Annotated in this window: 48 protein-coding genes and 4 pseudogenes (2 of these 52 running past the window's edge); 24 read left to right on the forward strand and 28 right to left on the reverse strand. The window is 74.0% G+C overall.

Annotation, left to right across the window (positions count from 1 at the left end):
* Nucleotides 1–714, forward strand: partial view of a citrate synthase 2 gene (locus tag ABZ861_RS10285; protein ID WP_361626757.1) — the 3' portion only. Its footprint begins 387 nt before the window's first position; 714 of the gene's 1,101 nt are visible here — the last part of the coding sequence; its start codon lies off the left edge, out of view; its stop codon occupies nt 712–714.
* 342 nt (nt 715–1,056) lie between these two features.
* On the opposite strand, the gene ABZ861_RS10290 is transcribed toward ABZ861_RS10285, so the two are convergent.
* The 8 genes from ABZ861_RS10290 to ABZ861_RS10325 form a co-directional block, all read right to left on the reverse strand.
* On the reverse strand, nt 1,057–1,668 hold the full coding sequence (locus tag ABZ861_RS10290) for a TetR/AcrR family transcriptional regulator (protein WP_361626760.1): 612 nt from the start codon (nt 1,666–1,668) through the stop codon (nt 1,057–1,059).
* Nucleotides 1,656–2,507, reverse strand: coding sequence for an enoyl-CoA hydratase-related protein (locus ABZ861_RS10295; protein WP_361626763.1), 852 nt, complete (start codon nt 2,505–2,507; stop codon nt 1,656–1,658). The genes ABZ861_RS10290 and ABZ861_RS10295 overlap by 13 nt, the downstream gene beginning before the upstream one ends.
* Nucleotides 2,504–4,114: an AMP-binding protein gene (locus tag ABZ861_RS10300; protein WP_361626766.1), complete on the reverse strand. Its 1,611-nt coding sequence runs from the start codon at nt 4,112–4,114 to the stop codon at nt 2,504–2,506. Before ABZ861_RS10300 ends, ABZ861_RS10295 begins: the two co-directional genes overlap by 4 nt.
* 96 nt (nt 4,115–4,210) lie before the next feature.
* A complete protein-coding gene (locus ABZ861_RS10305; RefSeq protein WP_361626769.1) occupies nt 4,211–5,371 on the reverse strand; it encodes an acyl-CoA dehydrogenase family protein in 1,161 nt (386 codons plus the stop codon).
* On the reverse strand, nt 5,368–7,227 hold the full coding sequence (locus tag ABZ861_RS10310; protein ID WP_361626772.1) for a biotin carboxylase N-terminal domain-containing protein: 1,860 nt from the start codon (nt 7,225–7,227) through the stop codon (nt 5,368–5,370). The genes ABZ861_RS10305 and ABZ861_RS10310 overlap by 4 nt, the downstream gene beginning before the upstream one ends.
* A gap of 8 nt (nt 7,228–7,235) precedes the next feature.
* Nucleotides 7,236–8,834, reverse strand: a complete 1,599-nt coding sequence (locus ABZ861_RS10315) for a carboxyl transferase domain-containing protein (RefSeq protein ID WP_361626775.1) — start codon at nt 8,832–8,834, stop codon at nt 7,236–7,238.
* Nucleotides 8,831–10,522, reverse strand: a complete 1,692-nt coding sequence (locus ABZ861_RS10320) for an acyclic terpene utilization AtuA family protein (RefSeq protein WP_361626778.1) — start codon at nt 10,520–10,522, stop codon at nt 8,831–8,833. The genes ABZ861_RS10315 and ABZ861_RS10320 overlap by 4 nt, the downstream gene beginning before the upstream one ends.
* Complete coding sequence (locus tag ABZ861_RS10325) at nt 10,519–11,535, reverse strand: TIGR03084 family metal-binding protein (RefSeq protein WP_361626781.1); 1,017 nt, start codon at nt 11,533–11,535, stop codon at nt 10,519–10,521. The genes ABZ861_RS10320 and ABZ861_RS10325 overlap by 4 nt, the downstream gene beginning before the upstream one ends.
* 222 nt (nt 11,536–11,757) lie before the next feature.
* On the opposite strand from ABZ861_RS10325, the pseudogene ABZ861_RS10330 reads away from it, so the two are divergent.
* The 7 genes and pseudogenes from ABZ861_RS10330 to ABZ861_RS10360 all read left to right on the forward strand — a co-directional run.
* Nucleotides 11,758–12,022: pseudogene (locus ABZ861_RS10330) on the forward strand (hypothetical protein); the annotation flags it as partial.
* A gap of 21 nt (nt 12,023–12,043) precedes the next feature.
* Nucleotides 12,044–12,457, forward strand: a complete 414-nt coding sequence (locus ABZ861_RS10335) for a cytidine deaminase (RefSeq protein ID WP_361626784.1) — start codon at nt 12,044–12,046, stop codon at nt 12,455–12,457.
* A gap of 174 nt (nt 12,458–12,631) precedes the next feature.
* Nucleotides 12,632–13,120 (forward strand): DUF4265 domain-containing protein, encoded by a 489-nt coding sequence (locus ABZ861_RS10340; protein WP_361626787.1) that lies wholly within the window; start codon nt 12,632–12,634, stop codon nt 13,118–13,120.
* 163 nt (nt 13,121–13,283) lie between these two features.
* Nucleotides 13,284–13,857 (forward strand): annotated as a pseudogene (locus tag ABZ861_RS10345) (transposase); the annotation flags it as partial.
* A 65-nt stretch (nt 13,858–13,922) separates the two neighbouring features.
* The gene (locus tag ABZ861_RS10350) at nt 13,923–14,510 is read left to right on the forward strand and encodes an Imm21 family immunity protein (protein WP_361626790.1); all 588 of its coding nucleotides are present in this window, start codon (nt 13,923–13,925) and stop codon (nt 14,508–14,510) included.
* Nucleotides 14,511–14,813: 303 nt separating this feature from the next.
* Nucleotides 14,814–15,061: pseudogene (locus ABZ861_RS10355) on the forward strand (IS5/IS1182 family transposase); the annotation flags it as partial.
* Between the two features lie 91 nt (nt 15,062–15,152).
* Nucleotides 15,153–15,668 (forward strand): DinB family protein, encoded by a 516-nt coding sequence (locus ABZ861_RS10360; RefSeq protein ID WP_361626793.1) that lies wholly within the window; start codon nt 15,153–15,155, stop codon nt 15,666–15,668.
* A 110-nt stretch (nt 15,669–15,778) separates the two neighbouring features.
* On the opposite strand, the gene ABZ861_RS10365 is transcribed toward ABZ861_RS10360, so the two are convergent.
* A complete protein-coding gene (locus ABZ861_RS10365; protein ID WP_361626796.1) occupies nt 15,779–16,756 on the reverse strand; it encodes an EamA family transporter in 978 nt (325 codons plus the stop codon).
* Nucleotides 16,757–17,087: 331 nt separating this feature from the next.
* Nucleotides 17,088–20,024 (reverse strand): FAD-binding and (Fe-S)-binding domain-containing protein, encoded by a 2,937-nt coding sequence (locus ABZ861_RS10370; protein WP_361626799.1) that lies wholly within the window; start codon nt 20,022–20,024, stop codon nt 17,088–17,090.
* A gap of 157 nt (nt 20,025–20,181) precedes the next feature.
* On the opposite strand from ABZ861_RS10370, the gene serC reads away from it, so the two are divergent.
* On the forward strand, nt 20,182–21,300 hold the full coding sequence (serC, locus tag ABZ861_RS10375) for a phosphoserine transaminase (RefSeq protein WP_361626802.1): 1,119 nt from the start codon (nt 20,182–20,184) through the stop codon (nt 21,298–21,300).
* A 74-nt stretch (nt 21,301–21,374) separates the two neighbouring features.
* Here serC and ABZ861_RS10380 read toward each other — a convergent pair whose 3' ends face one another.
* The 4 genes from ABZ861_RS10380 to ABZ861_RS10395 are packed head-to-tail and all read right to left on the reverse strand — an operon-like array spanning nt 21,375 to nt 22,827.
* On the reverse strand, nt 21,375–21,551 hold the full coding sequence (locus tag ABZ861_RS10380) for a DUF397 domain-containing protein (RefSeq protein WP_361626805.1): 177 nt from the start codon (nt 21,549–21,551) through the stop codon (nt 21,375–21,377).
* Nucleotides 21,552–21,579: 28 nt separating this feature from the next.
* Nucleotides 21,580–21,756, reverse strand: coding sequence for a DUF397 domain-containing protein (locus ABZ861_RS10385; RefSeq protein WP_361626808.1), 177 nt, complete (start codon nt 21,754–21,756; stop codon nt 21,580–21,582).
* A gap of 28 nt (nt 21,757–21,784) precedes the next feature.
* Nucleotides 21,785–21,961: a DUF397 domain-containing protein gene (locus tag ABZ861_RS10390; protein ID WP_361626811.1), complete on the reverse strand. Its 177-nt coding sequence runs from the start codon at nt 21,959–21,961 to the stop codon at nt 21,785–21,787.
* Nucleotides 21,958–22,827: a helix-turn-helix transcriptional regulator gene (locus tag ABZ861_RS10395; protein ID WP_361626814.1), complete on the reverse strand. Its 870-nt coding sequence runs from the start codon at nt 22,825–22,827 to the stop codon at nt 21,958–21,960. The genes ABZ861_RS10390 and ABZ861_RS10395 overlap by 4 nt, the downstream gene beginning before the upstream one ends.
* Nucleotides 22,828–23,003: 176 nt before the next feature.
* Between ABZ861_RS10395 and ABZ861_RS10400 the strand changes: the two genes are divergently transcribed.
* Nucleotides 23,004–23,423: an ATP-binding protein gene (locus ABZ861_RS10400; protein WP_361626817.1), complete on the forward strand. Its 420-nt coding sequence runs from the start codon at nt 23,004–23,006 to the stop codon at nt 23,421–23,423.
* On the opposite strand, the gene ABZ861_RS10405 is transcribed toward ABZ861_RS10400, so the two are convergent.
* Both ABZ861_RS10405 and ABZ861_RS10410 read right to left on the reverse strand, forming a co-directional pair.
* Nucleotides 23,413–24,261, reverse strand: coding sequence for a helix-turn-helix transcriptional regulator (locus ABZ861_RS10405; RefSeq protein ID WP_361626820.1), 849 nt, complete (start codon nt 24,259–24,261; stop codon nt 23,413–23,415). The two genes, ABZ861_RS10400 and ABZ861_RS10405, sit on opposite strands and share 11 nt — an antisense overlap.
* 18 nt (nt 24,262–24,279) lie before the next feature.
* Nucleotides 24,280–25,047, reverse strand: a complete 768-nt coding sequence (locus ABZ861_RS10410) for a DUF6879 family protein (protein WP_361626823.1) — start codon at nt 25,045–25,047, stop codon at nt 24,280–24,282.
* A gap of 196 nt (nt 25,048–25,243) precedes the next feature.
* On the opposite strand from ABZ861_RS10410, the gene ABZ861_RS10415 reads away from it, so the two are divergent.
* Together ABZ861_RS10415 and ABZ861_RS10420 are read left to right on the forward strand one after the other, a co-directional pair.
* Nucleotides 25,244–25,468 (forward strand): DUF397 domain-containing protein, encoded by a 225-nt coding sequence (locus ABZ861_RS10415; RefSeq protein ID WP_361627043.1) that lies wholly within the window; start codon nt 25,244–25,246, stop codon nt 25,466–25,468.
* Nucleotides 25,469–25,579: 111 nt separating this feature from the next.
* Nucleotides 25,580–26,041: pseudogene (locus tag ABZ861_RS10420) on the forward strand (hypothetical protein); the annotation flags it as partial.
* Nucleotides 26,042–26,050: 9 nt separating this feature from the next.
* Here the strand turns inward: ABZ861_RS10420 and ABZ861_RS10425 are convergent.
* A complete protein-coding gene (locus tag ABZ861_RS10425; RefSeq protein ID WP_361626826.1) occupies nt 26,051–27,043 on the reverse strand; it encodes a WD40 repeat domain-containing protein in 993 nt (330 codons plus the stop codon).
* Between the two features lie 109 nt (nt 27,044–27,152).
* Between ABZ861_RS10425 and ABZ861_RS10430 the strand changes: the two genes are divergently transcribed.
* Both ABZ861_RS10430 and ABZ861_RS10435 read left to right on the forward strand, forming a co-directional pair.
* Complete coding sequence (locus tag ABZ861_RS10430; protein WP_361626829.1) at nt 27,153–27,908, forward strand: GDSL-type esterase/lipase family protein; 756 nt, start codon at nt 27,153–27,155, stop codon at nt 27,906–27,908.
* A gap of 67 nt (nt 27,909–27,975) precedes the next feature.
* Entirely contained in the window at nt 27,976–28,968 is a 993-nt protein-coding gene (locus ABZ861_RS10435) for an aldo/keto reductase (RefSeq protein WP_361626832.1), read from the forward strand.
* Nucleotides 28,969–29,380: 412 nt separating this feature from the next.
* Here the strand turns inward: ABZ861_RS10435 and thpR are convergent, their stop codons facing one another.
* From thpR to ABZ861_RS10450, 3 genes are all read right to left on the reverse strand, one after another.
* Nucleotides 29,381–29,953, reverse strand: a complete 573-nt coding sequence (thpR, locus tag ABZ861_RS10440; RefSeq protein WP_361626835.1) for an RNA 2',3'-cyclic phosphodiesterase — start codon at nt 29,951–29,953, stop codon at nt 29,381–29,383.
* 59 nt (nt 29,954–30,012) lie between these two features.
* On the reverse strand, nt 30,013–31,470 hold the full coding sequence (locus ABZ861_RS10445) for an MFS transporter (protein ID WP_361626838.1): 1,458 nt from the start codon (nt 31,468–31,470) through the stop codon (nt 30,013–30,015).
* Between the two features lie 92 nt (nt 31,471–31,562).
* Nucleotides 31,563–32,000: a MarR family transcriptional regulator gene (locus tag ABZ861_RS10450; protein WP_361626841.1), complete on the reverse strand. Its 438-nt coding sequence runs from the start codon at nt 31,998–32,000 to the stop codon at nt 31,563–31,565.
* A 154-nt stretch (nt 32,001–32,154) separates the two neighbouring features.
* Between ABZ861_RS10450 and ABZ861_RS10455 the strand changes: the two genes are divergently transcribed.
* Nucleotides 32,155–32,337, forward strand: coding sequence for a ribbon-helix-helix protein, CopG family (locus tag ABZ861_RS10455; protein ID WP_361626844.1), 183 nt, complete (start codon nt 32,155–32,157; stop codon nt 32,335–32,337).
* 100 nt (nt 32,338–32,437) lie between these two features.
* Here the strand turns inward: ABZ861_RS10455 and ABZ861_RS10460 are convergent, their stop codons facing one another.
* Complete coding sequence (locus ABZ861_RS10460) at nt 32,438–33,889, reverse strand: NCS2 family permease (protein ID WP_361626847.1); 1,452 nt, start codon at nt 33,887–33,889, stop codon at nt 32,438–32,440.
* Between the two features lie 345 nt (nt 33,890–34,234).
* On the opposite strand from ABZ861_RS10460, the gene ABZ861_RS10465 reads away from it, so the two are divergent.
* Together ABZ861_RS10465 and ABZ861_RS10470 are read left to right on the forward strand one after the other, a co-directional pair.
* The gene (locus ABZ861_RS10465) at nt 34,235–34,537 is read left to right on the forward strand and encodes a DUF2530 domain-containing protein (protein WP_361626850.1); all 303 of its coding nucleotides are present in this window, start codon (nt 34,235–34,237) and stop codon (nt 34,535–34,537) included.
* 100 nt (nt 34,538–34,637) lie between these two features.
* Nucleotides 34,638–37,046: an HAD-IC family P-type ATPase gene (locus tag ABZ861_RS10470; RefSeq protein ID WP_361626853.1), complete on the forward strand. Its 2,409-nt coding sequence runs from the start codon at nt 34,638–34,640 to the stop codon at nt 37,044–37,046.
* Nucleotides 37,047–37,215: 169 nt separating this feature from the next.
* Here the strand turns inward: ABZ861_RS10470 and ABZ861_RS10475 are convergent, their stop codons facing one another.
* Nucleotides 37,216–40,368, reverse strand: coding sequence for a molecular chaperone Hsp90 (locus ABZ861_RS10475; protein ID WP_361626856.1), 3,153 nt, complete (start codon nt 40,366–40,368; stop codon nt 37,216–37,218).
* Between the two features lie 785 nt (nt 40,369–41,153).
* Nucleotides 41,154–42,080 carry a DUF3027 domain-containing protein gene (locus tag ABZ861_RS10480; RefSeq protein ID WP_361626859.1) on the reverse strand — a complete coding sequence of 309 codons (927 nt, stop codon included), beginning with the start codon at nt 42,078–42,080 and terminating at the stop codon, nt 41,154–41,156.
* Nucleotides 42,081–42,425: 345 nt separating this feature from the next.
* Between ABZ861_RS10480 and ABZ861_RS10485 the strand changes: the two genes are divergently transcribed.
* The 4 genes from ABZ861_RS10485 (at nt 42,426) to ABZ861_RS10500 (ending at nt 46,442) form a co-directional block, all read left to right on the forward strand.
* Nucleotides 42,426–44,015, forward strand: a complete 1,590-nt coding sequence (locus tag ABZ861_RS10485; protein WP_361626862.1) for an MFS transporter — start codon at nt 42,426–42,428, stop codon at nt 44,013–44,015.
* A gap of 96 nt (nt 44,016–44,111) precedes the next feature.
* Nucleotides 44,112–44,579: a DUF2771 domain-containing protein gene (locus tag ABZ861_RS10490; RefSeq protein ID WP_361626865.1), complete on the forward strand. Its 468-nt coding sequence runs from the start codon at nt 44,112–44,114 to the stop codon at nt 44,577–44,579.
* A gap of 62 nt (nt 44,580–44,641) precedes the next feature.
* Complete coding sequence (locus tag ABZ861_RS10495) at nt 44,642–45,394, forward strand: futalosine hydrolase (protein WP_361626868.1); 753 nt, start codon at nt 44,642–44,644, stop codon at nt 45,392–45,394.
* Nucleotides 45,395–45,584: 190 nt separating this feature from the next.
* The gene (locus ABZ861_RS10500) at nt 45,585–46,442 is read left to right on the forward strand and encodes a 1,4-dihydroxy-6-naphthoate synthase (protein ID WP_361627045.1); all 858 of its coding nucleotides are present in this window, start codon (nt 45,585–45,587) and stop codon (nt 46,440–46,442) included.
* Nucleotides 46,443–46,524: 82 nt separating this feature from the next.
* Here the strand turns inward: ABZ861_RS10500 and ABZ861_RS10505 are convergent, their stop codons facing one another.
* The gene (locus tag ABZ861_RS10505; RefSeq protein ID WP_361626871.1) at nt 46,525–46,908 is read right to left on the reverse strand and encodes a cold-shock protein; all 384 of its coding nucleotides are present in this window, start codon (nt 46,906–46,908) and stop codon (nt 46,525–46,527) included.
* 150 nt (nt 46,909–47,058) lie between these two features.
* Between ABZ861_RS10505 and ABZ861_RS10510 the strand changes: the two genes are divergently transcribed.
* The gene (locus ABZ861_RS10510) at nt 47,059–47,328 is read left to right on the forward strand and encodes a hypothetical protein (RefSeq protein WP_361626874.1); all 270 of its coding nucleotides are present in this window, start codon (nt 47,059–47,061) and stop codon (nt 47,326–47,328) included.
* Here the strand turns inward: ABZ861_RS10510 and ABZ861_RS10515 are convergent.
* Complete coding sequence (locus tag ABZ861_RS10515) at nt 47,286–48,011, reverse strand: HAD family hydrolase (RefSeq protein ID WP_361626877.1); 726 nt, start codon at nt 48,009–48,011, stop codon at nt 47,286–47,288. The genes ABZ861_RS10510 and ABZ861_RS10515 overlap by 43 nt on opposite strands.
* A gap of 340 nt (nt 48,012–48,351) precedes the next feature.
* Complete coding sequence (locus ABZ861_RS10520) at nt 48,352–49,494, reverse strand: hypothetical protein (protein WP_361626880.1); 1,143 nt, start codon at nt 49,492–49,494, stop codon at nt 48,352–48,354.
* 506 nt (nt 49,495–50,000) lie between these two features.
* Between ABZ861_RS10520 and ABZ861_RS10525 the strand changes: the two genes are divergently transcribed.
* Together ABZ861_RS10525 and ABZ861_RS10530 are read left to right on the forward strand one after the other, a co-directional pair.
* The gene (locus tag ABZ861_RS10525) at nt 50,001–53,255 is read left to right on the forward strand and encodes a helicase-associated domain-containing protein (RefSeq protein ID WP_361626883.1); all 3,255 of its coding nucleotides are present in this window, start codon (nt 50,001–50,003) and stop codon (nt 53,253–53,255) included.
* A 383-nt stretch (nt 53,256–53,638) separates the two neighbouring features.
* On the forward strand, nt 53,639–55,282 hold the full coding sequence (locus ABZ861_RS10530) for a DNA repair helicase XPB (RefSeq protein WP_361626886.1): 1,644 nt from the start codon (nt 53,639–53,641) through the stop codon (nt 55,280–55,282).
* Nucleotides 55,283–55,485: 203 nt separating this feature from the next.
* Here the strand turns inward: ABZ861_RS10530 and ABZ861_RS10535 are convergent, their stop codons facing one another.
* Nucleotides 55,486–56,703, reverse strand: a complete 1,218-nt coding sequence (locus ABZ861_RS10535; protein WP_361626889.1) for a glycosyltransferase 87 family protein — start codon at nt 56,701–56,703, stop codon at nt 55,486–55,488.
* Between the two features lie 17 nt (nt 56,704–56,720).
* Nucleotides 56,721–56,736 carry the 3' portion of a hypothetical protein gene (locus ABZ861_RS10540; protein WP_361626892.1) on the reverse strand. 176 nt of this gene lie beyond the right edge of the window, so the window shows 16 of its 192 coding nt (coding positions 177–192); its start codon lies beyond the right edge, outside the window; its stop codon occupies nt 56,721–56,723.

Below are 56,736 nucleotides of genomic sequence, written 5' to 3' on the forward strand. Positions count from 1 at the left end.
GTGCCTCAGCGGGAGATCGACAAGGCGACGTCCATCACCGAGCGGTTCATGACCCGCTGGCGGGGCGAGCCGGACCCCAAGCACGTGGCGGCCGTGGACGCCTACTGGTCGTCCGCCGCCGAGCACGGCATGAACGCCTCCACCTTCACCGCCCGGGTCATCGCCTCCACCGGCGCCGACGTGGCCGCCGCCCTGTCCGGCGCGGTGGGCGCGATGTCCGGTCCGCTGCACGGCGGCGCCCCCTCCCGGGTGCTCGGCATGATCGAGGAGATCGAGCGGACCGGGGACGCCGAGGGGTACGTCAAGCAGGCGCTGGACCGCGGTGAGCGGCTGATGGGCTTCGGCCACCGCGTCTACCGGGCGGAGGACCCGCGGGCGCGGGTGCTGCGCCGCACCGCGCGCGAGCTGGGCGCACCGCGGTTCGAGGTCGCCGAGGCGCTGGAGAAGGCGGCCCTGGAGGAGCTGCACAACCGCCGCCCGGACCGCGTGCTGGCCACGAACGTGGAGTTCTGGGCGGCGATCATGCTGGACTTCGCCCAGGTCCCGGCGCACATGTTCACCTCGATGTTCACCTGCGCCCGCACCGCCGGATGGTCGGCGCACATCCTGGAGCAGAAGCGCACCGGCCGCCTGGTCCGCCCCTCGGCCCGCTACATCGGCCCCGGCCCGCGCAGCCCGCGCGACGTCACGGGCTACGAGAGCATCACGCACTGACCGCGCGCCGGGCACCGGGCGCGCGCTGGACGATGCGCGCGGCGGGTGCGGGCGTCGCGCGGGGCCCGCGGGCGCCGTCCGCGGGGTGCTGGCACCGCGCGGGGCCGCTGGGCGCCGTCCACGGGGCGCGGGCGTCACGCGGAGCTGAGCGGCTCCGCGCGGCGCCGCCGGGCGACCGGCGCGGCGGGCGCGCGGGCCGCCCTTCGGCCCGTGCTGGGGCCGAAGGGCGGCTCGTCGGACCTGTCCTCGGGGCCAGAGAACACTCGGGGCCGTCGCATCCGCAGGCGTCCGTGTCCGGCGAAGGCGGCGGGGCGTCCGCGCCGCGCCCGCGCCCCGGGCCGGTCAGCCCAGGGCGTCGTCCAGCAGCGCCGCCCACTGGGCGACCACCCGTTCGCGGCGGGCGGTGTCGTCGGTGAGGAGGTTGGCCAGGCCCAGGCCGCGGGCCATGTCCAGCAGGCCCTGCACGCTCTCGCGGACGCCCGGACGGCTCTCGTCGGCGCACAGCAGCTCCACCGCGATGCGGTGCGTCTCGCGCCCCACCCGGGCCTCCAGCTCGGTCACCCGGGCGCGGAGCTGGTCCTCGTCGGAGGCGGCGACCCACAGGTGCAGGGCGGCGCGGAACAACGGGCCGGTGAAGAGGTCGACGAGGGCGGCGGCCACGGCCCGCCGGTCGCCGGCCGCGCCCTCGGGGAAGAGGGCGCGCAGCGCGGTGGAGCGCTCCTCGGCCACGTACTCGACGGCCGCGGTGAACAGGTCCTCGCGGGTGGGGAAGTGGTGCTGGGCGGCGCCCCGGGAGACCCCGGCCCGCTCGGCGACGACGGAGACCGTGGAGCCCGCCCATCCGTGCTCGGCCAGGCAGGCCACGGCGGCCTGGAGGAGCCGCTGCCGGGTGGCCCGGCTGCGGTCCTGCTTGGGCACGCGGTCGCGGTCCGCCGACGTGCTCACACCACCCATGCCGCGTCCCGTCTCTCCAGGAAGGCCGTCATCCCCTCCCGGGCCTGGGCGGTGGAGAACAGCCGGGCCGAGAGCGCGGTCACTTCCGCCGCGTCCCGGTCGAACGTTTCCAGCACCCTAGCCGTGAGCAGCCGTTTGGTCGCGGCGAGGGCCTCGGGCGCCGAGCGGCGCAGGCCGTCCAGGACGGGCGCGAGGGCGTGGTCGACGCCGTCGGGACCGTCCGGGGCGTCGGCGCCGTCGGGACCGTTCGGGGCGTCGGCGCCGTCGGGACCGTCCGGGGCGTCGGCGCCGTCGGCGGCGGCGGTCGCTTCGGGGCCGTCGGCGGCGTCGGCGGCGAGCGTGATCAGGCCCGCGCGCACGGCCTCGGCGGCGCCGAAGCGTTCGCCGGTGAGGCAGTAGCGGGCCAGGGCGCGGGGGTCGGCGCGCGGGATCAGCGGCAGGGAGATCAGCGCGGGGGCCACGCCGATGCGGACCTCGGTGAAGGCGAAGCTGGCCGCGGCCGAGGCGGCGGCGAGGTCGCAGGCGCCGACCAGGCCGAGGCCCCCGGCGCGGACGTGCCCGGTGATCCGGGCCACGACCGGCTTGGGCAGTTCCAGGATCAGCCGCAGCAGCGCGGTCATCGCGTCGGGGGCGGGCGGGTCGCGCAGGTCGGCGCCCGCGCAGAAGGTGTTCCCGGTGTGGGTGAGGACGACGGCCCGGACCCCCGGGTCCCGCGCGCAGTCGGCGAGGGCGGCGGACAGGTCGGCGACCAGCGCGGCGGACAGCGCGTTGCGCGTGTCCACGGCGTCCAGGCTGAGGGTCTCGACGGCGCGCGTGCGCGTGCGGGAGACCGGGGTCATGCCCGCTCCTCGGGCGCCGGCTGTCCGGTCGCGGGGTCGGGCTGCCGGTCGCGCAGCTCGCGCCGGAGGATCTTCCCGGAGACGGCGCGGGGCACCGCGTCGAGGAAGGTGACCTGGCGGACCCGTTTGTAGGGGGCGACGCGTGCGGCGACGTACTCCATGACCTCTGCCGCGGTGAGCCCGGACGCGGTCGGCTGGCGCACCACGTGGGCGTGCGGGGCCTCGTCGCCGTCGGCGTCGCGGGCGCCGATGACGGCGGCGTCGGCGATGGAGGGGTGGGTGAGCAGCAGGGCCTCCAGCTCGGCGGGGGCCACCTGGTAGCCCTTGTACTTGATGAGTTCCTTGACCCGGTCGACCACGAACAGCCAGCCGTCGCCGTCCACGTGCCCGACGTCGCCGGTGTGCAGCCAGCCGTCGGCGTCGATCATCGCGGCGGTGGCGTCGGGGCGCCCCAGGTAGCCCTTCATCACCTGGGGACCGCGGATGAGGATCTCGCCGCTCTGGCCGATACCGAGGTCGGCGCCGGGGTCGTCCAGGGAGACGATCCGCATCTCGGTGCCGGCCAGCAGCTTCCCGACCGTGCCCGGCGGCGCGGTGCGCAGGGCGCCGGGCGGCACGACGTGCGTGCCGGGGGACAGTTCGGTCATGCCGTACGCCTGGCCCACCGGCGGCAGGCCCAGGCGCCGGGCGCAGGCCGCCGCGAGGTCGGCGTCCAGCGGGGCCGCCGCGCTGACGGCGTACTTCAGCGAGGACAGGTCGTAGTCGTCGACCGCCGGGTGCTTGGCGAGGGCGAGCACGATCGGCGGAGCCGCGTAGAGGACGGTGATGCGGTGGTCCTGCACGGTCTTGAGGAAGGCGTCCAGTTCGAAGCGGGGCAGCACGACGACGGTGGCGCCCTGGCGCAGCGGCGCGTTCATCAGGGCGGTCAGCCCGTAGATGTGGAAGAAGGGCAGCACGGCGAGAACGCGCTCGCCCGGTCCGGCGGTGATCGCCGAGTCCAGTTGGGCGAGGTTGGTGGCGATCTGCCGGTGGGTGAGCATCACGCCCTTGGGCAGGCCGGTGGTGCCCGAGGAGTACGGGAGGACGGCGACGTCCTCGGCCGGGTCGACGGGGACGACGGGTTCGGGCTTCGTGCAGGCGGCCAGTTCGAGCAGCGACCGGTGCCCCGGCGCCTCGTCGCAGACGAAGACCTCCTCGACGCCGCCGGCGAGCGCGGCGGCCCGCCGGGCGGTGTCGAGCAGCGGCGAGACGGTGACGATCCAGCGGGCCGCGCAGTCCCGGAGCTGCCGGGCGAACTCCTCGGCGGTGGACAGCGGGTGCACGGTGGTGACCGAGGCGCCCGCGCGGGCGGCGGCGTAGAAGGCGACGGGGAAGGCGATCGTGTTCGGGCTGTGCAGGGCGAGCACGTCGCCCTTGCGCACGCCGGATTCCGCGAACGCGGCGGCCACCCGCCGGTGGAAGCCGTCGAGTTGCGCGTAGGTGAGGACGGCGCCGCTCACGCCGTCGATCAGGGCGGGGACGTCGCCGAAGTCGGCGGCGTGCCCCAGGACGGCGTCGTGGATGGGCAGTTCGACGGCCGGAACGTCTGCGTACTCGCTGCGGAACACGGTTCCTCCTCGCCCGCCGGCGGCGGCGGTCGCTTCGGTCGGCACGGCATCGCGACGTCATGGCGTCACGGCATCGCGGCGCCATGACGCCATGGCTCAGTACGACTTGGGCAGGCCCAGGGTCTGGTGGGAGACGTAGTTGAGGATCATCTCGCGACTCACCGGGGCGATGCGGGCCACGCGCGCGGCCGTGATCAGCGAGGCGAGGCCGTACTCGCGGGTCAGGCCCGCGCCGCCCAGGGTGTGCACGGACTGGTCGACGGCCTTCACGCACGCCTCGGCGGCGGCGTACTTGGCCATGTTGGCGGCCTCGCCCGCGCCCACGTCGTCGCCCGCGTCGTAGAGGAAGGCGGCCTTCTGCGTCATCAGCCGGGCGAGTTCGAGGTCGATGTGCGCCTGGGCGAGCGGGTGGGCGATGGCCTGGTGGGCGCCGATGGGGGTCTTCCAGACGGTGCGCTCACGGGCGTACTCCACGGCCCGGCCCAGCGCGAAGCGGCCCATGCCGATCGCGAAGGCGGCCGTCATGATGCGCTCGGGGTTGAGTCCGGCGAACAACTGGAGCAGTCCCGCGTCCTCGTCGCCGACGAGCGCGTCGGCGGGCAGCCGCACGTCGTCCAGGACCAGTTCGAACTGCTTCTCGGCGGCGGTGAGTTCCATGTCGATGGGGCGGCGCTGGAAGCCGTCGGCGTCCGGCGGGACGATGAACAGGCAGGGCTTGAGGCGTCCGGTGCGGGCGTCCTCGGTGCGGCCGACGATCAGCACGGCGTCGGCGATGTCCACGCCGGAGACGTAGACCTTGCGGCCGGTGAGCAGCCAGTCGGCGCCGTCGCGGCGGGCGGTGGTGGCGATGCGGTGGGAGTTGGACCCGGCGTCCGGCTCGGTGATGCCGAACGCCATGGTGCGGCTGCCGTCGGCGAGGCCGGGCAGCCAGGCGCGTTTCTGCTCCTCGGCGCCGAACCGGGCGAGGACGGTGCCGCAGATGGCGGGCGAGACGACCAGCATCAGCAGCGGGCTGCCCGCCGCGCCCAGCTCCTCCAGGACGATGGCGAGTTCGGCGACGCCGCCGCCTCCGCCGCCGTACTCCTCGGGCAGGTTGACGCCGAGGTAGCCCAACTTGCCTGCCTCGGACCACAGTTCGCTGAGGTGGCGGCCCTCGGCGAGGGTCCGGGTGACGTAGTCGCGCCCGTAGCGCCTGCCGAGCGCGGCGACGGCGGCGCGCAGGGCCTTGTGCTCGTCGGTTTCCAGCGTGACGCTCACTGTTCCTCCTGGTGTGCCTCGACGACGGCGAGCAGGGCGCCGACCTCGACCTGGCGGCCGGGGGCGACGTGCAGGGCGCTGAGCGTCCCGGTGACGGGGGCGGTGATCTTGTGCTCCATCTTCATCGCCTCCAGCCACAGCAGCGGGTCTCCGGCCCGTACGGCGGCGCCCTCGGCCAGTCCGTCGGCGACGCGCACGACGGTCCCGGGCATCGGGGCCAGCAGCGATCCGGGGGCGCGCTGGGCGGCCGGATCGGGGAAGCGGGGCAGCTCGGTCAGCGCCGCGGTGCCGGCCCAGACGCGGTCGCCGTGGCGGGCGACCGCGTACCGGCGCCGTACGCCGTCCGCTTCGAGGACGACGGTGTCCGCATCCGCGTGCACGACGCGGACCCCGTCGGCCTCCGCGGCGAGTCCGGCGCGGGTGTGCCGGTAGCGCGCCTCGTGCTCCTCGCCCGCCATCAGGTACCGCTTGACCTGCGGCTGGGAGGGCACGTTGCGCCAGCCGCCGAACCGGGAGCGGCCCTGGGCGCCGGCCAGCGCGGCGGCCAGCGGCGCGTACGGGTCGGGGGCGGGCTCGGTGAGCCGGGCCAGGTGGCGGTCGTAGAAGCCGGTGTCCATGCGGCCGGCGGCGAACTCCTCGTGCCGCAGCGAGCGCACGAGCAGGTCCCGGTTGGTGACCGGGCCGTGCACGGCGGCCCGTTCCAGGGCGCCGGCCAGCCTGCGGGCCGCCTCGGCGCGCGTGGGGGCGTGGGCGACGGCCTTGGCGATCATCGGGTCGTAGTGGACGCCTACGGCGTCGCCGTCGGCGTAGCCGGTGTCCAGGCGGACGCCGCCGGGGACGGCGAGGCGGTGCAGGACGCCGGTCTGCGGAGCCCAGTCGCGGGCCGGGTCCTCCGCGTACAGGCGGGCCTCGATCGCGTGTCCGCGCGCGGGCGGCGGGGAGGGGTCCAGGGCGTGCCCCTCGGCGATCCGGATCTGGAGGGCGACGAGGTCGACGCCGAACACGGCCTCGGTGACGGGGTGTTCCACCTGGAGGCGGGTGTTCATCTCCAGGAAGTGCGCCCGGCCCCCGGCCACCAGGAACTCCACGGTGCCGGCCCCGGTGTAGTCGACGGCGCGGGCGGCCCGCACGGCCAGCTCGTACAGCTCCTGCTCCAGTTCCCCGGGCAGTCCGGGCGCCGGGGCCTCCTCGATCACCTTCTGGTGGCGGCGCTGGAGGGAGCAGTCCCGGGTGCCCAGCGTCCACACCGTGCCGTGCGCGTCGGCGAGGATCTGCACCTCGACGTGCCGGCCGCCCTCCAGGTAGGGCTCGACGAACACCTCGCCGTCGCCGAACGCGCTCGCCGCCTCCGCGCGGGCGGCGTCCCGTTCGGCGTCCAGGTCGGCCAGGCGCCGCACCACGCGCATGCCGCGCCCGCCGCCGCCCGCGGCGGCCTTGACCAGCACGGGCAGGTCGTCCTCGGTCACCTTCTCCAGGGACCGCACGCCCATCAGCTCCTTGGCGCGGGTCTTGGACGCCATCGCCTCGATCGCCTCCGGCGGCGGCCCGACCCACACCAGGCCCGCGTCCAGGACGGCGCGGGCGAAGCCGGCGTTCTCGGACAGGAAGCCGTAGCCGGGGTGCACGGCGTCCGCGCCCGCGGCCACGGCCGCCTTCACCACGAGGTCGCCGCGCAGGTACGTCTCGGCGGGCGCGGCGCCCGGCAGCCGTACGGCGGCGTCGGCGCCGCGCGTGTGCAGGGCGTCCTCGTCGGCGTCGGAGTGCACGGCGACCGTGGCGATGCCCAGGTCGCGGCAGGTGCGGAAGACACGGCAGGCGATCTCGCCGCGGTTGGCGACGAGCAGGGTGGAGATCACAGGGTCCCTCACATCCGGAAGACGCCGAAGCCGCCGCGCGCGCCCTGGTAGGGGGCGGTGTGCACGGCGGACAGGCACAGGCCGAGGACGGTACGGGTGTCGCGCGGGTCGATGACGCCGTCGTCGTACAGCCGCCCGGACAGGAACATCGGCAGCGACTCCGACTCGATCTGCTGCTCGACCATGGCGCGCAGCGCCGCGTCGGCCTCCTCGTCGTAGGGCCGCCCCTTGGCCTCGGCGGACTGGCGGGCGACGATCGACAGCACCCCGGCGAGCTGCTGCGGTCCCATGACCGCGGACTTGGCGCTGGGCCAGGCGAACAGGAAGCGCGGGTCGTAGGCGCGTCCGCACATGCCGTAGTGCCCGGCGCCGTAGGAGGCGCCGATCAGCACGGACAGGTGCGGGACCCGCGAGTTGGACACCGCGTTGATCATCATGGCGCCGTGCTTGATGATGCCGCCCTGCTCGTACTCCCGGCCGACCATGTAGCCGGTGGTGTTGTGCAGGAACAGCAGCGGGATGTCGCGCTGGTTGGCGAGCTGAATGAACTGGGCGGCCTTCTGCGACTCCTCGCTGAACAGCACGCCGCGGGCGTTGGCGAGGATGCCGACCGGGTAGCCGTGCAGGGTCGCCCAGCCGGTGGCCAGGCTCGTCCCGTACAGCGGTTTGAACTCGTCGAAGTCGGAGGCGTCGACGATCCGGGCGATCACCTCGCGCGGGTCGAAGGGCGCCTTCAGGTCGCCGGGGACGATGCCGAGCAGCTCCTCGTCGTCGTACTCGGGCGGGGGCGCCAGGGGCGGATCGGCGTACGCCTTGCGGTGGTTGAGGCGGGCGACGACCCGGCGGGCCTGGCGCAGCGCGTCCGGCTCGTCCACGGCGAAGTAGTCGGCGAGGCCGGACACGCGCGCGTGCATCTCGGCGCCGCCCAGGGACTCGTCGTCGCTCTCCTCGCCGGTGGCCATCTTGACCAGCGGCGGGCCGCCGAGGAACACCTTGGCGCGCTCCTCGACCATGATCACGTGGTCGGACATGCCGGGGATGTAGGCGCCGCCCGCGGTGGAGTTGCCGAAGACGACGGAGACGGTGGGGACACCGGCCGCGGACAGCCGCGTCAGGTCGCGGAAGACGGCCCCGCCCGGGATGAAGATCTCCTTCTGCGAGGGCAGGTCGGCGCCGCCGGACTCGACCAGGCTGATGCTGGGCAGCCGGTTGGCGAGCGCGATGTCGTTGGCGCGCAGCGCCTTCTTCAGGCTCCACGGGTTGCTGGCGCCGCCGCGCACGGTCGGGTCGTTGGCCGTGATCAGGCACTCCACGCCCTCGACGACCCCGATCCCGGTGACCAGCGAGGCGCCGACGGCGTAGTCGCTGCCCCAGGCGGCCAGCGGCGACAGCTCCAGGAACGGCGTGTCGGGGTCCACCAGGAGTTCGACGCGCTCGCGCGCCAGGAGCTTGCCGCGCCCCCGGTGCCGTTCGACGTACTTGGGGCCGCCGCCCGCGAGCGCCTTGGCGTGCTCGGCCTCCAGGTCGGCGAGCCGGGCGAGCATGGCCTCGCGGTTGGCCCGGTAGTCGGCGCCGCCGACGTCCAGGGCGGAGGTCAGGACGGTCACAGCAGGGCCTCCGGAATGTCCAGACAGCGGGAGCGCAGCCATTCGCCCAGGGCCTTGGCCTGCGGATCGAAGCGGTGCTGGGCGGCGACGCCCTCGCCGAGGATGCCCTCGACGACGAAGTTCAGGGCGCGCAGGTTCGGCAGCACGTGCCGGGTGACGGTCAGGGCGCGGCTCTCCGGGATCAGCTCCCGGAACCGGTCCTCGGTCAGCTCGTGGGCGAGCCACCGCCAGGCGTCCTCCGACCGCGCCCACACGCCCACGTTGGCGTCGCCGCCCTTGTCCCCGCTGCGGGCCCCGGCGACCAGCCCGAGGGCCGCCCTGCGCACCGGCCCGGCCGGGAGCGGTTCGGGCAGGGGCGGCGGCGGCACGGCGCCGAGGGGCCGCGTCTCCCCCGGCGCCGGCACGGCGATCCGGCGGCCGTCGTGCAGCACGGCCGTGTGCGCGACCTCGCCCTGCCCGACGCCGGCGGCCTCGAAGACGCCGTAGGGAGCGCCCTTGCCGGGCGGGGCGAGCACGTGGAAGCCCGGGTATCCGGCGAGCGCCAGCTCGATGGCGGCGCCGCTGAAGGGCCGCCCCACGGCCTGCGGGTCCTGGTCCCTGACGACCAGGCGGAGCAGGGCGCTGGCGGTCTCCTCGGTGGCGGCGTCGGCCCGGTCGGTGCGCACCAGGTCCCAGCGCACCTCGGCGGGCGGGGACTCGGCGGCGCCGAGCGCGTCCTCCATCTGCCGCCGCGCCAGGTCCGCCTTGCGCTCGACGTCGAGACCGGTGAGCACGAAGGTCACCTCGTTGCGGAAGCCGCCCAGCCGGTTGAGCCCGACCTTGAGCGCGGGCGGCGGCGCCTCTCCGCGCACCCCCTCGATCCGCACCCGGTCCGGCCCGTCCTGGGTCAGCCGTACGGTGTCCAGCCGCGCGGTGACGTCGGGCCCGGCGTAGCGGGCCCCGCCCGTCTCGTAGAGCAGTTGCGCGGTCACCGTGCCCACGTCCACCACCCCGCCGGTTCCGGGGTGCTTGGTGACGACGCAGGCGCCGTCGGCGTGGATCTCGGCGAGCGGGAAGCCGGGGCGGGCCAGCCGGTCCAGGGCGTGCTCGGCGAAGAACGCGTAGTTGCCGCCGGTGGCCTGGGCGCCGCACTCCAGCACGTGCCCGGCGACCACGGCGCCTGCCAGCCGGTCGTACTCCTGCGGCCGCCAGCCGAAGCAGGCGGCGGCCGGGCCGGTGACCAGGGCCGCGTCGGTGACCCGCCCGGTGACCACCACGTCGGCGCCCTCGCGCAGGCACGCGGCGATCCCGAAGCCGCCGAGGTAGGCGTGGGCGGCGAGGGTTCCGGGGTGGGCGGCGGTCAGGTCGTCGCCCTCCACGTGGGCGACCCGCACGGGCACGCCGAGCCGCCCGGCCAGCTCCCGCACCCGCTCGGCCAGTCCGGCGGGGTTGAGCCCGCCCGCGTTGGCCACGATCCGCACCCCGCGCTCGTGGGCCAGCCCGAGGCACTCCTCCAACTGCCGCAGGAACGTGCGGGCGTATCCGGCGTCCGGGTCCTTCAGCCGGTCCCGGCCCAGGATCAGCATGGTCAGCTCGGCCAGGTAGTCCCCGGTGAGCACGTCCAGCTCGCCGCCGGTCAGCATCTCCCGCATGGCGTCGAAGCGGTCGCCGTAGAACCCGGAGGCGTTCCCGACGCGCAGGGGGTTCACCGGGGGCCGTCCGGGTGGGGCGGGGGCTGTGGGGGCGTGTGGGTCGGCGGTTGTTGGGCTGTGGGGAGCGGCGGCTGTGCGGCCGTGCGGGTCGGCGGGTGCCCGGCTTTCTGGCTCGACGGCTGTTCAGCCGTGTGGGTCGGCGCCTGTTCGGCCGTGCGGGTCGGCGGTTGTCCGGTTGTTTGGCTCGGCGCCTGCTCGGCCGTGCGGGTCGGCGGCTGCCCGGCCGTTTCCTTCGGCGCGCGTCCGGCGCCGGGCGGTCCGGCGAACGCCTGGGCGATGGCCAGCCAGCGGTCGGCGTCCGGGCCCACCGCGGTCAGGGCGAGGTCGGCGCGGTGGGCGCGCTGGGTGACCAGCAGGCAGAAGTCCAGGGCGGGCCCGGCGACGCGCTGGGCGGCGTCCTCGGGCCCGTACGCCCACACCTCCCCCGCAGGGGAACGCAGCTCTACGCGGAACGGTTCGCCGGGCGCCGGCAGCCCGTGCACCAGGTGCGCGAAGTCGCGGGTGCGGACGCCGAGCCGGGCGATGTGCCGCAGCCGCTCGGTGGGCGCCGGGACGGCGCCGAGGGCTTCGGCCACGTCCAGGCCGTGCGCCCAGGTCTCCATCAGCCGGGCGGTGGCCATGGAGGCGGCCGACATGGGCGGCCCGAACCAGGGCAGCCGGGCGCCGGGCGGAACCGCGCGCAGCGCCGCGTCGAGCGCAGCCCGCCCCTCGCGCCAACGGGCCAGCAGCTCGCCCGGCGGGAGGCCGGCGCCCTCCGCCGCTCCTTCGTCCACGTAGGAGTCCGGCGCGGCCAGCGCCTTCTCCACTAGGGCCCGGAAGCCGTCGGGATCGGTGGCGGCGAGCAGCGCGCAACGGTCGGTCCAGGCGAGGTGCGCGATCTGGTGGGCGACGGTCCAGCCGGGCGCGGGCGTGGCGAGGGTCCAGCGCTCGGCGCTCGACTCCGCGACCCTCCGGTCGAGTTCGTCGCTTTCCTCACGCAGGTCGTCGAAGACGGGCGTCGGATCGGACATGAACGGGAGCATGGCAGGGGGGTCAGAAACAATCAAGCATGCTTGCATGATTTTATGCGCGGACTCTCCTGCCTTGCTTCGCCCGCCTCACTTCGCCTGCGTGACGGCGTCAAAGAGGGGCGGAGTGACCGCAGGCACGTCCGTGAACCCGGCTCAAGCGCTTCGTCGTCAAGCCACTTCGGCGTGACTGCGTCGTTTCGGTGGGCGCCCGGGGACGGTGTCGGCCCGCTCAACCTCCAGCCCCACTCCGAGCAGCAGTGGGCCGAGCGGGACGGGAAGCACCGGGACCCTGAGCGGGAACCCCGGCCCCGACGGCGGGCGACCTGCACCCGCCCGCACGGGGTCCGGCACCTGTTCGCCGCCCGGCGCCGACCACGCCAGCCAGAAGGAACAGGGCGGCATGATCCCCCGCTGCATCATCTGGCGGAACAAGCACGCCGCCGATATTCGCTTGCACCTCATCGTCACGCGGGTCAACGTCGCCTGACACCTGCGGAAGGCAGAGAAGATGACCACGCAGATCCGCCCCATCGACCACGAGCACATCCAGGCCGCGGCACACGTTGCTCGCACTCGCTGCCAGGGCGACAACCACACCATGGCGGCCGCAGCCCGTGCCCGGGACGGCCGGATCGTCACGGCGGTGAACGCCTACCACTTCACGGGAGGCCCGTGCGCCGAGCTGGTCCTCATCGGCGCGGCAGCCGCCCAGGGCGCCTACCAGCTGGACACGATCGTCGCCGTGGGTGACCGCGACCGGGGGGTCGTTCCCCCGTGCGGCCGGTGCCGTCAGGTCCTTCTCGACTACTTCCCTGCCCTCGAGGTCATCGTCGGCGAAGACGACCGCATCCGAACCGTCCCTGTCACCGACCTGCTCCCCGAGAGCTACGTCTGGGCCGACCACCAGCTCGACACCGAGTAACCGCGTCACTCAGCACGAGCTGGCACCGCTGGCGTCCACCAGGGCGAACGTCGCCTGATGCGGCTCTAGGGCGAAACACGCCCTAGGCTCGGTCTTTAACCTCCGGCTGTCCCGTGACGACGCGGGTCGACCCCCACTTCAGACCTGGTGCGAGGTGCCGTTGACACTTGGCGCATGATGACCGTCATGGAGAACGTGGCCGAGACGATCAAGGTCTGGTTCCGGTTCGTCCCCCGCGAGGGGTGGTTCCCGCAGGACGCCGAGGGTCTGTGGGCGACGAAGCTAAGCGACGACACGGCCCGTGTCGAGAGTGCCCCTTTCCTTCAAGGCGGAGTGGCCGAGGGCGACGTGGTGAAGTATCAGACCGACTCCGACGGGCTTCACTGGGCCGTCGGACAGGTCAGCTCCTCCGGTAACTGCACGATCCGTGTTGTGCCCATACCCTCTGGTCCCCTGGGTGACAGCCCACAGGCGGTCCATCAGCGACTTTCGCCGTTCGGGCTTGGAGGTGAGGTCTTCAGTGAGGACTTCCCAATGGTGGCTTTCACTGTGCCAGCAGGCGCGGACTTCGCCGGCATCAAGGCACTCCTGGCACGAGGGCAGACGGAGGAATGGTGGCACTGCGAAGTCAGCTGCGGGACCGGCGAGTGGTGGGGCGCCTGATCTCTGCGGGAGCCTACCGCCCCTGCGTTTCGAGCCCTGCCTCCCACTCGAAAGTGGTCCCGAACTGGGTCGCTCATCTGGGGATTGGCCGGACGCGAGGGCGGCCTTCGTCTGATCACGTGCTCCGATCAAGGTGCACGTGACCGAGACAAAGGCCGTGAGGGTGAGTCTGCTGCCTGATGCTGTCCGGAGGGAGGCGTTAGCGGAAGCGTCACGCTTCCGGGGCGAGTTCTACGAGTGTCTGACCGCCCGGCGCGATGAGTTGTTCGAGCTGGCGGATGCGGTGCTGTGTGCGGATGGTGCGGTGAAGTCCCCGGTGGACTCGACGCTGCTGCCCGAGCACCGTCGTGGGCACGGAGCGATGTACGGCGGCCTCAACCGCGGCCGGATCGACGTCGATCGGCTGCGAACGGTGCTGGCCGGGCTGCCGCTTCCTCGTTTCGAGGGCGGGCGCCTGGTCCTGGCAGTCGATGTGTCGCCGTGGCTGCGGTCGGACGCGCCGTGCTCAGCGGAGCGGCTGTTCTGCCACGTCTACGGCCGCGCGAAGAGCGCCTCACAGTTCATCCCGGGCTGGCTACTCCTTCGTCGCCGTGCTGGAGCCGGGCGCCACATCATGGACCGCGATCCTGGACGCGGTCCGGCTCGGACCGGTCGACGACGCGACAGCGGTCACCGCTGGCCAGCTCCGGGGAGTCGTCGAACGGCTCATCACCGCGGGCCAGTGGAAATCCGGCGAAGGGCTGTCCCGTAACTGCTGCCTGAGTGTGGTGGCGGTGTCAGTGGGCGAGGGCACACTGACTGGATGATCAGTTCTTCATCCACCGCAGCCGATGCCTCCCGCCCTTCCCCTGTCTGGGTGGAGTCGATGGGCGGTCCTCTGATCGTCGTCCCTGTCTCCGCCCTGGCCTCCTGGGGCGGGTGCACGGAGAGTGGTCTCATGGCGGGAGACGCGACTGCCCCGGACGACTACGACCGGGCCTGCGCGGTGGACGATCTGGCCGGTGTGATCCCCATCGGCGAGAACGGTGCGCAGGCGCTGGTGCTGGCGGACGAGCCGGCGACCAGCTGCTATCTGCCTCAGCGGCGAGCGTTCCTGCGGTGGCTCGCCGGCGAAACCGAGGCCGGACTGAGCGCCGCGGCAGATGCTGTCCTCGCAGACCCGGCCACGGTGTGGGAGGAGTGCGGCAGCTGGGTCTCGGACGGTTCGGCGGTGCTATTGGACTCTGCCGAAGCTGGTTCCGACTTGGGCATCGAGTATCCCGACGGCGGGATGCCCGGCCAGGCATCGGTCCCACTGTCCGCTGGCCGCTGGAGGGTCCGCGCCACGCAGACCTGGGCGGACGGGGAGAACTGGGTCGGCCTGGTCCAGCTCCTGCCCGCCGACTCCTGAACGGACAGTACTTCAGGCCGGGTGCGGTCAGCCGCGGCGCGCAAGGTTGTGCAGATGAGCGACGCCTGAGGCACTGGATCACCGACGAGTACCAACACAACGGCCTGCGTGCGAGCAACGGAACCGTCCTGGACCGCCTCATCGCTCTGATACGCGAAACACCGTGAAACCCGCTTTGTCGCACACCGGAGCTGGACCTACCTCATGGCACTGGCCTGCGGATCTTCATCCGACAGATGACCGGGCTGGCCACCCGCTACCTTTACTCGGTTGATGTGACATGTCCGTCCGCTCAGTGATCACCGGCGGGGCATCCGCGAGGCCGTCTCGCAACCGTCTCATCAGATCGGCCACCGCCTCAGGCGCAGCAGCCGCGGCGACGGCCGCCGACCTTCGACCGTGAGACGTACAAACAGCGGAACACCGTCGAGCGGTGGTGCATCAACCGTGCCGCACAGCGGCGCGGCCCGGCCACGTGAAGCAACAAGCTCGCCATGGCCTTTCAAGCCGCACTGCATCTCGCCGCCATCCTCGTCTGGGCACGGCGCTGACCAAGGAGACAGGCCCTAGTAGTGCTTTGTCAGCCGGTCTTGTCACGAAAATCAGTCGGCAGCCGGAGACCGAGCACCCTAACGTGCAGGCATGGCACCCTCACTTGAGCGTCCCCCTTTGCAGGCCGACGAACGCACCGCGCTCACCGGCTGGCTTGATCTGCAACGGCAGATCCTGAGATGGAAGTGCGAGGGGTTGAGCGACGCCGACGCGCACCGCTCCGTCATCCCGACCTCGCCGGCGATGACGATGGCCGGGCTCATCAGTCATATGCGGTGGGTCGAGCACACCTGGCTGGAGGTGCTGTTCCTGGGCGGCGACAAGACGCGGAACCCGTCCTTCGACGAGACGGACGAGGACGCCGACTGGCGTGCCGACGGCGTCTCCTTGCACCATCTGCTCGCCGAGTACGAGGCCCAGTGCGTCCGCAGCGACGAGATCGTGGCCGCGGCCTCCCTGGACGACGTCGGCCGCCATCCCGACTACCGCTCCGCCAACGCCAACCTCCGCTGGATGCTCCTCCACCTCGTCGAAGAGACCGGACGGCACGCGGGGCACGCGGACATCGTGAGAGAGCTGCTCGACGGGGCGAAGGGGTACTACTAGGGCCTGTGGGCGCGGCGCCCGCCGAGAACCGGCTCAGCCCAGAAGCGCGGCGACCGCTTGCGACCGGCTCGACCGGCGGGCCCCTCGACCGAGGGGCCCCACCCGCGCGGTCAGGCTTCCGGGGCCTGCGGGCGCACCCTCCCCTGGGCCACCTGGGTGCGCACCGCGCCCATGCTCGCCGCGATGACCAGCACGATCGCCGCGGCCTCCATGAGCGTGAGCGACTGCCCCAGGACGAGGAAGCCGGCCGTGGCGGCGAGAGCGGGCTCCAGGCTCATGAGGACGGCGAAGGTGGAAGCGGGCAGGCGGCGCAGGGCGAGGAGTTCGAGCGTGTAGGGCATGACCGAGGAGAGCATCGCCACCGCCGCGCCCAGGCCGAACGTCGTCGGGTTCGCCAGCTTCGCCCCCGACTCGGCTATCCCGAGCGGCAGGAACAGCAGCGCGCCGACCGTCATGGCCAGGGCCAGCCCGTCGGCCTGCGGGAAGCGCCGGCCGGTGCGCGCGCTGAACACGATGTACGCCGCCCACATCGCCCCCGCGCTCAGCGCCAGGCCGACACCGGCCGGGTCGAGGCCGCTGAAGCCCCCGCCGCCGAGCAGGAAGACGCCGGCCAGGGCGAGAGCCGCCCACACGACGTTGACCGCGCGCCGGGACGCCAGGACCGACAGGGCGAGCGGGCCCAACACCTCCAAGGTGACGGCGGCGCCGAGCGGGATGCGCGCGATGGCCTGGTAGAAGAGGCCGTTCATCGCCGCCATCGCGACGCCGAAGACGACCACCGTGGCCCAGTCGGCCCGCGAGTGTCCGCGCAGGCGGGGGCGGCACACCGCCATCAGCACGATCGCGGCCACCAGCAGCCGCAGGCTCACCACGCCGAGCGCGCCCGCGCGGGGCATCAGCGTCACCGCGAGGGCGCCGCCGAACTGCACCGAGACACCGCCTGCCAGCACCAGCCCGACCGGGCCGAGGGCGCCGAAACGGCCCTCGGCTCCCGAGCCGGACTCGGGCACGGAGGCCGCCTGGGCCGGAGCAGGCGAGGCCGGAGCGGAGGGGGCGGCCGCGCCGGGGGTGCTGTTGCGGAGGCTCACGAGTCGGTCCAAGCGGTTGATGCGGGGCCCTGCGGGGCTCTGAAGTCCTGATCGTCCATCACGGTGCACTTTCCAGTCCACAATAATGCACTCACGTCAGGTGTGTGAAGTCGTAAAGCAACTGTCTCGCACCCTGGCACTCGTCTCCTCGCCGCGACTCTCACGTCTTCGGTCAGCGACGCCTCCCCTGCCCGGCTCGCCCCGCCCGGCTCCCGTCCCAGCCCTCGGGGCTCTCGGCCCTCAGTCCTCACCTCACACCTCCCAGCCCTCGGCTCTCAGTCCTCACCTCGCACCTCCCAGCCTTCGGCTCTCGGCCTTCAGCCCCGGGCTCTCAGCCCTCAGCAGCCCGCATCCGCCCTCCGTCCCCCTCGTCGTCCAGGCCCTCCGCCAGAATCTCCGCCAGATGCGCGCCCCGTATCCCCGCGAGCTGGTGCAGTTGGGTGCGGCAGGAGAAGCCGTCCGCGAGGATCGCCGTGTCCGGTCCGGCGCCGCGCACGGAGGGCAGCAGCCGCTCCTCCGCGCAGGCGGTGGAGACCTCCCAGTGGCCTTTCGCGAACCCGAAGTCGCCGGCCAGACCGCAGCAGCCGCCGGAGAGTTCGCCGGTCAGCCCGGCGGCCGCGCGCAGGCGGCGGTCGGCGGCGTCGCCGAGCACGGCGTGCTGGTGGCAGTGGGTCTGGCCCGCGACCGGGCGGTTCAGGCGGGGCGGCCGCCAGCCGGGGGCGTGGCGCTCCAAGGTCTCGGCGAAGGTGAGGACGCGGTCGGCGAGACGGCGTGCCCTCGGGTCGTCGGGCAGCAGTTCCGGCAGGTCGGTGCGGAGCGCGGCGGCGCAGCTCGGCTCCAGGACGACCACCGGTGCGCCGGCCTCGATCACCGGCCCCATCAGGTCCAGGGTGCGGCGCAGCACGGCGCGGGCCCGGTCGAGCTGGCCGGTGGAGACGTAGGTGAGGCCGCAGCAGACCCGGCCGTGGACCAGGCCGCGCAGGACGGTCGCCGGGTTCGCGGCGGCGTCCCGTCCCGAGCCCACCGGCGGCCGGCGCAGCCGCAGGGTCGGCGGGAGCGCCACCCGCAGCCCGGCCGCCTCCAGCACGCGGACGGCCGCCCGGCCCACCGAGGGCGACAGGTGCTCGGTGAAGGTGTCGGGCCACAGGACGACGACGTCGCCTTCGCCCTCCCGGACCCGCTGCGGCCGGGTCCGCCACCACCGGGTGAAGGGCTGTGCGGCCAGGCGGGGGATCGCTCGTTCAGGTGTGATTCCGCCCAGCCGTTTGGCGACGGCGGCCAGGGGGCGCACGGCGGCGAGCGCGTTCAGGAGGGGCGCCGCGCGGACGCGGGACGCCCAGCGCAGCCAGACCGGCAGCCATCCCATCGCGTAGTGGGCGGCGGGGCGGCGCCGGCCCGCGTAGTGGTGGTGCAGGAACTCCGCCTTGTACGCGGCCATGTCGACGCCGACCGGGCAGTCCGAGCGGCAGCCCTTGCAGGACAGGCAGAGGTCGAGGGCGTCGCGCACCTCGGCGGACCGCCAGCCGTCGGTGATCACTTCGCCCGCCAGCATCTCGTGCAGCAGCCGGGCCCGCCCGCGGGTGGAGTGTTCCTCCCGTCCCGTCGCCCGGAAGGAGGGGCACATCACCTCCGGGCCGGAGGTCTGCGTCGTACGGCACTTCGCCACTCCGACGCAGCGGCGCACCGCCGCGGAGAAGTCGCCGCCGTCCGCCTGGTAGCCGAAGGCCACCGGCACCGGCTCGCGGGGCAGCACGGCGAAGCGCAGGTCGGCGTCCAGCGGGGCCGGGCGGACCAGGATGCCCGGGTTCAGCAGGTCGTCCGGGTCCCAGACGGCCTTGGCCCGCTCGAACAGGGCCACCATCGGGGCGCCGTACATCTTCGGCAGCAGCTCGGCGCGGGCCTGGCCGTCGCCGTGTTCCCCGGACAGCGAGCCGCCGTGGGCCGTCACCAGTTCGGCGAGGTCCTCCGAGAAGCGCCGGAAGCGCCCGACGCCGGCGGGCGTGAGCAGGTCGAAGTCGATCCGGACGTGCACGCAGCCGTCCCCGAAGTGCCCGTACGGCGTGCCGCGCAGGCCGTGGGCGGCCAGCAGCGCCCGGAACTCCCGCAGATACGCGCCGAGCCGGACCGGCGGCACCGCGCAGTCCTCCCAGCCGGGCCACGCCTCGGAGCCGTCCGGCATCCGGGTCGCGGCGCCGCTGGCGTCCTCGCGCACCTGCCACAGCGCGCGCTGCCCGGCCGGGTCGGTGACGACCAGGGCGTCCACGGCGTCGGCGGCCCGCACGACCGCCTCCGCCCGCGCGCGTGCCTCGTCCGTGCCGTCCGTGCCGTCCGCGCCGTCCGTGCCGTATGCGCCTGTCTCCACGAACAGCCAGGCGGACCCCCGGGGCAGCAGGGCCGTGCCGCGCGGCACCAGGTCGCGGGCCATTCCCTCCACGGTGAGCGGCGCGAGCGGCAGCAGTCCCGCGGCGGCCTCGGCGGCGGCGCTCTCGTCGGCGTAGCCCAGCACGGCCAGCGCCCGCACGCGGGGCGCCGCCACCAGGTCGACGACCGCCTCGGTCAGCACCCCGAGCGTGCCCTCGGAGCCGCAGAAGGACCGGGCGACGTGCGCGCCGCGCTCGGGCAGCAGGGCGTCCAGCGCGTATCCGGAAATGCGCCGGGGCAGGTCGGGGAAGCCCGTCCGCAGCCGGGCCAGCTCGCCCCCGGCCAGCTCGCGCAGCCCGTCCGGGGCGCCGGCCCAGTCCCGGCCCAGGCGCAGCGGCCGTCCTCGCGCGGTGAGCACCGACAGTTCGCGCACGCTGTCCGCGGTCGTCCCCCACGCCACCGAGTGGGAGCCGCAGGAGTTGTTGGCGATCATCCCGCCTAGCGTGCACCGGCTGTGCGTGGACGGGTCGGGACCGAAGCGCAGACCGTGCGGGGCGGCGGCCTCCTGGAGCCGGTCCAGGACGAGGCCGGGCTGCACGACGGCGGTCCGCGCGACCGGGTCCAGCGCCAGCAGGCCGTTCATGTGCCGGGTGAAGTCCAGCACCACGCCCGTGCCGGTCGCCTGCCCGGCGATGGACGTGCCCCCGCCGCGCGGTGCCACCGGGACTCCGCGCGCCCGGCACACCTCCAGCGCGGCGGCCACGTCGTCGGCGTCCCGGGGCGCGACCACCGCCAGGGGCACCCGCCGGTAGTTGGACGCGTCCATGGTCATCAGCGCCCGGGAGGCGGCGTCGGCGCCGACCTCCCCCCGCACCGCCCTGCGCAGTTCGTCCGCGAGATCCGTCATGCGTCCAGAATGCATCCGATCACTCACCGTCACCGCGCGTTGTTCACAGCCACGCCCATATCGTCGTACGACCGCACAAGCACATGACTCGGCTGTTTCGTCTCATCCGACGGACAGGGGCTCCGTCTCGTCTCACGTAACGGATACCCTCCGATCCGTGGCCGACATTCAGATCCCCGCTGACATCAAGCCCGCCGACGGACGCTTCGGCGCGGGCCCCTCCAAGGTGCGCACCGAGGCGCTGGACGCCCTCGCCGCCACCGGCACGTCCCTGATGGGCACCTCCCACCGCCAGGCTCCGGTGAAGAACCTGGTCGGCAAGGTGCGCGAGGGCGTCGCGGCGCTGTTCTCCCTGCCCGAGGGCTACGAAGTGGTCCTCGGCAACGGCGGCTCCACCGCGTTCTGGGACATCGCGACGCACGGTCTGATCGAGAACAAGTCGCAGCACCTCACCTTCGGCGAGTTCTCCTCCAAGTTCGCCAAGGCCGCCAAGCTCGCTCCGTGGCTGGCCGAGCCCACGCTGATCTCCGCCGACCCGGGCGCCCACCCGCGGCCCGCGGCCGAGGCGGGCGCCGACGTCTACGCCTTCACGCACAACGAGACCTCCACCGGCGTCGCCATGCCCATCGAGCGGGTCGCGGGCGCCGACGAGGGCGCGCTGGTCCTCGTGGACGCCACCAGCGGCGCCGGCGGCCTGCCGGTGGACGTCGCCGAGACGGACGTCTACTACTTCGCCCCGCAGAAGTCCTTCGCCTCCGACGGCGGCCTGTGGATCGGCGTGTTCTCCCCCGCCGCGGTGGAGCGCGCCGAGCGGATCCACGCGTCCGGCCGGCACGTCCCGGAGTTCTTCAGCCTCCCCACGGCGATCGACAACTCCCGCAAGAACCAGACGTACAACACCCCGGCGCTGGCCACCCTGTTCCTGCTCGACCAGCAGTTGGAGTGGATCAACGGCCAGGGCGGCCTGGACTGGGCCACGGCCCGCACCAAGGACTCCTCGTCCCGCCTGTACTCCTGGGCGGAGGAGTCCAAGTACGCCACGCCGTTCGTCGCGGACCCGGCCCAGCGCTCCCAGGTCATCGGCACCGTCGACTTCGCCGACGAGATCGACGCGGCCGCCGTCGCCAAGGCCCTGCGCGCCAACGGCATCGTCGACACCGAGCCCTACCGCAAGCTCGGCCGCAACCAGCTCCGCGTCGCCATGTTCCCGGCGATCGACCCGGCGGACGTCCAGGCGCTGACGGCATGCGTCGACTACGTCATCGAGAAGCTGTAGCGCTACCGGCTACGACGAAGGGCGCACGGCGAACGATCCGCCGGGCGCCCTTCGTCACGTCGTCGTCCGCGCCGTCAGAACTGCCGCACGAACGCGCGCCAGCCCTCGCGGGAGACGGCGAGCAGGGGGCCGTCCAGCCGCTTGCTGTCGCGGACGGCACGGCCGTCGTCGGTCGTGCGGGCGACTTCCAGGCAGTCACCCTCCTGCCCGGAGTGCGACGACTTCCAGAAGCTACCTACGATCTCGGTCACGTACGTCTCCCTTCGCGGGGGAACTCCCTCAGAACTGCTGAACGAATGCCCGCCAGCCCTCACGCGAGACGGCGAGCAGACCGCCTTCCTGCCGCTTGCTGTCGCGAACGGCGCGGCCGCCATCAGTCGTCCGGGCGACTTCCAGGCAGTTGCTCTCTGCTCCAGAGTGCGACGACTTCCGGAAGCTACCTACGACCTCGGTCACGTACGTCTCCCTTCGCGGGGGAACTCCCTCAGAACTGCTGAACGAATGCCCGCCAGCCCTCGCGGGAGACGGCGAGCAGGGGGCCGTCCAGCCGCTTGCTGTCGCGGACGGCCCGCCCGTCGTCGGTCGTGCGGGCGACTTCCACGCAGTTGCCCTCCTGCCCGGAGTACGACGACTTCCAGAAGCTACCTACGATCTCGGTCACTGTGTGTCTTCCTTGCTACTCCGCAGTGCGCCCCGAATCAGCCGCGCACTCGCGTCGGGTGCCAGTGCGGCCGATCGTAGTTGGTCGTAAGCGTCGGCGTAAGCAGCAAGATCATCAGGTGATTCGAGCACCGACGTGCCCCGCAGATTCTCCATGGTCACGGCTTCGACCGTCGGCTCGGACTCGAAACTGAACGACGAGAAGGCGTAGGTCGTGCCCGCAATGGCGCCCGCGCTGAACGGCAGCACCTGCACGGTCACGTTCTTTCGCTTGCCGATCTCCAGAATCGCGGACAACTGTTCACGGTGGACATCCACGCCCACCAGCGGCTGGACGACGACCGTTTCCCAGAGAACGCACGAGTAGGAAGCCCCGCCTTCCGCGATCTTGGCCTGCCTCCCCATCCGCGCCTTGACCAGTTGCTCCACCCGTTCGGCGGCAACGTATTTCGAGCCTCCCGAGATGATCGCCTCCGCGTAGGCGGGAGTCTGCAAGAGCCCGGGAACGAGGATCGGCTGCCACTCCCGGATGTACGTCGCGTCATCCTCCAGCGCGATGTGGTCCACGTAGTCCGGCCTCAGATGCGCCGCATGCTCCAGCCACCAGCCCCGGTTCTTCGACTGCTTGGCCAGGTCCTCCAGCTTTGTGCGGACTCCGGGGTCATCGACGCCGTACGCGCTCAGCAGCGCACGGATCTCGATGGGGCGCGCGATGACGTGCCCGGTCTCTATGCGGCTGACCCTGGTCTGGTGCGCGGCGATCACCTCCGCCGCCTGCGGCTGGTCGAGTTCGGCGGCCTGCCGATACCTCCTGAGTGCGGCCCCAAGTCGCCTGCTGCGCACGGTCGGTCGTCCACCTGCGGGCATCACGGCCCCCCTCTCTCGCGACAGGCCACTGTAGAGCAGGTTGGATACTGCACATATGTACGACCGCATGTATGCGGACTCTGGTTATTGCGACTTGGGTACTTGCGGCCCTAATCTCGGCAGTGCGCCGCCGAGAGGCGGCTTACTTGACGGCATGTCAGGAGGTAGCCACCCCCATGTCCGCTATCGAAGACTTCCGCGTCCCCAAGCACCGACGGCACGTCCCCTCCGTCCGGCAGCGCTTACGCAAGGCGCTCGCGGACTGGGGCGTCAATGACGAACTCAGTGACGCTGTGGTCCTGTTGGCGAATGAACTCGTCACCAATGCCGTGACCCACTGCCGCGTTTCCAGCGCACAGGTCAGGGTCACGCTCACCCTCGACGGACCCGAACTGGTCCTGGAGGTCTCCGACCCGGACCGGGACAGGGTGCCGCGACCCCGCCACTCCTCGCCGGACGAGGAAGGCGGACGCGGGCTGGCGCTCGTGGAGGCGCTGTCCGACGCGTGGGGGTGCCGGCAGGAGCCGTACGCCAAGTGCGTATGGGCCAGGTTTCATCTCGCGCAGACGGCGGACTCCCGGACCCTCAGACCTTGACGCTCCGCCGCACCCGGGCGATCACCTGCTGCGCTTCGGCGCCGAAGACGGCCGACTCGGCCAAGGCATCCCAGACGCGGCGGTAGAGAGCGATCGTTTCGGCATCCTCTAGCCAGAGTTCGGCGTGCCAGTTCTCAACGGTGACCAGTCGGTCGTCCAGGACCCAGAAGGCGCTCCCCGGCGGCAGGCGCAGTACGGCGTCCAACGGCACGATGCCGAGACGGACGGTGTCCATGCCCACGACGCCCAGCAAACGGTCCAGTTGAGCCGCCAACACCTCGGGCGTGCACACCTGACTCCGCAGCGCGCTCTCCCACATGAGCACGTTCAACTGCTTGCCCGGCCGGTACAGCCATTCCTGCCGCTTCATACGGGCCCGCACCGCGTCCTCCATGTCCCGTGGGGAACGTCGGAAGTTCGCATGGCACTCGAACAGGCTCCGAGCGTAATCGGCTGTCTGGAGCATGCCGTTGACGACGTAGTTGTCCCACACGTACAGGGTCCGGGACTCACCGACGAGGGCGTTCCACGTCTCCTGCACTGGACCGTGCCCCGCCGCCAGCAGACGACGCCACGAGCGGAGGTGACTTTCGAAGCCCCGTAGACGCGAACGCAGTTCAGCGAAGGCGGCGGGCTGCCCCACGGCCTCGGCCCACGCCCGGAGGTCGTCGTCCGAAGGCGTCTGGCGGCCGTTCTCCAACTTGCTGATCTTCGACTGCTGCCAGCCCAACCGCTCGGCGAGTCGGACACCGGTGAGCCGGCCATCAGGGCTCTCCACACGCAATTCTCTAAGCCGTCGGCCTAGTTCCTCGCGTGCTCTCTGATAGTCCGTGCCCACCGGTGTCCGCTCTTACCCCTACGCGTCGCTGTGCATCTCCGCCAGGAACCGCTCCCGCGTCACGGCGTGATGCCAAGCAGCATCCCGCACCATGCAGCAACGCACCACCTCTGCGGGCTCCGTGATCAGGTCCACGTGCGTGAGCTGGTCGTCCTCGTCGAACCGCAGGAGCGCGATCAGGCGGCTGTCGAACAGCCAGAAGTCCTCGGCGGGCAGCCGGAGTCGGTCCGCGTCGGCTCGCCACATGTTGCGGATGTCCTCGCCGAAGCCGATGTTGCCCTTGGCGCTGCTGAGGAGGTAGCGCTGACCGAGGGTCGCGGGCCGGTCCACGATGCGCACCCGCTCCATGCGCTTCCCCTGCGCGGTCTGGGCGCGGACCGTGTCGCGGAACCGCCTCACTTCCGGGGCGTCCGCCCAGTCCTCACCGACCTCCCCGGTCTGCACGAACTGCTTCCACTTGTCGGTGGCCTCGTCGCTGGCATAGCGCCGACGGGTCTCCAACCGCCAGGCCGTGTGCTCGAACTTGGCGAACAGGCCGCCGAACTCGTCCAGATCGATCGTCCGCACCTGCCGCGTCCGCTCTTTGGGAGACCAGTCGACCAGCAGGTCCCGGGGCACCACGACAGCCACCTCCCCCTCGGAGAGACGCTGGAGCTGCGCGACGTCCGCCGGATCGCTCAGCGGAGGACCGTGCACGATCACCTCCCCGCTGTCCAAGTCCTCGTGCACGGACGGGCACCCGCCCCCGTCGCTCCCCGTCCCGTTGAACCGTAACCTCCGCGCCATGGGCGACCACTCCTCGAAGTCGTGATGATGTCGGCGCACACAGCATGCTGGTAGCTCTGAGCGCATGTCCATGCATTCTGCGTAGCGAGAGGAGAATAGCCGCGAATATTCTTCCCCTTGCTCCCTGCACGCCTCCTACGGTCATGACCTCATCGTCGACCAGGAAGGCACCGCCATGCGGAACGGCAGCATCGCCATGCAGAACGGCAACGACCTCTACGCCCTGGACATCGCCTCCGCCTCCTTCGTGAAGGCGTGCGGCGGCCCCTGTTCCGAGGGGTGCGTGACCCTGGCCCGGATCGGGGAGGACGCCTGGGCGCTCGGAGACAGCAAGCGGCCCGACGCACAGCCCCTGCGGTTCACCACCGAGGAGTTGAGCGTCGCCGGGATCGACCCGACGCGGTTCGGCCTCGCCCTCTGATCCTCCCTCGCCCTCCCGGCCGGTCCCGCGCACGCGGGGTGTCCCGCCCGCCCGCGACCGGCCGGGAGGCCGCAACCGCCCTGGCGCAACGCAGCGACGACAGGAACTCCGGTGCACCACCACGCCTATCTCTGGGCGGGTCCCAAGCGGCGTCTGGATCAGGACGCGCTGCGGCGGCCGCCCCACCCCGCGCCGCCTCCGCCGGGCAGCCGGCCGGAGTCGGTCCAGCGGTATCGCGAGGTCGCCGCCGGGTTTCCCGTCTCTGATCTGCCCCCGCTGGAGACGGCACTCTGGCTCGTCAAGCCGGGGTCGGCGGTGTGCGGCACGTGGGCGGAGCCGGGGCGGGCGGCCGGGTGGCTCGGTGAGCGGCTGGCCGCGTACGCGCCCCGGTTCGCGGCCGAGGCCGAGCGGGACGCCGACCGGCTGGCGGCCCTCGTCGCCTCCGCGGCACAGCGGCTCACGTCAGGCGGCGACCTGTCCCTGGGCTTCTACCTGGAACGGCCGACGTACCTCTGCCTGGCCGTCGTCACCTGCTCCCCCAACCGCACGCGTCCCCGACTCCCCTGCCCGCTGGGCGAGTCCTCACCTCCCGCGCCGCAGCCGCCGTATCCCGAACAGGGCGGCCAGCCCGGCGGCGGCGATCAGCGCGCCGACCTTCAGGTGATCGCTGCCGCCGCCGGACGCGGGCGAACTCGGCTTCACGGAGGGTGACTTCGGGTCGGGGCGGCCCGGTGCGTCCTCGGCCACCACGTCGGTGCCTGCGCCCTCGGAGCTGTACAGCAGCTTCGTGCCGTCGGCGGAGTACGCGACGCCCTCGCCCTGCCGCTGCAACGGCACGTCCAGTTGGCTCAGGCGCTGGAGCTTGCCGCCGTTCCACGCGTAGAAGATCCCGCCGAAGTAGCCGCGCACGGCGAGCCGCGTGCCGTCCGGGGAGAAGGCCGCGTCGGTGGCCCACAGGTCGACGGGGGCGATGGGCTTGAAGACGTTCACACCGGAGGCGGAGAGCGTGGCCGGGCCTTCGAAGAGGTGGCCGCCGTCCTCCTTCTTGTCGATGACGTAGACGCGCCCGGTCTTCGGATGCACCATCAGCGACTCGGCGTTGCGCGGGCCGTCGGCGTACTTCACCACGTACTGCCGCGCCCGGACCGTCTGGTCCTTGAGCGTCCTCGGCTCGGGCAGCCGGTAGATCCACACGTAGGGCCAGGCGCCGTCGAGGTTGTCGCCGATGTCGCCGACGTAGATCTGGTTCCCGGGGCCGATGGAGATCGCCTCCACGTCGCGGGGGCGGCCGATGCCGCTGAGCGTGACCTTGGCGACGGTCTTCCCCGTCCTGCTGTCCACGGCGTAGAGGTAGGGGCCGTCGTCGCTGTCGTTGTGCGTCCAGTACACGCCGGGGTGCAGACGAGAGGCCGCCAGGCCGCTGGACTCCTTGATCCGGGGATCGCGGAGCGTGAAGCCGGAGTCGCCCGGCCCGCCGTCGTCGGCGGAGGCGGCCCCGGCGGTGGACAGGGCGGCAGGCAGCAGGGACGCACCCGCGAGCAGGGCCCCCGCGAGGAGGGCGGACGGTCGGCGCATGGCCCCAGCCTGCCATCCGCCGGGCCGGTCCGGCGGAGGTGGCGGGCCTCACACTCCCCTCACACCCTCGCGGGCGCCGCCCGCCCCCGCGATCGTCCATCATGAGCGGATGCTCAGGTTCATGCCCGTAGGCGACTCCATGACGATCGGGAGCGCGGGTGGGCACACGTGGCGCTACTGGCTCTGGCGGCGCTTGTGCGAGACGTACGGCGGCCCGTTCACGTTCGTGGGCCCGCGCGAGGAGCTGTACGACCCGGCCGCCGGGTCCCCGACGTCCCTCGCCTACGCCGAGCCGGACTTCCCCCGCGGCCACCTGGCCGGCTGGGGCGAGGGCTGGCTGCACATGGTCCCGCTGATCGGCGAGGCGGTGCGCGCGACCCGGGCGGACGTCCTGCTGGTCTCCCTCGGCCTGATCGACCTGGGCTTCTACACCGACGCCGAGCAGACCGCGGACAACGTGCGGGCCTTCGTCGCCGCCGCCCGCGAGGCCCGGCCGCGCGTCCGCATGGTGCTGCTCCCGGTCATACCGAACATCAAGGCCGAGACGGACGCGCCGTTCGCCGCCCAGGTGGACCTCTTCAACGCCCTGCTGGCCAAGGCGGCGGCCGACCTGGACGAGCCCCGCTCGCCGCTCCTGCTGGCCTCCCCGCCCGCCGCGTACGACATCCAGCGGGACACCTACGACGGCACGCATCCGAGCCCGAGCGGCGAGCGGAAGATCGCGCAGGCGTTCGCGGGGGCCATGGCCCAGGCGTGGGGCTGGGGCGGGGACGCCGACGACGACCAGGATGCTGAGGACGGCCAGGACAGCGAGTACGCCGCGTACGCCGAGTACGGCAAGGACACTGAGGAGTTCGCCTACTGAGCCCGTGCGGCGCCGCCGCCCCGTTCCCCTTGCCTGGAGCGCGCTCCAAGACGTTGGCTGGGTAACCATGGAGTACACACAGCTCGGACGCACCGGACTCAAGGTCAGCCGACTGGTCCTCGGCACGATGAACTTCGGTCCGCAGACCGACGAGGCGGGCAGCCACGCCCTCATGGACGCGGCGCTGGACGCCGGGATCAACTTCTTCGACACCGCCAACGTCTACGGCTTCGGCGAGAACAAGGGCCGCACCGAGTCGATCATCGGCAACTGGTTCGCCAAGGGCGGCGAGCGCCGCGACAAGGTCGTCCTGGCCACCAAGGTGTACGCCAACATGGCCCTGGACGACTCACCCGTCTGGCCCAACCACGACAAGCTCTCCGCCGTGAACATCCGGCGGGCCGTCGAGGCCAGCCTCAAGCGGCTGCGCACCGACTACATCGACCTGTACCAGTTCCACCACATCGACCGCAGCACCCCCTTCGAGGAGCTGTGGCAGGCCGTCGACGTCCTGGTCCAGCAGGGCAAGATCCTCTACGTCGGCTCGTCCAACTTCCCCGGTTACAAGATCGCCCAGGCCAACGAGGCGGCGGACCGGCGCGGACTGCTCGGCCTGGTCAGCGAGCAGTGCCTGTACAACCTGTCCGAGCGGCGCGCGGAGATGGAGGTCATCCCGGCCGCGCAGGATTACGGGCTCGGCGTCATCCCCTGGTCGCCGCTGCACGGCGGGCTGCTGGGCGGCGTGCTGAAGAAGGCGGCCGAGGGCGGCAGGCGCGCGTCCGGGCGGGCCGCCGACACGCTCGCCGACCCCGCCGTGCGCGCGCAGGTGCAGGCGTACGAGGACCTGCTCGACAAGCACGGTCTGGAGCCTGGCGAGACGGCGCTGGCCTGGCTGCTCGCCCGGCCCGGCGTGACCGGCCCGATCGTCGGCCCGCGCACCGCCGGGCAGCTCGAGTCCGCGCTGCGGGCCGTCGAGCTGAAGCTGAGCGAGGACGTGCTGACCGGTCTGGACGAGATCTTCCCCGGTCCGGGCCCCTCCCCGGAGGCCTTCGCCTGGTAGCGGCGGCCCCGGGGCTCAGGGTCTGACCGACGCTCCGGAGGGTCTGACCGGCGCTCCGCAGGCCCTCGCCCGGCGCCCCCCGGGATCTGCCTGGCACCCCGTAGAACCTGCCCGGCACCTCGCAGGCCCTCGCCCGGCGCCCCACAGGCCCTCGCCTGACGGCCGCCGCCTCGGAGAGCGTCTTACGGGGGCAGCGGGGCCCGGCCGTCCGCCGCGGCGACCGCGGGCCGGCTGTCCGCCGCGACGGCCGTGGGCCGGCTGTCCCCGCGACAGACGCGAGCCGACCGTCTTCCGCGACGGCCCCGCTCGGCGTCACTTGCCGAGCAGGGCCGCCACGGCGACGACGACGAGCATCAGCACGAGCGCGGCGGCCATGATCAGGTTCCGGGTCTTCGGGTCCACGTAAGCGAGACTAACCGGCCGCGCCGAGCGGGCTGCGGGCGACCGGCTCGTAGCGGGGCTGTTCGCCCAGCACCCCGGACCGCGGCAGCAGGCTGCGGACGAGGACGACCTCCTCCACCGTCCAGGTCCGGCCGGCGAACCCGCCGAGCGCGTGGACGTAGGGCCGTACGTCGAGCGCCTCCCGGGCGCGCGCCACCGTCAGGTGGGCCGTGTAGCGGCGGTGCGCGCCCATCTCCAAGCCGGTCCGACGGCCCGCCGCCTCCGCCCGCTCGGCCAGCAGCCGCAACGTCTCCAGGTCGCCCGCGACCCCCGCCCACAGCGCCTTGCCGTGCCCGAACTGCCCGCCGCCGCCCAGCGCCAGCGCGAAGGGCTCGGTGCGGCGCGCGGCCCTGGCCAGCCGCTCCGCCAGCTCCGGCACGGCTTCCTCGCCGACCTCGCCGTAGAAGGCGAGCGTCAGGTGCCAGGCGGGCCGCCCGGTCCAGCGCAGCCCGTCGGCCCCGGGCAGCTTCCTCAGTGCGGCCACCTGGTCCGCGAGTGCGTCCACGACGTCCTCGGGGGGCAGCACGGCGGCGAAGAGTCTCATGGGGCCAGTGTCCCGCCGAGGCCCGCGTCCCCGAGCGCTCCGGTCCCGCCTCCGGTCCCCTACACCGCCGCCAGTTCCTCGCGGGGCTTGCGCGGTTCGCGGGGGACGAGGGTGACGCGTGGGTGGCCTCGGCGCCAGCCGACCGCAACGCGGAGGCCGCCCGCGCGGGTGAGGGCCAGGCCGATGGCGACGGCCGAGACGAGGGAGACGGCGCCGCCGAGGGCGAAGCCGGTCCGGGCGCCGTAGGCGTCGGTCACCCAGCCGACCAGCGGGGCGCCGAGCGGGGTGCCGCCCATGAACACCATCATGAACAGGGACATCACCCGGCCGCGCATGGCCGGGTCGGTGGCCATCTGGACCGCGGTGTTCGCCGTGACGTTGACGGTCATGCCGAACATGCCGATCGGGGCCATGAGCAGTGCGAACATCCAGTACTGGGGGGCCAGCGCGGCCACGATCTCCAGGGCGCCGAAGGAGACCGCCGCCAGGATCAGCACCCGTAGCCGCGCGGTGCCGCGGCGCGCGGCGAGCAGCGCGCCGGCCAGCGAACCGGTCGCCGTGACGATGTTGAAGAGGCTGTAGGCGCCCGCTCCGGCGTGGAAGACGTGGCCGGCGAAGGCGGACAGCCAGACCGGGAAGTTGAAGCCGAAGGTGCCGATGAAGCCGACCAGGACGATCGACCAGGTCAGATCGGGGCGCCCGGCGACGTAGCGCAGGCCCTCGCGGAGCTGGCCCTTGCCGCGCGGGGCGCGCTGGACCGCGTGCAGCTCACGGGTGCGCATCAGCAGCAGGCCGGTGATCGGGGCGACGAAGGACAGTCCGTTGGCGAGGAAGGCCCAGCCGGTGCCGACACCGGTGATCATGACGCCCGCGACGGCGGGGCCGATCAGCCGGGCGGACTGGAAGTTGGCGGAGTTCAGGCTGACCGCGTTCTGCAACTGCCCGGGGCCGACCATCTCGGAGACGAAGGACTGCCGGGCCGGGTTGTCGAGGACCGTGGCGAGGCCGACGGCGAACGCGGCGACGTAGACGTGCCAGACCCGGACGTCGCCGGTGAGCGTGAGCGCGGCGAGCAGCAGGCCGGTGACGGCCATCGCGGACTGGGTGACGAGCAGCGTGGGCCGCTTGGGCAGGCGGTCGACGAGGACGCCGCCGTAGAGGCCGAAGAGCAGCATCGGCAGGAACTGGAGGGCCGTGGTGATGCCGACGGCCGCGGAGGAGCCGGTGAGGCTCAGCACCAGCCAGTCCTGGGCGATGCGCTGCATCCAGGTGCCGGTGTTGGAGACGACCTGGCCCGCGAAGAACAGGCGGTAGTTGCGGATCCTGAGCGAGGAGAACATCGAGGAGGCGCGAGGGGTCTCGGGAGCGGGCGGAGCGTCGGGGGCAGGCTCGGTGTCGAGCGAGGGCTCGGCGTTGGGCGCGGGCTCAGCGTCGGGCGCAGGCTCAGCGTCGAGGCCAGGCTGGGTCTCGTGGGCGGTCGGCGCGGGGGCGGAAGCTGCTCCGGGTCCCGAACTCAACAGTGTTCGCCTCCTAGGTTCCCGCCGGGCCGGGCGCCCAGGGGCGGCCCGCGTGCTCCGGCGGCTCGTGCGTGTCCGGCGGCTGACGTGCGTCACAGGTGAGCGAGCTTCTCCAGCACGGGGGCGGCCGCGCGCAGTTTCGCCCACTCGTCCTCGTCGAGTCCGTCGACCAGGCCGGCCAGGAAGGCGTTCCGCTTGCGGCGGCTCTCCACGAGCATGGTCTCGGCCTGCTCGGTCCTGGTGACGACCTTCTGGCGGCGGTCTTCGGGGTGCGGTTCGAGCTGGACCAGTCCCTTGGCTTCGAGGAGCGCCACGATGCGGGTCATCGACGGGGGCTGTACGTGCTCCCTGCGGGCCAGCTCGCCCGGGGTGGCGCTTCCGCAGTTGGACAGGGTGCCCAGCACCGACATCTCGGTGGGGCTGAGCGACTCGTCGACGCGCTGGTGCTTGAGCCGACGGGACAACCGCATCACGGCGGAGCGCAGGGAGTTCACGGCGGCAGCGTCGTCGCCATGGGTGAGGTCCGGCATGTCCTTAGCGTAACTCATTACCCTCGCTAAAGACCAATGAGCACGCGCCTCCATCCCGTGACACGGGCCACTCGCGAGAGCACATCACTCAAACGGGTGACAGGAGCGCGAAACGTGACGCCTCCGGCCGAAGGGCACAGGGACCCTCGACTGCATGGGGACCAGCGTGCTCAGCCTGCGCATGGACCGCGAGCTGCTCGAACGGCTCCGGCGCCACGCCGCGAAAAGAGGAATGAGCGTCCAGGACTATGTCGTCCGGACGCTCATCCGCGATGACTTCGACGAGCGGTTCCACGCCTCGGTGGAGGAGACGGAACGGTTCTACGGGGTTCCGTGAGCGCGCCGCCCACGGGACCGCGCGGCCCGGGGGGTCAGGCCCCGGGCCGGGATCAGGTCAGGCCGGGATCAGGTCAGGCCGGGATCAGGTCAGGCCGGGATCAGGTCAGGCCGAGGGCCGGCATCAGGTAGTAGAAGGCGAAGACGGCGGCCACCGCGTACATCGCCGCCGGGACCTCGCGGCCGCGGCCGGCCGCCAGGCGCAGCACCGTGAAGGTGATGAAGCCCATGCCGATGCCGTTGGTGATCGAGTAGGTGAACGGCATCATCACCATCGTCACGAAGGCCGGTATGGCGATCGTGTAGTCCGCCCAGTCGATCTCCCGGACCGAGTGGGACAGGATCAGGAAGCCGACCGCGAGCAGGGCCGGGGTGGCGGCCTGGGACGGGACCATGGTGGCGACGGGGGTGAGGAACAGCGCCACCGCGAACAGCGCGCCGGTGACGACGTTGGCGAAGCCGGTCCGCGCGCCCTCGCCGACGCCCGCGGTCGACTCCACGAAGCAGGTGGTGGCCGAGGAGGAGCTGACGCCGCCGGCGGCGACGGCGATGCCGTCCACGAACAGCACCTTGCTGATGCCGGGCATCTGCCCCTGGGCGTCGGTCAGCTTGGCCTCGTCGCTGATGCCCATGATCGTGCCCATGGCGTCGAAGAAGCAGGACAGCAGCACGGTGAAGACGAACAGGATGCCGGTCAGCACGCCGACCTTGCCGAAGCCGCCGAAGAGGCTGACCTTGCCCACCAGGCCGAAGTCCGGGGTGGAGAAGGGGTTGCCGGGCCACTTCGGGGCGGTCAGGCCCCAGGACGGCACCTTGGCGACGGCCTCGATGACGACCGCGAGGACGGTCATGGCCACGATGGAGATCAGGATCGCGCCGGGCACCTTGCGCACGATGAGGGCCAGCGTGAGCAGCGCGCCCAGGATGAAGACCAGGACCGGCCAGCCGTTGAGGTGGCCGTCGGCGCCGAGCTGGACCGGGACGGTGGTGTGGGCGACGTCCGGGATGCGGGAGACGAAGCCGGAGTCGACCAGGCCGATCAGCATGATGAACAGGCCGATGCCGATGGCGATGCCCTTGCGCAGCCCGAGCGGCACCGCGTTCATGACCCGCTCGCGCAGGCCGGTGGCCACCAGCAGCATGACGACGAGGCCGGCCAGGACGACCATGCCCATGGCGTCCGGCCAGGACATGCGCGGGGCGAGCTGGAGCGCGACGACGGTGTTCACGCCGAGTCCGGCCGCGAGCGCGATCGGGACGTTGCCGATCACGCCCATCAGGAGCGTGGTGAACGCCGCGGTCACGGCGGTGGCGGTGACGAGCTGGCCGTTGTCGAGATGGTGCCCGTACATGTCCTTCGCGCTGCCCAGGATGATCGGGTTCAGCACGATGATGTAGGCCATCGCGAAGAAGGTGGCGAAACCGCCGCGGATCTCACGGGACAGCGAGCTGCCCCGTTCGGAGATCTTGAAGTAGCGGTCGAGGGCGCCGAAGGCGGGCGGCGTCCCCGGCTGCTCGGGGGCGGGGGCCGTTTCGGTGGCCGAGGTGGACATACGGGTGACCTCAAGGGTGCGGAACGAAAGGGAGTGCCGGCGGGAGACCGGACCACAACACGGTCGAGTCTCGTCGTCTTTGGTCACCAACAGGTCTCCCCCAGGTTTCTGTTGGTGTTTCGTACGAAGAGAAGCGGCCAATCCCGGGCGTTTTCAGTATGAACATATGAGCTTCTAAAACTCCATCTACACGCGTAGAGCGTAAAGGAGTCGGGTGGACGCGGGGCGGCCGGAAGACGTCTCCGGAAGCCCCTCGGTCGGCTGGCCGAGTCCCCGCGCCGAGCGGCGGACCGGCGGGGCCTGGCGGCGGGCCGGGGGCGTCGGGGCGGGCCGTAAGCTGAGGGCATGGCGAAGTGGACCCCCAAGCACGAGGCGCCGGAGCCCCTGGAGGGGCCCGTGGTCGCCACCATCACCGGCGGCACGATCGTCTGGTTCGTCCTCTTCCTGGTCCAGCTCCCCTTCTACGGGTGGTTCGACGACCACGGCCGCACCTGGTGGCTGTGGGCCTGCCTGGCCGGCGGCGGCCTCGGCCTGTTCGGCGTCTGGTACGTGCGCCGGCGCGAGGCCGCGATCAAGCGGGCGGGAAGCGCCGGGACGGCGCCGGAGAGCCGCCCGCAGCCGGTGGACGGCAACGCCCACGGGAGCTGACCCCGCCCGCTTGACTCCCGGCCGGGCGCGCTTCCCGCCCCGGCCGGGTCGCTCCCCGCTCGACGAGTGAAGCCGCAGATCCGCACGTACCGTCGGATGCATGACCCGATTCCAGGTCGGCGCCGAGCTGGACCCCGTGCACCCGGTGCCCCTGCCGGCGGTGCGGGCGGACGGGCTGTCCGGTGCCGAGGTCGCCGCCCGCGTCGCCCGGGGCCTGGTCAACGACGTGCCGGTGCGCGGCAGCCGCTCGCCGGCCGAGATCGTCCGCGCGAACGTCTTCACCCGGTTCAACGCGATCATCGGCGTGCTGTGGCTGGTCATGCTGTGCGTCGCGCCGATCCAGGACAGCCTCTTCGGCTTCGTGATCATCGCGAACACCGGCATCGGGATCGTCCAGGAATGGCGGGCGAAGCAGATCCTGGACTCCCTCGCCATCGTCGGCGAGGCCCGCCCCACCGTCCGGCGCGACGGCGCCGCCGTGGAGATCGCCGCCCGCGAGATCGTCCTGGACGACCTGATCGAGATCGGCCCCGGGGACAAGGCCGCCGTCGACGGCGTCTGCGTCGAGGCCGACGGCCTGGAGATCGACGAGTCGCTGCTGACCGGCGAGGCCGACCCCGTCGTCAAACGGCGCGGCGACCAGATCCTGTCCGGCAGCTTCGCGGTCGCGGGCGGCGGCGCCTACCGGGCCGCGAAGGTCGGCCGCGAGGCGTACGCGGCCCAGCTCGCCGAGGAGGCGTCCCGCTTCACGCTCGTCCACTCCGAGCTGCGCACCGGCGTGTCCACCATCCTCAAGTACGTGACGTGGATGATGGTCCCGACCGCGCTCGGGCTCGTCGTCAGCCAGCTCGCGGTGCGGAGCACCGGCCTGAAGGACTCCCTGGCCCGCACCGTCGGCGGCATCGTCCCCATGGTCCCCGAGGGGCTGGTCCTGCTCACCTCGGTCGCCTTCGCCGTCGGCGTGATCCGGCTGGGCCGCAAGCAGTGCCTGGTCCAGGAGCTGCCCGCCATCGAGGGCCTGGCCCGCGTCGACACCGTCTGCCTGGACAAGACCGGCACCCTCACCGAGGGCGGCATGGACGTCGCCGAGCTGCGGCCCCTGGACGGCTTCGACCCCGCCTACGCGCGCCGGGTCCTCGGCGCCCTCGGCGAGTCCGACCCGCGCCCCAACGCCTCCTTGATGGCGATCATCGACGCCTGTCCCGACAGCGAGGAGTGGCGCTGCGTGGAGTCGCTGCCCTTCTCCTCCGCCCGCCAGTACAGCGGCGCCAGCTTCAGCGAGGGCGACGGCGAGTCCAGCACGTGGCTGCTGGGCGCCCCGGAGGTGCTGCTGCCCGACGGCGCCCCCGCCCTGGCGGAGGCCGGGCGGCTGAACGAGCGGGGGCTGCGGGTGCTGCTGCTGGCCCGCGCCGGCCGCGACCTCGACGACCCCGAGGCGGCGCGCTCGGCCACGCCCGCCGCCCTGGTCGTGCTGGAGCAGCGGCTGCGCCCGGACGCCGCCGACACCCTGCGCTACTTCGCCGACCAGGGCGTGCGCGCCAAGGTCGTCTCCGGCGACAACGCGGTCTCGGTGGGCGCGGTGGCCGCCGGGGTCGGCCTCACCGGCGCGGTCGTCGACGCCCGCCGGCTGCCGGACGGGCAGCGGGAGATGGCCCGGGAGGTCGACGAGGGCACGGTGTTCGGGCGGGTCACCCCCCGGCGGAAACGGGACATGGTGGGCGCGCTGCGCTCGCGCGGGCGCACCGTCGCGATGACCGGCGACGGCGTGAACGACGTCCTCGCGCTGAAGGACGCCGATATCGGCGTGGCGATGGGCTCCGGCTCGGAGGCCGCCCGCGCGGTCGCGCAGATCGTGCTGCTGGACGACGGCTTCGCCGCGCTGCCCGCGGTCGTCGCCGAGGGGCGCCGGGTCATCGGCAACATCACCCGGGTGGCGACGCTGTTCCTGGTGAAGACGGTCTACTCGGTGCTGCTGGCCGTGCTGGTGGTGTGCTCGGGGGTGGAGTACCCGTTCCTGCCCCGGCACCTGACCCTGCTGTCCACGCTCACCATCGGCGTCCCCGCCTTCTTCCTCGCCCTCGCCCCGAACACCGAACGGGCCCGCCCGCACTTCGTGCGCCGCGTGATGCGCTACGCCGTGCCCGGCGGGGCGGTGGCCGGCGCGGCGACCTTCCTCACGTATCTGGCCGCCCGCGGCCACTACAGCGGTCACTACAGCGGGCCGGACGCGCTCGCCGCGGAGACCAGCGCGGCCACGCTCACGCTGTTCCTGGTCTCGATGTGGGTGCTGGCGATCGTCGCCCGCCCCTACACCTGGCCGCGGCTGGCGCTGGTGGCCGCGATGGGCCTGGCGTTCGTGGTCGTGCTGGCCGTGCCCGCGCTCCAGCGGTTCTTCGCGCTGAAGCTGGTGGGCACGGCCGTGCCGTGGCTGGCGGTGGGCGTCGCCGCGGTCGCGGCGGCCGCCCTGGAGTTCCTCTGGACGTGGGTGGGCCGCCGCTTCCCCGCGTAGGCGGCCGCGTCCGGATCACACCGGGCTCGCGGGGAGCGGGGCGTGATCCGCCGGGCTCGCCGCTCCCCGCGGAGCGGGGCGTTCAGCCGGGCTCGCGGGAGCGGGGCGTCATCCGCTGGGCTCGCGGGGAACGGGGCGTCATCCGCCGGGCGCGCGGGGAGCGGGGCGTTCAGTCGAACCAGCGGTCCCGGGCCAGCTCCCGGGTCCGGGACGGGTCCTCCAGCAGGGCGGCCACCTCGAAGCGGCGCGGCCACTGCCCGGCCGCCCAGGCGAGCCCGGCGGCCACGCCCTCCAGGGTCGCCGCGTGCAGCACGCCGTCCGCGGTCAGCCGCCAGTCCAGCTCGGCGCCGTCGACCACCAGCTCCTCGTGCTCGACGTACGAGGCGGCCGTGCGCGGGCCGAGCAGGACCCGCACCGGCTCCGGCACGTCGTGCTCGGCGCCCTCGGAACGCACCTCGCCGGTGACGGACTCGCTCAGCCGCCGCACCTGGAACAGCTCGGCCAGCTCGGCGGCGCGCGAGGGCCGCACCGGGAGCAGCGGGACGCCGGAGGTGAACGGCAGCAGGTCCGGGGAGTCGCACACCACGGCGTCGGCCGCGTCCACCACCTCCACCCGGCCGTCGACCACGGCCCGCAGATCCTCCGGCAGCGTCACCTGCTCGGGGTCCAGCTCGGCCAGAGCGCCGTACAGGGCGTGCAACTGGGAGGGCGAGACCGGGCGTTCGGGATCGGCGAGGCGGTCGAGCAGCTCGGCGGCGCCGCCCGGCTCCTCCAGCAGCGCGGCGACCGAGGTGCGCACGCCCAGCGCGCGCAGCACCTGCTCGTCGTCGAAGCCCGCGGCGTCCGCCTCGTCGTACAGGCCGCGCAGCAGCGGGTCCGAGCCGGCGGCGCGCAGTCCGGCCGGGCGGCGTCCGCCGAGCACCGGGTGGCCGCGCAGCCACCACGCGGTGTAGGGCCGGACCGTCTCGTGGGTGCCGTCCGGCAGCAGGACGCGCACGGGCTGGGTGAGCGCGTCGCGCAGCGGCGGCTGCGACAGCAGGGCGAGGGCCCGCGGCCACTGGTCGTCGTCGACGAGGTCGAGGTCGCGCACGGCGACGAGTTCGGTGGCGACCGGCGGCACCGGGCTGTCCGGGAACCGGTCGAGGACGTCCTCGCACCACACGTCGACCGCGTCGAGCAGCCCGGGGTCGTCGGGCTCGGGGAAGTCGCCTTCGCGCGGCTCCAGTTCGTCCGGGTCGAGGACCACGTCGGCGGCCCGGACGAGGGCGAAGTCCACCAGGACGCCGCAGGCGGCCAGCGGCTGCTGTCCCCACCGCGCGGCCAGTTCGCCGTCCACGGCGGGGAGTTCGTCCGGGCGCATCACGTCGGCGAACGGACCCCCGGGGAAGACCAGTTCGCCCGCCGGGGCGAGTTCGCCGTCCTCGTCGGGCAGGGCGAGCGCGCCGAGCCAGGGCTCCTCGCCCGGCGCGAGGCCCGCGTCCCGGACCAGGGCGAGGACCAGGTCGGCCAGTTCCTCGGCGTCCGGCACGTCCTCGTCCCAGGCGCCGCCGCCCTCGTCCAGGGAGGCGGCGACCGCGGCCCGCACCTGCGGGGTGGTGAGCACGGCGCGCGGGGTGGCGGGCAGCGCGCCCAGCTTCTCCAGGACCGGGTGGACCGCGTCGGGGTGGGCGACCTTCAGCCCGAGCCGGGCCAGCCCCTCCGGGTCGGCCGGCGCGGCGTCCGGCGCGGGCAGCAGCACCTGCCGGGGCCCGATCGTCGTCCGCCCGTCGGCCAGCGGCACGGGCAGGCCGGTCAGCCGCTCCGGGTCGACGCCCGCGAGGCTCTCGTACAGCCGCCGCCACCAGGACGGGTCCTTCTCCAGGCCGGCCAGCCGGTCGACCGCGTCCGCGAGCGGCAGCCGGGCCACGTCCAGCGCGCGCAGCTCGGAGCGCCGTTCGAGTCCGGCGGGCAGCAGGGTGGGCAGCACCTCGGCCAGCACGCGCACCGTGTCGGCGCCCGCTCCCTCGACCGCCTCGGCGTCCCGGGGGCGCAGCGTCTCGGGCAGCGCCGCCTCGGACTCCTCCAGGCCGTCGGCGGGGGCCGGGGCGAGGGCGGGCGGCAGGAAGGAGGTCCGCGGCAGCCGCTGGAGGATCGCCGCGCGCAGCGCGCCGTCCAGCTCGCCCTTGCCCAGCGGTCCGGGCGCCAGGTCGATGATCCGCTCGGTCACCGGGCGCCACGCGGCGAGCAGTCCGGCGTAGGCGTCGGCGGCGCGCTGCACCAGGAAGTCGGTGAGCGGGCCGGGGGCGGTGCGCCGCCGGGTGGCGTCGAGCGGGAAGGAGGCGATGAGCAGGGCCGGGACGCCCAGGGGCTCGTCGCTCGGCGTGGGCGCGTGCACGACGGGGCTGGTGCGCGGGCTCGCCGGGGCGCCGTCGTCGTCCACGGGGACGGCCCAGGTGACCGACCAGTGCGGCCGCAGCCGCTCCTCGACCGGCCGGTCGGCGAGGAGTTCGGGCGTGAGCGGCCCGTGCGCGGCGGCGGTACGCCAGCGGGTGGCGCCCTCGCGGGAGTCCTCCACGACGGTGAGGGCGCCCTCGGCGCGGCGGCGCAGGGTGCGCTGCCAGACGTCGTCGGCCGCGCCGGTCTCGACGACGACCTCCTCCAGGCCGGGCAGGGCGAGGAGCAGGGCGTCGTCCACGGCGTGCAGCAGGCGTTCGGCGAGTCCGGCGGCGGCGGTGTCGCGCAGCGGCAGGATCACGACGGTGTCGTACGGGTCGGGGGCGGTGCCCTCGGCGGCGAACGGCAGCCGCAGCAGCGGCACGTGCCCGTCGCGGCGGCGCAGCTCGTCGCCGAGGCCGGGGCTGTGCCGGGCGGTCTCCCCGGCCAGGCCGCGGGCCTCGGCGAGCGACCAGCGGACCCCGCCGTGCCGGCCGACGACGGCGGGCTCGTCGGTGACGGCGAGGACGGAGGCGAATCCGACGCCGAACCGGCCCACCGCGGCGGTCTCCCCCGGCGTGTCGCGCTTCGCTGAGGCGCGCAGCGTGGACAGCGACTCCACCCCGGCCGAGTCCAGCGGCGCGCCGGTGTTGGCGGCGAGCAGGACGCCGTCGCGCAGCGTGAGGCGGAGCCGGCCGGGCACGCCCGCGCGGGCGGCGGCGTCGGCGGCGTTCTGCGCCAGCTCGACCACGAGCCGGTCCCGGTAGCCGCCGAGGACCAGGTCCTCCTCCGCGTTGGCGTCCTCGCGGAACCGGGCCGGGCTGGCGGCCCAGGCGTCCAGCACCCCGCGCCTCAGCCGCGCGGTCCCGAACGGGTCGCTCCCAGCGGACGGCTGCACGAACATGCTCACGATCACTCTCCTCACGAGGATGCCCCGAAGGTACCGCGCGAACGGCCGGGGGCGGGGGCGGCGCCAGGGGGCGGGGGCGGCGCCGTAGGGCTGGGGGACGGGGCCGTAGGGCTGGGGGGCGGGGCGGCGAGGGTGCCGGGGGCGGGGGCGGCGTCTGGGCGGGGGCCGCCGAGGGCGTAGAGGGGGCGGAGGGCCCACCGGCTGGTGCGCCTGGGGAGCTGCGCGGCTGCCGGGGGCGCATGGAGGGCGGGGCGCCACCGGAAGGAGCCTGGGGAGCCGTGGGGGCGCCTTGGAGCTGCGGGGCGCCCGGGGGAGCCGCGGGCTGCCGGGGGCGGGCGCCGCTGAGGCGCCGGGGGCCGGGGGCCGGGGGCCGGGGGCCGGGGGCCGGGGGCCGGGGGCCGCCGAAGGGTCTGCCCGGCGCGGCGCCGACCTGATGCCCGGCGGCGAGATGCCAGCCACGCGCCGCACCAGTCCGTGGGCAGTCCCGACGTGGCGTCTGTTCGGCGACGCGCTGGCCGGGCACGGCGACAGTCCGGCGGCGCCGGCCCGGCGCGGCGAAGAGTCCGACGAGGAGCTGGCCGGGCGAGGCGCCAGCCAGGCAAGGCGGCGGCACGGCCCCGCGCCAGCCCGGCGGAGCGTTCGCGCCGCGCGGCATCCGGCCCCGGGCGCCACCGCACCCCGAGCGACCAGGCGCCCTGAGCGGCCAGGCGCCTCGGGCGGCCAGGCGCCCCGGTCACCCAGCAGCCGCGACCGCGCGCCGCGGACGCGGGCCAGCCGCGTACCGGCTACGCGTGCCCCAGTTCCGCGGTCTCGTCGTCGGGGAGGTCCGGTACGGAGCCGGAGTCGCGGGACGGGCGGAGGGGGAAGGGGTCCACCCGGGTCTCGTCGAGGACCGGCGCGGCCGGCTGCGGCGGCTTCGGCATGACCGCGGCCTCCGAGTGCCCGCCGCAGCCGTAGGCGAGGGAGACCATACGTCCGTCGGCCGGGGAGAACTCGTTGGCGCACACGCCGAACGCCTGACCCAGGGAGCCGCCGATCGGCACCAGGAAGGCGCAGGTCGCGCAGGTCGCCGGGGCCGCCTGCGCCATCGGCGTCTGCGCGCCGAACGCGTCCTCCCAGCGGTCGGCGGCCACGTGCAGGCCGTAGCGGGACAGGACCCGGGCGCGGCGCATGCCCAGTTCCTCGGCGACGGCCGCGATGGAGCCGCGCGAGGGCGCCGCGGGGAGGTCGTGCGGCGGCCCGGCGGTGAGGTCGGCGTCCTCGGCCTCGACGAGTTCGGCCATGTCCGGGGAGACCGCGGAGTTCGGCGGCGGCTCCTCCTCGCCGGAGAAGCCGGGCTCCAGACGCAGATCCTCGGCGTCGGTGGGCAGCAGGTCGCCGGGGCCCAGGTCGCCGGGGCGCAGCCGTTCGCTCCAGGGCACCCACTCGGGGGCGAGCAGCGCGTCCGGGCCGGGCTGTAGCACGGCCTCGTCCAGAGTGACGATCTTCGCGCGGGAGGCGCGGGCCACCGTCACCGCCCAGCGCCAGCCCCGGTAGCCCAGCTCCTTGCACTCGAAGAAGTGGGTGACGACGCGGTCGCCCTCGGACGCCAGTCCCGTGTGCGCACCGACGACGCCGGGCGCCGCCGCCTCCTCGGCTGCGGCGCGCGCGAGGTCGACGGCCTCGGCGCACAGGCGGTCGGGGGTGCGGCTTCGCGTGCTCGCTGCGCTCACAGGTATCGCTTCTCTCCTACGCCGTCTCTCGGGTGCGCCGGCCTTGAGGGCGGCGGGGCGGACGGAGCGGACCTGCGGACCGCGTCGACGTCCGCGCCCGATCGCGCTCGGGCGCACCTACGTCATCCATTCTGCGGTATGCCCGTAAGGCGCGCGGCCGAGAACGTTCGCCACGGCGCGCTACGCACGCTACCTTCTCGTGGCCGCTGGGCCTACACCGACGGTGGCTTCGCCGCCGCGCGGCGGCCGGGCGACCGGGCGGCGCGGGCGCCCGCGCACGGGCCGGTCGGCCCGATCCACGCCGTCTTGGCGCTACCCGCGCCCATCTCGGGGCACTATGACGGGATGGCAGCCGCGAGGACGCCCCAGGAGACCACCGGGCTCGGTGAGCCGGAGGGGCTGAAGGGGAGCAGCAGCGGGGGCGGCGGTTCGGGCCGGTTCGGCGGGCCCGTCCGCGCGGTCGGTCGTGCCCTGCGGCGGCCGGGCGCGGCCGTGGTCCGCGGCATCCGCCGCGCCACGCACGCGCACGGCGCCGGCGAGTCGGGGCTCGGCAAGCTGATCGAGCTGCACGCGGTGAACGGCGCGGGCGACGTGATGATCACCGTGGCGCTCGCCTCGACCGTCTTCTTCTCGGTACCCACCGACGAGGCCCGCGGCCGGGTCGCGCTCTACCTCGCCATCACCATGGCGCCCTTCACCGTCCTCGCGCCGGTGATCGGCCCGCTCCTCGACCGGCTGCCGCACGGCCGCCGCGCGGCGATGGCGGCCGCGATGCTCGCCCGCGCCCTGCTCGCCCTGATCATCGCGGGCGCGGCGGCGGGCGGCGGCCTGGAGCTGTATCCGGCGGCGCTGGGCGTGCTGGTGGCCTCCAAGGCGTACGGGGTGGTCAGAAGCGCCGTGGTGCCGCGGCTGCTGCCGCCCCGGTTCTCCCTGGTCAAGGCGAACTCACGGGTGACGCTCGGCGGGCTGCTCGCCACCGGCGCGGCGGCGCCCGTCGGCGCGGGACTCCAGGCGATCGGCCCCCGCTGGCCGCTCTACGGCGCCTTTGTGATCTTCGTCGCGGGCACGTTCCTGTCCTTCTCGCTGCCGCCGAAGGTCGATTCGGCCAAGGGCGAGGACCGGGCGCTGCTGGCCGCGTCGGCCGAGGGCGTGGGCGTGGGCACGGACGTGAGCACGGAGCGGCTGACGGGCGCGGGCGCGCGCACGGAGCGGCTGACGGGCACGGAGCGGCTGACGGGCGCGGGGCGGCTGACGGGCGCGGGGCGGCTGACGGGCGCGGGGCGGCTGACGGGCGCGGGGCGGCTGACCGGTGCGGCCCGCAGGCCGCCCAAGCGGCCGGGGCTGCGCACCGTGGGCACGGCCGTCACGCACGCCCTGGCCGCCAACGCGGCGCTGCGCTGCCTGTCCGGCTTCCTGATCTTCTTCCTGGCGTTTCTGCTGCGCCTGCACCCGCTGACCGGGGAGAGCGCCGCGGTGTCGCTGGGGATAGTGGGCGTCGCGGCGGGCGCGGGCAACGCGCTCGGGACGGCGGTCGGCTCGTGGCTGCGCTCGCGGGCGCCCGAGGTCATCATCGTGACCGTCGTGGCGATCGTGCTAGGCACGGCGGTCACGTCCGCCGCCCTGTTCGGCGCGGTCCTGGTGACGTTCCTCGCCGGGATCGCCGGGTTCGGGCAGGCGCTGGCCAAGCTGTCCCTGGACGCGCTGATCCAGCGGGACGTGCCGGAACACGTGCGCACGTCGGCGTTCGCCCGCTCCGAGACGCTGCTCCAGGTGGCCTGGGTGCTCGGCGGCGCGATCGGGATCGTGCTGCCGCTGAACGGCGTGTTGGGGCTTTCGGCAGCCGCCGTGATCGTGGCCGCCGGCTGGCTGTCCACCGTCCGCGGCCTTCTCGCCTCGGCGCGCGGCAGCGGCGCCGGCCACCCCCGCGTGGTCTGAACCAAAGCCCCGCCCGCTGAGGCTCGCGCGCCCGGCGAACGGCACGCCGCACCCCCGCGTGGCCGGGGGGCCGGGCGCGCCCGATAGCCTTCGCCCATGACCTCGCTGCAATCCGCCGTGCGACGCCGCCGCGCCGTCGCCGCCGCCGGCGCCGTTTCCGCCGGACTGCTCCTGCTGTCGGCCTGCGACAAGCCGACGCCCAAGGCCACCGTCACCGTAGGCGACTCCTCGGTGAACTCGGAGGCCACCTGCTACAACGACGGCAACGCCATCAAGACCGCCGACCTGGCCAAGTGCCTGAAGACGAACAAGTCGATCAAGGTCGACCCCGATGCGACGGTGCGCTTCGGCGTCGACCCCGCCATCGCGGACAAGAGCTGGACGATCCTCATGAACGGCCAGCCGCTCACCGAAGCCAGCAAGAAGACCTACCGCACCATCCCCGGCAGCGTGTTCTTCAACGCCCAGTACGGCGCCAGCGGCAACTCCACGCTGATCGCCATCAAGGAGGGCGACAAGAACGTGACGGGCGTGTGGTCGTTCAAGCTCCAGAAGGACTCCTGACCGCGTCCCCGGCGTCTCCGGCGTCCCCAGATTCCGCGGAGCCCCCGGCGTCCGCGGAGTCCATGGCGTCCCCCGTGACGTCGGGGCCCTCGGCGCCCTCCCGGCGCGTGCTCGTCGTCACCGCGGTCCCGGCCGAACGGGACGCGGTGGCACAGGCGTTCGCGGGGACGGCGGACGAGCTGCGGCTGCCCGGCGCGACCGTGCACCGGCTCGGCGGCTGTGACCTGGTCGCCGCCGGGGTCGGCCCGGCCCGCGCCGCCGCCGCCGCCGCGGCCGCGCTGACCGCCGCCGCGCTCGGCGGCGCCCCGTACGGCCTGGTCGTCTCCGCCGGGATCGCGGGCGGTTTCCCGCCCGGCGCGCCCGTCGGCTCGCTCGTCGTCGCCGACGAGATCACCGCGGCCGACCTGGGCGCCGAGACCGCCGACGGCTTCGTGCCGGTGACCGAACTCGGCTTCGGCGTCGTCGCCCACCGTCCCCCCGAATCACTCGTACGGGCTACCGCCGCGGCCACCGGCGCCGTCTGCGGCACGGTCCTGACCGTCTCGACGGTGACCGGCGCCGCCGCCCGCGCAGACGCCCTGCGCGCCCGCCATCCCCGCGCCCTCGCCGAGGCCATGGAGGGCTTCGGCGTCGCCGAGGCGGCCGCGGCGCACGGCGTCCCCGTACTGGAGCTGCGCGCCGTCTCCAACCCCGTCGGCCCGCGCGACCGCGCCGCCTGGCGCATCGGCGACGCCCTGACCGCCCTGACGGACGGCTTCGGAAAGCTCGCACCCGTTCTGGAGAGTTGGACACCGCATGAGCCCGCAGCATCCTGAACAGCCCCTGCCCCAGCAGCCGGACGCACCGCACGCGAACGCGCCGCACCCGAACGCCGCGCAGACTGACGCCGGGCGGGCGAACGCATCGCAGACAGACGCCCGGCAGCCGGACGCACCGCAGGCAGACGCCCGGCGGGCGGACGCCCCGCGGACAGACGCCCGGCAGCCGGACGCCGAACCGCTGCGGATCGCCTACTCGCCCTGCCCCAACGACACCTTCGTCTTCGACGCCCTCGCCCACGGCCGGATCCCCGGCGCCCCCGAGCTGGACGTCACGTTCGCCGACATCGACGTCACCAACGGCATGGCGGAGCGCGGCGAGTTGGACGTGCTGAAGGTGTCGTACGCCGCGCTGCCGTACGTGCTCGACGAGTACGCGCTGCTGCCGTGCGGCGGCGCGCTGGGCCGGGGCTGCGGGCCGCTGGTGCTGACCAGGGCGCCGGGCGCCGGCGACGCCTCACCCCCGTCCGGCGGCGAGGGACTCACCGGCCGCACGGTCGCCGTGCCAAGCGAGAAGTCCACGGCGTACCTGCTGTTCCGCCTGTGGGCCGCGGACAGCGTGCCCGGCGGCGTCGGCGAGATCGTGGTCATGCCGTTCCACGAGATCATGCCCGCCGTGCGGGACGGCAAGGTCGACGCGGGACTGGTGATCCACGAGGCCCGCTTCACCTACCGCGACTACGGCCTGCACAAGCTCGCCGACATGGGCGAGCACTGGGAGCTGACCACCGGCCTGCCCATCCCGCTCGGCGCGATCATCGCCAAGCGGTCACTGGGCGAGCCCGCGCTCATCCGCCTCGCCGAGTCGGTGCGCGCCTCCGTGCGCGCGGCCTGGCAGGACCCGGAGGTCTCCCGCCCCTACGTCATGGAGCACGCCCAGGAGATGGACCCGGCCGTCGCCGACCAGCACATCGGGTTGTACGTCAACGAGTTCACCGCCGACCTCGGCGCCGACGGCCACGCCGCCGTCCGCGGTCTGCTCACCCGTGCGGCGGCCGAGGGCCTGCTCCCGCCCCTGGGCCCGGACGCGCTCGCCTTCCCGTGAGCACGGGAAGGCTAGGACGTGCGGGAGCGTCCTTCCAAAGGTCCGGCCAGAGGTACGGCCAGGCGTCCGACTACAGGCTCGGCTAGAGGTCCAGTTGGTCGGCGACCGCGCGCAGCAGGCCGGCGACCTTCTTGCCGTTAGTCTTCTCGGGGTAGCGGCCGCGCTCCAGGGTCTGGCCGACGCTCTCCAGGAGCGTGGTCAGGTCCTGGACGATGGAGAGCAGTTCGTCCGGCTTCTTGCGCTGCGCCGCCGCCACCGACGGGGCGGGGTCCAGGAGCGTCACCGAGAGCGCCTGGTCGCCGCGCTGGCCGGCGACCACGCCGAACTCGACGCGTTGTCCCGGCTTGAGCACGTCCACTCCGGCGGGCAGGACCGAGGAATGGACGAAGACGTCACCGCCGTCGTCACGGGAGAGAAAGCCGAAGCCCTTCTCGCTGTTGAACCACTTGACTTTGCCGGTGGGCACGACCGTCCTCGTCCTCGTACTCGTCGGAAAACCACGTATGAAAGACCGGGGCGGGTCACGCCGGACCGCCGGGACCTAGGCTAATGCTCTCCGGGCGGCTGACAAGACGTCGCCCGGTCGTTCCTCCGCGCTGGGAACTACCCTGGTCCGGTGCGAGACAAAACCCCAACGAATTCCGCCGCGCCCGGCGAACGGCTGATCCGCGTCGGCGCCGTCGTCTTCTTCCTCGGCGCCCTGGCCACCCTGGTCACCCTGGCGCCGCTGTTTCTCGGGACCCGGCCTTTTCCGACCTACATGTTCGGATTGAGCATGCTCATGGCCGTCGGCTTCCTGATCGCGGGTGCCGGAGTTCTCCGGTCGATCGCCGCGGGACGCCGTCAGGCGCGCGGTGAGACGCGCTCGTCGTCGTCCTCCCGGTAGCCGTCGCCGCCGGACGGGATTCCGGCTGAAACAGAGGCGTCGCCGGCCGGAGAACGCGCGATGCGGTCCGCAAGCCAATGCGGGAACTCCGTCAGATCCGCGAGGACGACGTCGGCGCCCGCCTCCCGCAGTTCCGCCTCACCGCAGGGTCCGGTGGCCACCGCCACCGACAGCGCGCCGGCCGCGCGGGCGCCCCGGACGTCCCCCACGTGATCGCCGACGTACACCTCGGCGCCCCACGCGCGCAGCGCCTCGGCCTTCCGCTCCGCCCACAGCCCGCCGATCACCGCGTCCGGCTCGATGCCCAGGTGCTCCAGGTGCAGCCGGGCGTTCGGCTCGTGCTTGGCGGTGACGACGATCGCCCGCCCTCCGGCCCGCCGCACCGCCGCGACCGCCTCGCGCGCGCCGGGCAGCGCGGGGGTGGGGGCGACGGCGATCTCCGGGTACATCGCGCGGTACAGGTCCCCCACGGCCTTGACCTGCTCGGCCGGGAACCAGTGGACCAGTTCGTCGGCCAGCGGCGGCCCGAGCCGCGTGACCGCCAGGTCGGCGTCGACGTAGGTCCCGGTCCGCTCGGACAGCGCCAGGTAGCAGGCGCGGATGCCGGGGCGGGAGTCGATGAGGGTCATGTCGAGGTCGAAGCCGACGGTCAGCGGACGAGGGGGCACCGGGCGCGCAGTCATACGGGCCATTGTGCCGAGGGCGGTCGGGGTGGGGGCGGGGGGTCCGTGCGTCGTGCACGTGGCTGTATGCCTTGCATCCTCCGCGTCCGCCCCTGGGCCCCCACGCCCTGGCGCTCTGACGCCCTGACGCCCTGGTGCCCTGGCGGCTTCCGTCAGCGCGTGGCCGCCGTTGCGTCTTCCGGGCTTCGTCCCGTCTACCGGCCACCGTCCCCTCTTCCCGGGGGTCGCCCGTAGGCCCCGGGGCCCAGGCCCTGTCTTCCGCAGGGTCTCCCGTGGCCCCCGGGTGCCGGTCCCTGCCGCGCCCGCTGGACCCCGGGCCCTTCCGCGAGCCCCCGCAGGGCTACTCCGGGCGCTGTCGCTGTGAGCGCCAGACCAGGAACAGCGCCGAGAGGGCGGCCGCCGCGCGGACCACCCACGGCCAGGTCTGGACGATCGCGTCCTTCATGTGGCCCTGCGCGACGGGGTCGCCCCAGCGGCCGTCGTCACGGCCCCACAGCCAGAGGAGTCCGGCCGCGACGGCCAGGCCGGGCAGGCCCGCGACGGCCCACTTGGACTCCGCCCGGGTGAGCCGCCGGGAGCCGTAGGCGATGGCCCAGCCGAGCAGCAGCGCGAACCAGTTGCCGAGGACCGCGCCGACGACCAGCAGCCCGGCGGCCAGCAGCAGGAGAGGGTTGCTCCAGCCCCCCGAGCGCCGGGGCAGCACGACGAGGCGCCGTCGGACGCGGGGCGGCGGGTCGGCAGCCGCCAGATCGGCCGCCGCCACGGCCGCCGCCGTCGGGGCGGGCGCGGAGTCGGGCCGCCGTACGGGCGCCTTGGCCGGCGGGGGCTTGAGCAGGTCCGGGATCTCCACTCCGCCGACGAAGCCGGGCACGTCGTCGCCGACCCCGAACGGGTCGCCGCCCCCGGCCGAGCGCAGCCAGTCGTAGCCGGCCGTGCCGTCGCCCAGCTCGTCGGCCGTGGCCAGGTGCGGCGGCAGCGCGCCGCCGGCCGGCGGCGGGCTCGCCGGGGGCTTGGCGGGACGCGGGCGCGGCACGATCCGGCGCAGGCCGGTGGGCCGCTCCCGCGCCGCGCCGGTGTCCGCCGCGCTTGGTCCCTCGCCCGGGGGCGGGGCCGGTGGCGCGGGCCGCCCGGCCCGCTCGCCCTTCGACCGCCTCGCGGCCCGTGCGGCACGGCTTGCGTCCTCGGCGGCGCCGGGGTCGCGCTGCACGGGGACGGCGGGCGCGGGCGGGACGCCGGGTCCGCCGTACGGGCTGACGGCACCGCCCGCCGCCGCCACGATGTCGTCGGGGCTGCCGAGGCGCTCCAGGATGCCGCGCACGGCCGCGGGACTGTCGACGACGGCCTTCGCGCGGCGCCGGTCGATCTCGTTCCGCAGCTCCGAGACCAGCCGCATGCGCGTGGCCGAGGGCAGTTGTCGCTGCTGGGCCACGTCTCCGACGCGGCTCAGATACTCGTAGACGACCTGGTCGCTCTCGATCCCCACGTACCCCTCCGGGGCGGCTGGCCGAAAACCCCGCGGCAACGAAGGTACCGCGTACGCCTGCGCCGCCGTAGCGGCACGCGGGGGGGGGGCGGACCCGCCCGGCGCCGGGAGGGTCCGGCACCGGGTGGGGCGGCAGATGCCGGACGGGCACAGGCACGGCACGGCGCTGAGCGGCGCGGGCGCGGGACCGGGCGGCGCAGGCGCGGGACCGGGTGGCGCAGGCGCGGGACCGGGGCGGACACCGGACGGCACAGACGCGGACACCGGACGGCACAGCGCGACGTCCGGCGGCACAGGCGCGGACGCCGAACGGCACGAGCGCGACGCTGGACGACGGCGGCCGCGCCACGGATACGGAGACGGCGCGGCAGGAGCGCGACACGCGGCGGCGGTGACGCGACGCCCGGTGCCACGAGCACTGCCACCACGGCGCCGGGCGCCATGAGCGCGGCGCACCGCCGCACGGGCACGCCCCGACGTCGTACCCACCCGCTACCGTGGGTCGGATGAGCAGTGATGAGAAATCGGCGGCGGTCCCCCGCTCGCTCGCGGAGGCGCTTCGCGGGCGCGACGACGCCTTCCTGGCCGCCCTTCTGCGCAGCCGCCCCGATCTCATCGCCCCCGTGCCGAGCGACCTCACCCAGCTCGCCACCCGCGCGGGGACCCGGGCCTCGGTGGTGCGGGCCCTGGAGCGCCTGGACCGGTTCGCGTTGCAGACGGCCGAGGCGCTGGCGGTGGCGGGCGACCCGGCGACCTACGCCGAACTGCTCGGCCTGATGGCCGGAGACGCCGTACATGACCGACATGGCGGAGACGCCGGACGCACAGCCGGCCCCGCCGTCGCCGCCGCGCTTCCCGGCGCCGTGCGCGCCCTGCGCGAGCAGGCCCTCGTGTGGGGCGACGACGACCGGCTGCGCCTGGTGCGCACCGCCCGGGAACTGCTCGCGCCCTCGCCGCAGCACCCGTCCCCGACCGGCCTGGGCCCCACCGTGCCGGAAGCGACGTCGGGCATGTCGCCGGGGCGGATCCAGCAGATCGTGACCACGGCCGGGCTGCCCTCCACCCATGACTCGGTGTCCGCGGTGGCCTCGCTCAGCGCCCTGTTCAACGACCGTGAGCGGATGGCCGCGCTGCTCGCCGGCCTCCCGGCCGACTCTCTCGACGTGCTCGAACGGCTGGTGTGGGGCCCGCCCTACGGCCAGGTCACCGCCGACCCGGCGCGCCGGCTGCGGGTGCTGCTCGACCGGGGGCTGCTGCTGCCCACCGCCCCCGGCGCGGTCGTCCTCCCGCGCGAGGCGGCCCTGCACCTGCGCGCGGGCCGCGCGCACCGCGTCCCCGAGCCGGCGCCGCCCGCCGTCGTGGCGGCTGCCGCGCACCGGCCGCAGGCGGTGGACGCCGCCGCGGCCGGCCAGGCGTACACCGCGCTGGCCACCGTCGAGGAGCTGCTGAAGGACTGGGACGAGGGCGGCCCGAACGTGCTGCGCGCGGGCGGTCTGAGCGTGCGCGACCTCAAGCGCACGGCGGTCGCCCTGGACGTGCCCGAGCCGGTGGCCGCCTTCTGGGTGGAACTGGCCTACGCCGCCGGACTGCTGGCCTCCGACGGCGAGGCCGACGAGCGGTACGCGGCGACCCCGGCGTACGACGCGTGGCTGGAGCGGCCCCCCGCCGAGCGCTGGGCCCACCTCGCCGGGGCGTGGCTCGCGGCGACGCGGACCTCCGGCCTGATCGGCGGCCGGGACGTCAAGGACCGCGCGCTGTCCGCGCTGGGCCCCGGCCTGGACCGCTCGGCGGCCCCGGAGGTACGCCGCCGGGTGCTGGCCCTGCTCGCCGGGCTGCCGGAGGGGACCGCGCCGTCCGCCGATTCGGTGCTGGCCCGGTTGCGCTGGGAGCGTCCGCTGCGCGGCCCGCAGCGCGCCGACCAGCACGATCTGCGCGCCCGGCTCGCCCAGTGGACGCTGTCCGAGGCGGAGCTGCTGGGCGTCACCGGGCGCGGCGCGCTCTCCGCGCACGGGCGGGCCCTGCTGGGAGCGGCCCCGGCGCCGGCGCCGTCTCCCGCGCGGGAGACCGGGCCGCAGACGGCCGGTCCCGCGCCGGCCGGTGGGGACGGCGCCGGTGGGGACGGCGCCGACGGCGGCCCCGGCGACAAGCTGCCCGTCCACCGGCAGCACCGTCCGACCGGGACGGCCGGGACAGCCGGGGCATCCGGAACGCCCGGGACGGCTGGGACTCTCGGGACGGCCGGGGCAGCCGGGGCACCCAGAACCCCCGGGGTGGCCGGGACGCCCGGGACGGCTGGGACCCTCGGGACGGCTGGGACTCCCGAGACGACCGGAGTGCCCGGGGCGGCCGGGATCTCCGAGCCCTCCTCAACCACCGGGATCCCCCAGACCGCCGGACCCGCTGGGACCATGGGACCTGCCGAGACCACCGAGCCCGCCCAGACCACCGGGGCCGAAACCACCGGACCCGCCGAGGCCACCGGACCCGCTGGGACCAACGGGCCTGCCGAGACCACCGGGCCCGCCCACACCACCGAGGCCGAAACCACCGGACCCGCCGAGATCCCCGGATCCCACGAGACCGCCGAGCCCCCCGGGACCACCGGACCCGCCGAGGCCACCGGACCTGCCCAAGCCACCGGACGCGCCGGGACGTCCGTACCCGCCGAGACCACCGGGCCTGCCGAACCCACCGGACTCGCCGGGACCACCGAACCCACCGGGAACACCGGACTCACCGGGCCTGCCCAGACCACCGGCATCGACCCCGCCCCGGCCCCCCGGCCCACCGTCGACGTACCCGAAGCGCGCCGCGGCGCCATCCTCGTCGAGGTGGCCCGGCTGCTCGCCCCGCTGCTGCCCGAGCCCTTGGACCACGTGCTGCTCCAGGCGGATCTGACGGCGGTGGCGCCCGGCCCGCTGCACCGGCCGCTGGCCGAGACGCTGGACGTGCTCGCGGACGTCGAGTCCAAGGGCGGCGCCACCGTCTACCGCTTCACCCCGGCCTCCGTACGCCGTGCCCTGGACGCCGGGCAGACCGCCTCCGACCTGCACGCCTTCCTCGCCGAGCACTCCCGTACGCCGGTCCCGCAGCCGTTGGCGTACCTGATCGACGACGTGGCCCGGCGGCACGGGCACCTACGGGTGGGCGCCGCGTCGGCGTACGTGCGCTGCGACGACGACGCGCTGCTGAACGAGATCCTGGCCGACCGCCGCTCCGCCGCCCTGCGGCTGCGCCGCCTGGCGCCGACCGTGCTGGCCGCCCCGGTCGGACCGGCCGCGCTCCTGGAGGGCCTGCGCGCGATGGGCTACGCCCCGGCGGCCGAGTCCGCGGAGGGAGACGTCCTGATCACCCGGGCCGACTCCTACCGCACGGCGCCGCGCACCGCTCCCGCGCCCGTCCCGGACGGCCCGCCCGTCCCGGACGGCGCCCTGCTGTCCGCCGCGGTCCGGGCCGTCCGGGCGGGCGACCTGGCCTCCACCGCCCCCCGCAGACCGGCCTCGGCCGCGTCGGAGGGCGGCGACCTGCCCCGTACCGGCTCCGCCGAGACCCTGGCGACCATGCAGGCCGCCGTGCTCACCGGCGAGTCGCTGTGGATCGGCTACGTCAACGCCGAGGGCGCCGCGAGCCAGCGGGTGATCGCCCCGATCCGCGTCGAGGGCGGCTTCGTGACGGCGTACGACCACACCGCCGACGAGGTCCGCACCTACCCCTTGCACCGGGTCACCGGCGTGGCCGAACTGGCCGACGACCAGACCTGACCGCGCGCCGGGCAGCCGCCGGCCCCGGGGCGCGCTCAGGGCGTTCTGAGGGCGTGCTCCGGACGTGCTCAGGGCGTCCCCGGGAATAGCCGGACCCCGCCGAGGTCTTCTCCTACTGCGGCGGCGTTCCCGCCCCCGGCCTGGCACGATGCCGCGCGAACCGCCTGCCGGCGCTCTGGCAAGGTAGAATCTTCCGTTTCGCGTCACGGCATCGCAGCGTCACCGTCTGACGCGGCGGACGCGGCGGCCAGCGCGCCTTCCCGGCGCGCGCTCGCCCAGACGCCCGTCGGGCATCCCCTTCGGGCATCGGGCGGCGCGGAAGGGCCCAAGCCGCGGCGGCCGTGCTGTCCGTCCACAGGACGATCCCACCATCGGAGGTACGCGTGTCCTGCTTGATCGTCCAGTCGGACAAGACCCTGCTGCTCGAGGTCGACCACGAGCAGGCCGACGCGTGCCGTCGCGCCATCGCGCCGTTCGCCGAGCTGGAGCGGGCGCCCGAGCACATCCACACCTACCGGGTCACGCCGCTGGGCCTGTGGAACGCGCGGGCCGCCGGGCACGACGCCGAGCAGGTCGTGGACGCGCTGGTGCAGTACAGCCGCTACCCGGTGCCGCACGCGCTGCTCGTCGACATCGCGGAGACCATGGACCGCTACGGACGGCTGACCCTGTCCAAGCACCCGGCGCACGGACTGGTGCTGACCACCACCGACCGGCCGGTCCTGGAGGAGGTGCTGAAGTCCAAGCGGGTCGCGCCGCTGGTCGGCGAGCGGATCGATCCCGACTCCGTGGCCGTGCACCCCTCCGAGCGCGGGCAGATCAAGCAGGTGCTGCTGAAGCTGGGCTGGCCGGCCGAGGACCTGGCGGGCTACGTCGACGGCGAGGCGCACCCGATCGAGCTGGCCGAGGACGGGTGGGCGCTGCGGGCGTACCAGAGGCAGGCCGTGGAGAACTTCTGGCACGGCGGCAGCGGTGTCGTCGTACTGCCCTGCGGCGCCGGCAAGACGCTGGTCGGCGCGGGCTCGATGGCGCAGGCGAAGTCCACGACGCTGATCCTCGTCACGAACACCGTCTCCGCCCGGCAGTGGAAGCACGAGCTGGTGAAGCGGACCTCGCTGACCGAGGACGAGATCGGCGAGTACAGCGGGACGAAGAAGGAGATCCGGCCCGTCACCATCGCCACCTACCAGGTCCTCACCACCAAGCGGAAGGGCGTCTATCCGCACCTGGAGCTGTTCGACTCCCGGGACTGGGGCCTGATCGTCTACGACGAGGTGCACCTGCTGCCGGCGCCGGTGTTCAAGTTCACCGCCGACCTCCAGGCGCGGCGCCGGCTCGGGCTCACCGCGACGCTGGTGCGGGAGGACGGCCGCGAGTCCGACGTCTTCTCGCTGATCGGGCCGAAGCGGTTCGACGCGCCGTGGAAGGAGATCGAGGCGCAGGGCTACATCGCGCCCGCCGACTGCGTCGAGGTCCGGGTGAACCTGACCGACGCCGAGCGCCTCGCCTACGCCACCGCCGAGACCGAGGAGAAGTACCGCTTCTGCGCCACCACCGCGACCAAGCGGAAGGTGACCGAGGCGATCGTGCGGCGCTTCGCCGGGCAGCAGGTGCTCGTCATCGGCCAGTACATCGACCAGCTCGACGAGCTGGGCGAGCACCTGAACGCCCCCGTGATCAAGGGCGAGACGTCCAACGCCCAGCGCGAGAAGCTCTTCGACGCCTTCCGCGAGGGGGAGATCAACGTGCTCGTCGTGTCGAAGGTGGCGAACTTCTCCATCGACCTGCCGGAGGCCACGGTCGCCGTCCAGGTCTCGGGCACCTTCGGCTCCCGCCAGGAGGAGGCCCAGCGCCTGGGCCGGGTGCTGCGGCCGAAGGCCGACGGCCACCAGGCGCACTTCTACTCGGTGGTCGCCCGGGACACCATCGACCAGGACTTCGCCGCCCACCGCCAGCGCTTCCTGGCCGAACAGGGCTACGCCTACCGGATCATGGACGCGGACGAACTGCTGACGGAGGAGTCCTGACGGCGCCGAGTCCGGTCGCCTGAGCGACGGGGCCGGTCCGGTGCGTGGTGGGTCCGGTCCGGTGAGGGGGGCCGATCCGGTGAGCCGCACGGCCGGTCCGGTGCATGGCGTGGCCGGTCCCGCAAGCCGCACCCCCGCCCCCGCCCCGTGAGCCGCGCGCCCGCCCCCGTGAACGGCGCGTCCAGTTCCGTCAGCTCGTCCCGTCACGGCGGCCCGGATCCGGAAGGGTCGTCCTGGGACGGGGCGGTGGAGGCGGCGGCGGGCTCCGCGGCCGCCCGGCCGGGGCGACCGCCGACGTCCCGGAACGCGCCCGCGGCGGCCGCGATCAGCAGCGCCAGCGTCAGGAGCGCGTAGGGCGCGGCCAGGATCTGCTGCCACCACGCGAGGTGCAGGTCGCCGTCGCCCGCGCGGGGGACCAGCCACATCGTGCGGGCGGTGAAGCAGACCGCCGTGACCGCGGCCCAGCCGCGCCTCCCCTCGGCCAGGAGCACGGCGAGCAGCGGAACGCACCACACCCAGTGGTGCGACCAACTGATCGGCGAGACGAGCAGCGCGGTCATCCCGGTCAGCAGCACGCCCCACCGCTCCCGCGGCGCCCGGCGGGCCAGCCACAGCCCCGCGACGGCCGCCGCGCACGCCGGGAGCAGCCAGGCCGCGCCGGGCGAGGGGTCCCGCAGCGCTCGGGCGACGAGGCCCTGGAGGGACTGGTTGTCGATGATCCACGGCTTGCCCACCCGGCCGGTGTCGAGGACGAGCCGGGTCCAGTACTGGACGCTGGCCGAGGGCAGCGCCAGTGCGCCCACGGCGACCGTCACGGCGAACGCGGCCGTCGCCGTGGCCGCCTCGCGCAGGCGTCCTCGCAGCAGCAGGTAGACGACGAACAGTCCCGGGGTCAGCTTGATCCCGGCGGCCGCCCCGACCGCGGCGCCCCTCCCCCGCGCGCCGGGCGGCCGGGTGAGGTCCCACAGGACCAGGCAGGCGAGGGCGAGGTTGATCTGCCCGTACACGAAGGTCTGGAAGACCGGTTCGAGCCAGAGGGCGAGTGCCGTCGCGACGCACAGCGCGGCGGGGCTGGCGCGGCGCCCCGCGAGCCGGGCGGACAAGGAGACGAGCCAGGCGAGCAGGAGCGCGTTGGCCGCGAAGAACGCGACCTGCGTCGCGGGCACGGACAGCGCGGCGGCCGGCGCGAACAGCACGGCGGCGAAGGGCGGGTACGTCGCCGGGAGCCTGCCCTCCGTGACCGTGAGGCCGTAGAGGTCGCCGCCGTGCAGGACGGCCGCGCCCTCGGCCCGGTAGACCTGGGCGTCGGGCGTCTGCACGCCGAGGACGGCGAACAGGACCGCCAGGGCGGCGAGGGAGACGGCCAGGAGGACGAGGGAGGTCGCCGCGTGCGACCGGCGGGTCACCGTCCGTTCTGTCACGGAGTGACCCTAGTGGGTCACTTGTGGCGTACG

The organism is Streptomyces sp. NPDC046985, assembly GCF_040644415.1.
Lineage (GTDB): Bacteria > Actinomycetota > Actinomycetes > Streptomycetales > Streptomycetaceae > Streptomyces.

Excerpts from the sequence above, each read along its gene's own strand:
- ABZ861_RS10290 (WP_361626760.1), bottom strand. The coding sequence starts at position 1,668 with ATGGGTGGTGTGAGCACGTCGGCGGACCGCGACCGCGTGCCCAAGCAG.
- ABZ861_RS10295 (WP_361626763.1), bottom strand. The coding sequence starts at position 2,507 with ATGACCCCGGTCTCCCGCACGCGCACGCGCGCCGTCGAGACCCTCAGC.
- ABZ861_RS10325 (WP_361626781.1), bottom strand. The coding sequence starts at position 11,535 with ATGTCCGATCCGACGCCCGTCTTCGACGACCTGCGTGAGGAAAGCGAC.
- ABZ861_RS10335 (WP_361626784.1), top strand. The coding sequence starts at position 12,044 with ATGACCACGCAGATCCGCCCCATCGACCACGAGCACATCCAGGCCGCG.
- ABZ861_RS10340 (WP_361626787.1), top strand. The coding sequence starts at position 12,632 with ATGATGACCGTCATGGAGAACGTGGCCGAGACGATCAAGGTCTGGTTC.
- ABZ861_RS10350 (WP_361626790.1), top strand. The coding sequence starts at position 13,923 with ATGATCAGTTCTTCATCCACCGCAGCCGATGCCTCCCGCCCTTCCCCT.
- ABZ861_RS10360 (WP_361626793.1), top strand. The coding sequence starts at position 15,153 with ATGGCACCCTCACTTGAGCGTCCCCCTTTGCAGGCCGACGAACGCACC.
- ABZ861_RS10370 (WP_361626799.1), bottom strand. The coding sequence starts at position 20,024 with ATGACGGATCTCGCGGACGAACTGCGCAGGGCGGTGCGGGGGGAGGTC.
- ABZ861_RS10395 (WP_361626814.1), bottom strand. The coding sequence starts at position 22,827 with ATGCCCGCAGGTGGACGACCGACCGTGCGCAGCAGGCGACTTGGGGCC.
- ABZ861_RS10400 (WP_361626817.1), top strand. The coding sequence starts at position 23,004 with ATGTCCGCTATCGAAGACTTCCGCGTCCCCAAGCACCGACGGCACGTC.
- ABZ861_RS10410 (WP_361626823.1), bottom strand. The coding sequence starts at position 25,047 with ATGGCGCGGAGGTTACGGTTCAACGGGACGGGGAGCGACGGGGGCGGG.
- ABZ861_RS10415 (WP_361627043.1), top strand. The coding sequence starts at position 25,244 with ATGCAGAACGGCAACGACCTCTACGCCCTGGACATCGCCTCCGCCTCC.
- ABZ861_RS10425 (WP_361626826.1), bottom strand. The coding sequence starts at position 27,043 with ATGCGCCGACCGTCCGCCCTCCTCGCGGGGGCCCTGCTCGCGGGTGCG.
- ABZ861_RS10430 (WP_361626829.1), top strand. The coding sequence starts at position 27,153 with ATGCTCAGGTTCATGCCCGTAGGCGACTCCATGACGATCGGGAGCGCG.
- ABZ861_RS10435 (WP_361626832.1), top strand. The coding sequence starts at position 27,976 with ATGGAGTACACACAGCTCGGACGCACCGGACTCAAGGTCAGCCGACTG.
- thpR (WP_361626835.1), bottom strand. The coding sequence starts at position 29,953 with ATGAGACTCTTCGCCGCCGTGCTGCCCCCCGAGGACGTCGTGGACGCA.
- ABZ861_RS10450 (WP_361626841.1), bottom strand. The coding sequence starts at position 32,000 with ATGCCGGACCTCACCCATGGCGACGACGCTGCCGCCGTGAACTCCCTG.
- ABZ861_RS10455 (WP_361626844.1), top strand. The coding sequence starts at position 32,155 with ATGGGGACCAGCGTGCTCAGCCTGCGCATGGACCGCGAGCTGCTCGAA.
- ABZ861_RS10460 (WP_361626847.1), bottom strand. The coding sequence starts at position 33,889 with ATGTCCACCTCGGCCACCGAAACGGCCCCCGCCCCCGAGCAGCCGGGG.
- ABZ861_RS10465 (WP_361626850.1), top strand. The coding sequence starts at position 34,235 with ATGGCGAAGTGGACCCCCAAGCACGAGGCGCCGGAGCCCCTGGAGGGG.
- ABZ861_RS10470 (WP_361626853.1), top strand. The coding sequence starts at position 34,638 with ATGACCCGATTCCAGGTCGGCGCCGAGCTGGACCCCGTGCACCCGGTG.
- ABZ861_RS10485 (WP_361626862.1), top strand. The coding sequence starts at position 42,426 with ATGGCAGCCGCGAGGACGCCCCAGGAGACCACCGGGCTCGGTGAGCCG.
- ABZ861_RS10490 (WP_361626865.1), top strand. The coding sequence starts at position 44,112 with ATGACCTCGCTGCAATCCGCCGTGCGACGCCGCCGCGCCGTCGCCGCC.
- ABZ861_RS10495 (WP_361626868.1), top strand. The coding sequence starts at position 44,642 with ATGGCGTCCCCCGTGACGTCGGGGCCCTCGGCGCCCTCCCGGCGCGTG.
- ABZ861_RS10515 (WP_361626877.1), bottom strand. The coding sequence starts at position 48,011 with ATGACTGCGCGCCCGGTGCCCCCTCGTCCGCTGACCGTCGGCTTCGAC.
- ABZ861_RS10525 (WP_361626883.1), top strand. The coding sequence starts at position 50,001 with ATGAGCAGTGATGAGAAATCGGCGGCGGTCCCCCGCTCGCTCGCGGAG.